Source organism: Streptomyces spiralis, from assembly GCF_014654675.1.
GTDB classification, from domain to species: Bacteria; Actinomycetota; Actinomycetes; order Streptomycetales; family Streptomycetaceae; genus Streptomyces; species Streptomyces spiralis.
This window is the reverse complement of sequence record NZ_BNBC01000012.1, coordinates 146,611-197,426: the sequence shown is the minus strand read 5'-3', so window position 1 is coordinate 197,426 and position 50,816 is coordinate 146,611. Positions and strand designations below refer to the sequence as shown.

Here is a 50,816-nt window from a genome sequence, read left to right as displayed (position 1 = left end):
AACGTGGCACCGACATCCGACGTACGCGTCGTCGTCATCGACTGCACCGACACCGGAGCGTCCCCGCCCACCGCCACGGATCCGACCTGGATCTGCCGGCTCTTGCGGCGCTCGGCGAGCTTGGTCGGAACGGACGGCATGCCGAGAGAAATCGCAGTCATCTGCTGTGCAACCCCAAGTCGTGGATCAAGGTCCGGCCCCGTTCAGCAGCGGGCTCCAGGCTTCGAGATTACGGCACGCGACCTTGGCCCAGCACATCCCCCACCCGTCAAACCACTCGTTGGAAGGCGACCGGGCGGCGCCCGCCCGGCCGCCTTCCAACGGCCGGTGGCTAGGAGATTTTCACCGGGTTAACCACGTCGGCGATCAGGACGAGGATCGTGAAGCAGATGAAGACGCTCGCCACCACGTAGGCGACCGGCATCAGCTTCGCCACGTCGAACGGGCCGGGGTCCGGGCGGCGCAGCACCCGGGCGAGGTGGCGGCGCAGCGACTCCCACAGGGCGCCCGCGATGTGCCCGCCGTCCAGCGGGAGCAGCGGGAGCATGTTGAACAGGAACAGGGAGAGGTTGAAGCCGGCGACCAGCATCAGGGCCATGGCCAGCTGCTGGGTGGGCGGGATATGCAGGGTGAAGATCTCGCCGCCGACGCGGGCCGCGCCGACCACGCCCATCGGGGAGTCGGGCTGGCGGGGCGCGCCGTCGAAGGCCGCGTCCCACAGGGCGGGGATCTTGCCGGGCAGGCTCGCGATGGAGTCGACGGCCTCGCCGACGCGGTCGCCCATCCATGTCACGGACTGGCCGAGGTCCTGGCGGACGACGCCGGTGGCGGCGCTGAAGCCGAGGAAGCCGGCGGTGACGTACTGGCCCTGGACGATCTGGCCGTGGGAGTCCTTCTTGGCGACCTGGTTGGTGGCGATCTTCGCGTGCAGGGTGACGTCCTGGCCGCCCCGCTCCACCACGACCGGCACCTGCTCGCCGGGGTGGGCGCGGATGAGGTCGGAGAGCCGGTTCCAGTCGTCGGTCTTCACACCGTCGAAGGAGACGATCTTGTCGCCGGCCTTCAGGCCCGCGGCGGCGGCCGGGGAGAGCGGGTCGGACTTCGTGCAGTTGTCGCGGTTCTCGCTCTGGGCGATGACGCACTGGGAGACCGAGCTGACGGTGGTCGTCTGCTGGGAGATGCCGAAGCCCATCAGGACGGTGAGGAACAGCGCGACCGCCATGATCAGGTTCATGAAGGGGCCCGCGAACATCACGATGACCCGCTTCCACGGGGCCCGCGTGTAGAACAGGCGCTTCTCGTCGCCCGGCCCGAGCTCCTCGAAGGCGGCCGAGCGGGCGTCCTCGATCATGCCGCGCCAGGGCGAGGTGGAGCGCGCGGTGATCCGGCCGTCGTCGCCCGGCGGGAACATGCCGATCATGCGGATGTAGCCGCCGAACGGGATGGCCTTGATCCCGTACTCCGTCTCGCCCTTCTTCCGCGACCAGATGGTCGGCCCGAAGCCGACCATGTACTGCGGCACGCGGATGCCGAAGAGCTTGGCGGTGGACAGATGCCCAAGCTCGTGCCACGCGATGGAGACCAGCAGGCCGATCACGAAGACGACTATGCCGAGGATCATCATCAGGGACGTCATGCACGCGCCTCCGCGGTCGCCGTCTGCGCTGTCAGTTCCCGGGCCCGGGCACGCGCCCAGGCCTCCGCTTCGAGGACGTCCGACACGGTCAGGGTAGTTCCCGTGCCGGGCGTGCCGTGCTCCTCGACCACTTGTGTCACGGTCTCCATGATCCCGTTGAAGGGCAGCGCGCCGCGCAGGAACGCGTCGACGCACTCCTCGTTGGCCGCATTGAACACGGCCGGGGCCGTGCCCGCGAGCCGCCCCACGTGCCGGGCGAGGCCGACGGAGGGGAACGCGTCGTCGTCGAGGGGGAAGAACTCCCAGGTCGACGCCGTGCTCCAGTCGAAGGCGGGAGCGGCGTCGGGAACGCGTTCGGGCCAGCCGAGGCCGATGGCGATGGGCCCGCGCATGTCCGGGGGCGTCGCCTGGGCGAGGGTGGATCCGTCGGTGAACTCGACCATCGAGTGGACATACGACTGCGGGTGCACGACGACCTCAATGCGGTCGAAGGGAATGTCGTACAGCAGGTGTGCCTCGATCACCTCCAGGCCCTTGTTGACGAGGGTGGCGGAGTTGATCGTGATCACCGGTCCCATGGCCCAGGTGGGATGGGCGAGGGCGTCCTCGACGGTGACGTCCGCGAGCTCCTCCTTGGTACGGCCGCGGAAGGGGCCGCCGGAGGCGGTGACCACCAGCTTGCGCACATCGGCCCTGGTGCCGGCGGCGAGTGCCTGGAAGAGGGCGGCGTGCTCGGAGTCCACCGGGATGATCTGCCCGGGCTTGGCGAGGGCCTTGACCAGCGGGCCGCCGACGATGAGCGACTCCTTGTTGGCGAGCGCGAGGGTGCGGCCCGCCTCCAGCGCGGCGAGGGTCGGGGCGAGGCCGATGGAGCCGGTGATGCCGTTGAGGACGGTGTGGCAGTCGGAGGCCGCGACCTGGGTGGCCGCGTCGGGCCCGGCGAGGATCTCCGGAAGCGGTTCCCCGCTCCCGTACTCGGCGGCGAGCGCCTCGCGCAGCGCCGGTACGACGTCCTCGCGGGCGACGGCGACGGTCCGGACCCGGAGCCGGTGCGCCTGCTCGGCGAGGAGGCCGACCCGTCCGCCGTTGGCGGAGAGCCCGGTGACCCTGAAGCGGTCCGGGTTGCGCAGCACCAGGTCGATGGCCTGGGTGCCGATGGACCCGGTGGACCCGAGGACCACCACGTCCTTGGGCCCGTCCCCGGCGACGGGATCGAACACGAGATGCGGATCGGCGAGAGGGGCTGGACTGTCGCTCATCCCCCCATTGTGGCGGCAAGACCCGCCCGGGAGGACAGCGCCTCCGTCGGGCGGGGGCGCGTCGCCGAAGGCCGAGGCCGCCCGGCCGGGCCGGGCGGCCTACCGCGGAGGCCCGCCGCACGGCACCGGCCGTCCCCGGCCGATCCCGCGACCGGCCGCGACGACGCACACCGCCCGGTGGACACGGCCCACCTACCGGCGAGGACGCCGCCGGGCTGCCCGGCGGCGTCAGACCGTTCCTGCCGGTTCGCGCGCGGCCGCGTCGGTGCCCGCGCTTTGCGGACGCCGTTCGCCTGCCGGTCGCCCCGGACGCCGGACCGATGTCGCTCCGCAGCCCGTCGCCGGTGGTAGGTGGCCGAGCGGCGCCGTCAGCGGATCGGCCGGTGTACGTTCTCCCGTTCGGACGGGCCCGGTTCCGCCTCCGCGATCCATGGGCCGTCGTCCGAGGGGTCGACGACACCCTGTTCCAGCCACTCGTAGGCGCCGCCGAGGACGCCCTTGACGACCTTGCGGTCGAGGTCGTCGGTGTTGGTCCACAGGCGGTCGAAGAGTTCGTCGACGCGGATGCGGGACTGGCGGCAGAAGGCGTCGGCGAGCTGGTAGGCCTCGCGGCCGTGCTCGCCGCGGGTGCGCAGGAGCTCGGCGCGCACACAGGCCGCGCTCATCGCGAACAGTTCGGCGCCGATGTCGACGACGCGGCCGAGGAAGCCCTGCTTGGTCTCCATCCGGCCCTGCCAGCGGGACATGGCGTAGAAGGTGGAGCGGGCGAGCTTGCGGGCGTGTCGTTCGACGTAGCGCAGGTGCGGGGAGAGGTCGATGTGGCCCGCCGGGTGGAACTCGGCGTACGAACGCGGGAGTTGGCCGGGTCCGGCGACCAGTTTGGGCAGCCACTTGGCGTAGAAGACGCCCGCGTTCGCGCCCGCCTTCGCCTTGTCCTGGAGGGACTTGTCGGGGTCGATGAGGTCGCCGGCGACGGAGAGGTGTGCGTCGACGGCCTCGCGCGCGATCAGCAGGTGCATGATCTCGGTGGAGCCCTCGAAGATGCGGTTGATGCGCAGGTCGCGCAGCATCTGCTCGGCGGGTACGGCGCGTTCGCCGCGGGCGGCCAGGGAGGCGGCGGTCTCGAAGCCGCGGCCGCCGCGGATCTGGACCAGCTCGTCGGCCATCCGCCACGCCATCTCGGAGCCGTAGAGCTTGGCGAGGGCGGCCTCGATGCGGATGTCGTTGCGGTTCTCGTCGGCCATCTGGGAGGCCAGTTCGAGGACGGCCTCCAGGGCGAAGGTGGTGGCCGCGATGAAGGAGATCTTCGAGCCGACCGCCTCGTGCAGCGCGACCGGCTTGCCCCACTGCTCGCGGGCCGCCGACCACTCGCGGGCGATCTTCAGGCACCACTTGCCGGCGCCGGCGCACATCGCGGGCAGGGAGAGCCGGCCGGTGTTGAGCGTGGTCAGGGCGATCTTCAGGCCCTGCCCCTCCTGGCCGATGCGGTTGGCCGCCGGGACGCGGACGCGGTGGAAGCGGGTGACGCCGTTCTCGATGCCGCGCAGACCCATGAAGGCGTTGCGGTTCTCGACGGTGACGCCCTCGGAGGCCGCCTCCACGACGAAGGCGGTGATGCCGCCCCTGTGCCCTTCGGACTTCGGCACACGGGCCATGACCACGAGCAGGTCGGCGACCACGCCGTTGGTGGTCCAGAGCTTGACCCCGTCCAGGACGTAGTCGTCCCCGTCGGGGACGGCGGTGGTGGCCAGGCGGGCCGGGTCGGAGCCGACGTCCGGCTCGGTCAGCAGGAAGGCCGAGATGTCGGTGCGCGCGCAGCGCGGCAGGAAGGTTTCCTTCTGCTCGGGGGTGCCGAAGAGTTTCAGCGGCTGCGGTACGCCGATCGACTGATGCGCGGAGAGCAGGGCGCCTATCGCGGGGCTGGCGGAGCCGGCCAGAGCGAGGGCTTTGTTGTAGTACACCTGGGTCAGGCCGAGGCCGCCGTACTTGGTGTCGATCTTCATGCCGAGGGCGCCGAGCTCCTTGAGCCCGGTGACCACCTCGTCGGGTATCCGAGCGTCGCGTTCGATGCGGGCCGGGTCGATCTTCGTCTCGCAGAAGTCGCGCAGCTTCGCCAGGAACTCCTCGCCGCGCTGGACGTCGTCGTCGGCCGGGAGCGGGTGGGGATGGATGAGGTCGAGCCGGAAGCGGCCGAGGAACAGCTCCTTGGCGAAGCTGGGCTTGCGCCAGTCCTGCTCCCGGGCCGCCTCCGCCACCTGACGCGCCTCGCGCTCGGTGACGGTGGGCTTGTTGGTCATTGGTGCGGACATGAGGCTCACCTCGCCGCGTATAGGGATCTTGGGGACGGTACGTTACTGACCGGTGCTACTGGAACGTATGTACCCGATACCGGGCGGACCCACCACCCCTGGGGAGGGACACTCACGGTCCACCGGCCATACACAGTCTGTTTCGTCGGGGTTTCCGCCAGCATCGGATGAGGGTGGTGTGAACGCCAGTTGTGAACTTCTTCACCGGATTCCTATGAATTTCTCGAAAACCTCAACGGACGACCACAGTTGTGTCATAGGGTCCACGATCACTTGGGTACATCCGTTCGGTGGGGACCGAGAGAGACGGATGGACCCGTGACGACGGCGTATGGCTGGGGGGCGCATGCGAGAAGTCGGCGTGTCGGAGACCACCTCGGAGTCCACCGGGGAGCCGGTGACGGAGAGATCCACGGACGCGACGGCGACGGCCGGGACGACGGGCACGGTGGGGGGAGCGACCACAGCGGGCTCAGCGGGTTCAGTGGGCACAGGAGAGGCCACAGGCACCGTGGGCGCCGTGGGGGCGGCGGACGCGGCGGCGCCCGGCTCCGGCGTGCCGGGGCCACCGGCACCAGCCAAAACGATTCCCCGGGCCGCGCATCGCACGACGCCGGCACCGGAGGCCACGGCGCCGGACGCGTCCCGGCCGGCCAGGCCCGGTTTCGGCCGCCTCGCCAGACCCGCTCCGGGCCGGCTCAGACCGCAGGTCCGAACGGGTGACGGGAAGGCCCGCTGGTACCGGCCGCTCGCGGTGCTCGCCGACACCTGCGGCATCGGTGTCCCGCTGACCGCGGCCCTGGCCGCGGACGGCCAGGACGTGCCCGCGCTCGGCGGGCTGATCGGAGCGGGCGCCTGGACCGCCATTCGGGCGACCCGGCGCCGGTACGCCGCCCAGCGCCTCGGCGAGTCCTGGGGCGTGCTGGCCGCCGTACGGGACTGGGTGCTGCTGGCCGGGTTCCTGGCGCTGGCGCTGACCCTCGCCGGCCTGGACGACGGTCCCCGGCCGACCCTGGCGCTCGCCGCCCTCACCCCCGGCCTCGCCCTGGCCGCGGCGGTCGCACTGACGACGAAACTGCACCTGAACCGGCAGCGGCGCCAGGCGCGCGCGGTGCGCCGGGCGCTGGTGGTGGGTGAGCCGGCCGCCGTGGACCAGGTCGTCTCCCGCCTCGCCTCCCGCACGGACCACGCCTACGTGGTCGTCGGGGTGGTCCCGGTCGGCTCCCGGGCCGTGCAGTGCGGCATGCCCGTCGCCCAGCGGCTGCCGGACATCGGCACCGACCGCGCGGGGGACGCGGACGCCGTCCTGCGGGCGGTGGCCGACCACGGGGCGGACGCCGCCCTGGTCGTGCCGGGGCTGCGGATGACCGGCGAGCGGCTGCGGCACGTGGCCTGGGCGCTGCACGGCGCCGGGCTCCAGCTCGCCGTGGTGCCCGGACTCGCCGAGGTCACCGAGTCCCGGGTACGGCCCACCACGGCGGCCGGGCTGACCGTTCTGCAGGTGGCACCGCCCGCTCAGCAGTTCGGGCAGCCGGTGCTGAAGTCGCTGCTGGACCGGCTGGGCGCGGCCCTCGGGCTCGTGGTGCTGGCACCGCTGTTCGCGGCGCTGGCGGTGGCCGTGCGCTGCACCTCGCCGGGACCGGTCTTCCACCGGCAGATCCGCTGCGGGCTGGACGGCCGGCCGTTCACCATGTGGAAGTTCCGCACCATGGTCGTCGACGCCGAGGCCCGCCGGGCCGAACTCACCCGCTCGGGCGCCAACCAGCACGACGGCCACATGTTCAAGATGCGGCGCGACCCGCGTGTCACCCCGCTCGGCTCCGTGCTGCGCCGGCTGTCCCTGGACGAGCTGCCGCAGCTGCTCAACGTCCTCCGCGGTGACATGTCCCTGATAGGGCCGCGACCGCCGCTGCCCGACGAGGTGGCCCGCTACACCCGCACCGAGCTGCGGCGGCTCGCCGTAAAGCCGGGCATGACCGGGCTGTGGCAGGTCAGCGGGCGCTCGGACCTGTCCTGGGACGAGACGGTGTCGCTGGACCTGTGGTACGTGGACAACTGGTCGGTCGCCACCGATGTGGAGATCATGACCCGGACCCTGCGCGCGGTCGTCGACGGCCGCGGTGCGTACTGAGGGGCCGCCATGGGTGCCACCCGCTCCGGGGGCCCGCCCGTGGGCCGGGCCCCGGAGCCGAGGATCCGCTCAGCCGGTCCGCTGCTGGGCCAGCCACCACTCGTACGTCGCCGCGATGCCGTCCCGCAGGGCCACGGCGGGCTTGAAGCCGAGCGAGGTGAGCCGGGAGACGTCCAGGAGCTTGCGCGGGGTGCCGTCGGGCTTGCTGGTGTCCCAGACGACGGACCCCTCATAGCCCGTCACCTGACGCACTACTTCGGCGAGTTCGCTGATCGGCAGGTCCTCGCCGCAGCCGATGTTGACCGGGCCGTCGCCGTCGTAGCGCTCCAGGAGCAGGGCGCAGGCCGCCGCCACGTCGTCGACGTGCAGGAACTCCCGGCGCGGGGTGCCGGTACCCCACAGCACGACCTCCGGCGCGCCGCTGACGCGGGCCTCGTGGAAGCGGCGTACGAGCGCGGGCAGCACGTGCGAGGTGGCCAGGTCGAAGTTGTCGCCGGGACCGTAGAGGTTGGTCGGCATGGCGCTGATGTACGAGGCGCCGTACTGGCGGCGGTAGGACTGCACCTGGGTGATGCCGGCGATCTTGGCGATGGCGTACGCCTCGTTGGTCGGCTCCAGCGGGCCGGTGAGCAGCGACTCCTCGCGGATGGGCTGCTCGGCGTGCTTGGGATAGATGCAGGACGAGCCGAGGAACAGCAGGCGCGGGACGCGGGCGGCGTGCGCGCCGGCGATGACGCTCAGCTGGATCCGCAGGTTGTCCTCCAGGAACTGCACCGGAGAGGTGCTGTTGGCCATGATCCCGCCGACCTTGGCGGCGGCCAGCACGACGGCGTCCGGGCGGGCGTCGCGCAGGAAGGCCTCGGTCCGCGCGGCGTCGCGCAGGTCGAGCTGGTCCCGGGAGCGGGTGAGCACCTCGTGTCCGTCGGCCGCCAGCCGGCGGGCCACCGCGGACCCGACCAGGCCCCGGTGGCCCGCGACGAACACGCGGGCCGCGCGCGGGAGCAGCGAGGGCGAGGACGCGCCCGGGGCCGTGAGCGAGGACGAGGACGCCGGCGAGGGCGCCGTGGGCTGGTGCGAAGCGTCAGCTGTCATGCACGGATTCTGCCAGCGCCGGACGGCCTCGGGGGACGTTCCTCGACAGATCAGAGCAATTCACATGAAAACGTGACCGATCGGTCACGTCGGAGGGGGTTTTGAATGGGCAAGTCGGCTCTCATCACCGGGGTGACCGGCCAGGACGGCTCCTATCTGGCGGAGCTGCTGCTGGCCAAGGGCTACACCGTGCACGGCCTGATCCGCCGGTCGTCGACGTTCAACACCGAGCGAATCGACCACATCTACCAGGGCCCGGACCAGCCGGAGCGGACGTTCGTGCTGCACTACGCCGATCTGTCGGACGGGGTGGCGCTGGTGAACCTGCTGCGGGACCTCAGGCCCGACGAGGTGTACAACCTGGGTGCCCAGTCCCATGTGCGGGTCTCCTTCGACGCGCCGCTGTACACGGGCGACGTGACCGGGCTGAGCACCATCCGGCTCCTGGAGGCGGTGCGGGCCAGCGGCATCGAGACCCGGCTGTACCAGGCGTCGTCCTCGGAGATGTTCGGCGCGACCCCGCCCCCGCAGAACGAGAAGACGCCGTTCCACCCCCGCAGCCCCTACGGCTGCGCCAAGGTCTTCGGGTACTGGGCGACCGTCAACTACCGCGAGGCGTACGACATGTTCGCGGTCAACGGCATCCTCTTCAACCACGAGTCGCCGCGCCGGGGCGAGACCTTCGTGACCCGGAAGATCACGCGTGCGGTCGCCCGGATCAAGGCGGGCCTGCAGGACCGCCTCTACCTCGGCAACCTCGACGCGGTGCGCGACTGGGGGTACGCGCCCGAGTACGTCGAGGCGATGTGGCGGATGCTCCAGCGGGACGTGCCCGACGACTACGTGGTGGCCACCGGCGAGCCCGCGACGGTACGGCAGTTCCTGGAGGTCGCGTTCTCGCACGCCGGCCTGGACTGGACCGAGTTCGTCCGCTACGACCCCAAGTACGAGCGCCCCAGCGAGGTCGACGCCCTCATCGGGGACGCCTCCAAGGCCGAGGAACTGCTGGACTGGAAGCCCTCGGTGAGGGTGCAGGAGCTCGCCCGGATCATGGTGGACGCCGATGTGGCCCGCCTGGAGGCCGAGCTGACCGGCACCGCCGTACGCGTGGACCGGTGAACGGCCCGCACGCCACCCCTTGAGCCCTCTCCCACCGCCGGGCGGCCCGGCCTCCCCCCTCCCCCGGGCCGCCCGGCCCTTCGTACCCGCCCGGCACCCCCTCCACAGGGACGCCCCCACAGCACGGACGCACCCGCTCGCACAGCTAGGAGAAACCATGCACGGCAGATCCATACGCCCCGGACGGCCGGGGCAGCGCGGACCAGGACGCCGCAGGACCCTCACCGCGCTCGCCCTGGCCTGCGCCACTCCCCTGCTCTGCCTGCCGCTCGCCACAGGCCAGGCCGGGGCGCTCACCCCGCCGGTCGCCCTGACCGCCGACAAGCTGCCCACCTGGCAGGCCAACGGCATCGTGTGGGCCCTCGCCCAGGCCCAGGGCGTGGTGTTCGCCGGCGGCACCTTCTCGGCGATCCGGCCCGCCGGGACCGCGGCGGGAGACCCCGCTGAGCGGTCGGCGGTGAACTTCGCGGCGTTCGACGCGGCGACCGGTGCACCCACCGACTGCCAGTTGTCGTTCACGGTGGGCAGCGGGACCGCGACCGTGCGCGCGCTCGCCGTGTCGCCGGACGGCAGAACCCTGTACGCCGGCGGGTACTTCGGCGCGGTCAACGGGGTCGGCGTGAGCAGCCTGGCCGCCATCGACATCGCCACGTGCACGCCCCGCACCGACTTCCGTCCGTCGGTCCCGGCCACCGTGCGCGCGCTGGCCGTGACCGCCGACACCGTCTACTTCGGCGGCGACTTCACCAGTGTCAACGGCACCACCCGGCAGCGGTTCGCCGCCGTGGACACCGCCGGGGACCTGACCCCCTGGACCGTGAACGCGGACGAGCCCGGACGAGCCGTGGAGGTGACCGCGGACGGCAGGCACGTGGCGGTCGGCGGCGACTTCTTCACCGTCAACGGCAGCGACTCGCACGCCCTGGCCGTCACCGACGCCGGCACCGGTGCGGTGACCCACGCCTACCCGCGCGGCTTCTTCCAGGACACCTCCGTCGTCAAGGACATCACCGCCGACGCGACGGGTGTCTACACCGCCAACGAGGGCACCGGCGGGTTCGACGGGCGGACCGCCTTCGACCCGGACACCTTCGCGCAGCGCTGGCGCGACACCTGCCTCGGTGCCACCCAGGCGCTCCAGCTGTACAAGGGGCTGGTCTACAGCGCCTCGCACGCCCACGACTGCTCCTCGATGGGCGGGTTCCCGGACGGCCAGCGGCACCATCTGCTGGCCGAGGGCATCAACGACCCGCACATGGTCGGCTGGGCCCCCGACACCAACGACGGCATCGGTGAGGGAATCGGCCCGCGGGTGTTCGCCCTCGCCCCCAAGGACGGCACCGACTACCTGTGGGTGGGCGGCGAGTTCACCACCGTCAACGGCACCGCCCAGCAGTCCCTGACCCGGGTCTCCTCCGGCCCGGACACCGGGGCGCCGACCGTGCCGCAGGTGCAGGTGGAGAGCACCGAGGCGGGCAAGGTCGCGGTGCACTGGCGCTCCAGCTACGACACCGACGACAGCAGCCTGACCTATCGCGTCTACAAGGACGACGGCACCACCCCGGTGTACCAGGTGACCGCCGGCTCGCTGCCCTGGTCCCGGCCCCAGCTCACGTGGACGGACACGAGCGTGGCGGCGGGCGAGACGCACTCGTACCGGATCACCGCCTCGGACGGCACCAACACCTCCGGCAAGTCGGCCGCCCAGTCGGTGCGGGTGGCCTCGGCGGCGGACGCCTACGCCGCGAAGGTCCGCGGTGACGGCGCCTCCCTGTACTGGCGCTTCAACGAGACCTCCGGCGCCTACGCGGCCGACAGCTCCAGCGGCGACGACAACGGGGTGCACTGGAACGCGCCGACGCAGGCCGTCGCGGACGGGGCGGCCGGTTCGGGCCGCTCGGTCGAGTACACCGGCTCGCAGAGCGAGTGGACGTACACCGACAAGCCGCACAGCGCGCCGTCCACCTTCTCGCTGGAGCTGTGGTTCAAGACCACCAGCACCACCGGCGGCAAGCTCATCGGCTACGGCAACAAGGTCCAGCTGGTGTCCAGCCGGCAGGACAAGAACATCTACATGACCAACGACGGACGGCTCGTCTTCGGCGTGTACACCGGCTCGGTGAGGGCGGTCACCACCTCCCAGACGTACAACGACGGGAAGTGGCACCACGTGGTCGCCACCGAGGGCTCCGGCGGCATCAGCCTGTACGTCGACGGCAGCCTGCGCGGCGCCAACCCGCTCGTCTCGGGCAACCAGTCGTTCACGGGCTACTGGCGCGTCGGCGGGGACAACCTGGACTCCTGGCCGAACAAGCCGTCGAGCCGGTTCTACACGGGGCGGATCGACGAGGTGGCCGTCTACGGCAAGGCGCTGACGGCGAGCCAGGTCCTGGCCCACTACAAGGCGGGGACGGGCGGCTGATGAAGAAGGTCTCGCTGGTCGCGCTCGCCCTGCTGGCGCCGCTGCTGCTGGCCGGCTGCGGCAGCTCGGACAAGGGCGGGCGGCACACCGGGGCGGACGGGAGCGCGACGCCGCGCCCGGCCGCCCCGGCCGCCGCCGCACCGTCCGGGGACGGTACGTCCGCCACGCCGTCGTCCGGTGCGCCCTCGCCGGGCCGGACCGCCGCGGGCGGCGCCGCCCAGGGCCCGCGGAACACCGTCCCCGATGCCGAACTCACCCCGGCCACCGGGTCGTTCACCAAGAAGGAGAAGAAGTACCTGTCGGGCCGGGTGCCCAAGGGCATGGACCCGGCGGCGATCCTCCAGGCCGGGCAGGACGTCTGCGACCGGCTCGCGTACACGGCGAAGGTCGACCGGGACGCGGCCGTGGGCGCGGTCATCGCGGGTGACATCAAGGGGGCCGACGCCGCCGTCAACGGCCTGTGCCCGGATCAGAAGCCGCTGATCGAGGCGGCGAAGGGCGGCTACGCGGACGGCACGCACGCCGCTCCGGCGCCCGGCACCTACCGTGCGCTGACCAAGTCGAAGGACTGCTCCTGGTCGCTGGACGGCGCCTCGGGCCGGCAGCACACGATCACCGTGCGGAAGGGGACGAAGACGTTCACGTCCACCGGGTGCTACGCCTGGGCCCGTACCTGACGGCACCGTGCGTGGGGGCCGCCGGAACGCGGCCCCCACGGCCGGCGGGCTCAGCGCAGGGACTGGTACAGGGTGTGGAGCCGGTCGGTGACCGCGTCCAGGGAGAAGGACGTGCGCGACAGTTCCCAGGCGGCCTTCGAGGCGCGCTCGCCGGTGTCGGCGTCCAGCAGGTCCAGGATCTGCCCGGCCAGGTGCCGCGGGTCCGGGCAGACGCGGCCGGCGCCGGTGCGGGCGAGGTCGTCGGCGAGCCCGTTGGTCGGGGTCACCACCGACGGCACCCCCACCGACAGCGCCTCCAGCACCGACATCGGGAACGGCTCGTCCACCGACGGCAGTACGTGCACATGGGTGCGGCGCAGCTCGTCCAGGACGGCGCCAGGAGCGAGGGTGCCCAGGTAGTCGACGGAGGCGGCCACGCCCAGTTCCCCGGCCAGTTTCAGCGCCGTGCCCAGCTCGCCCTCGTCGGCCCCGGCGAGCACGAAGCGGGCGTCGGGGTGGCGGCGCAGCACCTCGGGGGCGGCGGCGACGAAGTCGGCGGGGCGCTTGCGGGCGTGCATACGGGCCAGATAGAGCAGCCGGGGCGGTCCGGGCGGGTGCGGGCGGCGGTCCTGCGCGGGGACGCCGTTGACCAGCCGTACGCCGTTGCCGGGGTCGGGGCCGCCGAGCACGGAGTCCAGCCCCTTGCGCTCGTAGGAGGTCAGGTGCAGCACGGCCGAGGCGCGGCGCAGCACCCGGCGTACGGCAAGCAGGTCGAGCAGCTTGGCGAGCGCCTTGTCGCTGGGGTCGACCATGCCGTGGGTCTGCACCACCAGCGGGCGCCGGGCGCCGAGCGCGGCCAGCGCGAGGGGCAGGGTCACCAGGTCGCGGGCGAGGTGGACATGGACCACGTCGGCGTCGCGCACCAGGCGGCGGGCGCCGGCCAGCAGCGCGGGTGAGGTGATCCCGCTGAAGCCGGCGCCGGGCAGGACCCGGCGGGCCGGGTAGAGACGGGCGGGGCGGCCGTCGACGTCGGTGGGCAGCGGCCCGTCGAAGCCGGAGCCGAGGGCGACGATCCTGCTGTCGACGCCGCGGGCGGCGAGCCCCGTGGTGAGGTTCACGGCGACCCGGACGGGGCCGCCGAAGGACTGGGTGGGGGTGTGCAGGGTGACGGCGTGCAGAGCTCTCACCGGGCGCGCTCCTTCACGGCCTTCGTCGCCTTCAGGGCCGGGTGCGGTGCGGGCTCCTTCAGCGCGCGGGTGCCGTCGGCCGTGTACAGGGTCAGCTCCGGCAGGTCGCGGTTCAGGACCGTGCCCGCGGAGACCACCGCGTGCCGTCCGACGGTCACCCCGGCGAGCACGGTGGCCCGTGCGGCGATCCAGGCGCCGTCCTCCACCCGGATCGGCGCGTTGCGGTAGCGGAAGTCGGTGGTGCGGTGGTCGTGGCTGCCGGTGCACAGCAGCGCCTCCTGGGAGACGCACACATGGGAGCCGATGGTGACCGGCTCCAGGTTCAGCAGCCAGGCGCCCTCGCCGATCCACGTGTGGTCCCCGACGGCCAGCTTCCACGGCCACAGCACCCGGACCCGGTGCCGGATCAGCACCCCTTCACCGATCCGCGCGCCGAAGGCCCGCAGCAGCGCAACGCGCAGCCGGGCCGGGCAGAACCACGCCATGAAGAGCGTGTTCATCACGCAGAACCAGAGCGCCTGGGTGACGATCCCGCGCCCCTTGTCGTATCCGGACAGTGTGAACGTTCTTAGATCGCGCACGTGTTCCCCCTCCGGATCCACCCTAGGGATTTCCACCGTCACTCGCACACAAATCCGTAGACTCTGTGAACGAAAAGCGACAGGGGGGTTCATGACGGCGGGAATTCACGCGACGCGTGCGGCTCGTGCGCCGCACGCGGTCGAGACGCCCGCCGCCGCGCGGGTACTGCCCGGCGCCCTGCGACGGGTGCTGGCGCTGCCGCTGGTGCTGGGCCTGACCGTACTGCTGCCCGCGTTCGTCACGCTGCGGCAGGGCGCGGGGCTGCGCGACCAGGCGTACTGGCTGCAGCTGGTCCTCACGGTGTACGCGGGCGCCCGGCTGTCCACGATGATCCTGGGCCGGCACCGCAAGCTGCTCCAGGGCACGTTCTGGCTGTTCGTCTACATGGCGATGGGCATCGCGCCGCTCGCGCAGACCGTCCTGGGCACCTACCCGGTGCCGGTGGCGGGCTCCCGCAGCGATCTGGCGCTGGCGGTCGGGCTGGTGCTGGCGGCGTGCGCGGCCTTCGACGCCGGTGCCCTGCTGGTGCGGCCCGGGGTGCGGCCGACGGCCCGTACCGTGTTCCGGCCCGCGATGGTCGCCCGGAGGCGCCTGGCGCTGCTGGTGGCGCTGGCCTTCGCGGGCAGCGGGCTGTTCGTCCTCAAGCTCGGCGGGCTCGGGGTGTTCTTCTCCAGCCGGATGGAGATCACCCAGTCGATCGACGACAGCGGGCTGGGCGACGGCGGCTCGCAGGCCGGTACGGCGATACTGCGCGGCTTCGGCACGGTCCCGGCGCTGCTGGCGCTGATGGTGGTGACCCGCTGGCTGATCACCTCGCCCAGGGCGCGCAGGCGCCCGCTGCCGTGGCTGACGCTGGCCGCGCTGGCGGGCGTGAACCTGGTCGTCAACAACCCGATCTCCAACCCGCGTTACTGGTTCCTGACCGTGCTGCTCGCCCTGCTGTTCACGGTGTTCCCGCAGAGCCCCACCATGTACCGCACGGCGCTGACGCTGGGCGTCGCCGCGGCCGTGCTGATCTTCCCGTTCGCGGACAAGTTCCGCTACGACAGCGCGAACACGCCCGCCGCCCGGCAGAGCTCCTCGGTCCTCGACCCGCTGGTGGAGAAGGACTACGACCAGATGGCGATGTTCGCCAACACCATCACCTACGTCGACGCGGGCAACGGTCACACCTACGGCCGCCAGCTGACCGGTTCGGTGCTGTTCTTCGTGCCGCGCTCGGTGTGGACGTCCAAGCCCAAGGACACCGGGGTGATGGTGAGCGAGTGGATGGCGGCGGCCAACACCAACCGCTCCTCCCCGCTGTGGACCGAACTGTGGCTGGACTTCGGCTCGGTGGGGATGGTCGCCGGATTCGGGCTGATCGGCTGGGTGGCGGCGCGCGTCGACCGGCGCTACGCGCACAAGGTGGTGCGGGCCGGCCCGGCGAGCATCCTCACCCTGGCCGTCCCGCTCGTCGCCGGCTACTCCTTCATCCTGCTGCGGGGGCCGCTGCTCCAGGCGTCCGGGCGGATCGCGATCGGGGTGATGTGCCTGGCGCTGATCACGACACTGCGCCCGGAGCGGTGGCGGCAGCTGCGCTGACGGCCGCCCTGCTCTCGGGCCGGCGGGCGGCCTTCCACCAGGCCGCCGCGCCCTTGAGCACCGAGCCGACGCACAGCCCCCAGGCCGCGCCGGCGACGCCCGCCCAGGCGTACCCGGCGAGCAGCAGCCCGGCCGAGACCGGCGAGAACACCAGCTGCACCGGCAGCGTGGTGCGCGGCGCGAGCACGCGCAGCGCGAGCAGCCCGCACACGCCGAACGCCATGGCCGCGTACTGGGCGCCGGTCGCGGGCAGCACCGTGGCCGCCGACTCCCAGGTGTCGCCGAGGAGCTGACGGCCGTAGTGGGTGGGCAGCGCGTACAGGACGGCCGCCCAGCCGGCCGCGACCGCGGCGAGCGCGCAGCCCGCGGCCAGGGCCGCGCGGCGGGGTGCGGGATGCCGGGTGAGCAGGGGCGGGCCGAAACCGGTGGCCGCGTTGAAGGCCACGTTCAGCGGGCCGAAGAGGGTGGTCGCGCCGCGCAGCGCGCCCACCGCGAGCGGGGTCGCGAACAGTCCGAGGGCGAGGACGGCGAGCTGGCTGGTGGCGTTGCCGACGCCGAACTCCACCAGGAAGCGGCGGCCCAGGTGGCCGCGGGCGACATAGCGCTTCAGGTCGGTGCGCGCGCCGCGGACGTGCGGACGCAGCAGGGCCAGGGCGAGCAGCAGGGCGGGCAGCGCGGACAGCCCCCACACCAGCGTCGTCCGGGCGGCGGAGGCGCCGTTCGGCTGCACGGCCAGCAGGGGCAGTGCCGCGCCGAGCCGCACCAGGTCGGTGAGCAGCGCCAGATGGGGGGTGCGCAGCACGGAGAAGCAGTACCGCAGGGTGTCCTGGGTGAGGGTGATCGGCAGGACCAGGCCGAGCGCCCCGTACACGGCCGCGTCCGAGGAGGCCAGCGTGGCGCCGCCCGCGAGCAGGGCACCCAGCACGGTGGAGGCGGTCGCCGTGAACGCGGCGGCGCCGCGGCAGGCGCGCCCGAGGGTCTCCGGCTCGCCCCGGTGCAGCACCAGTTCCTGGCCGACGTAGGCCCCGAACGCGCCCAGCAGCACGCTGAAGACGACGTAGGCGGTGGCGAACACGGCGAAGGTGGCGGCCTGGCTGTGCCGGGCGACCAGGACCAGGACGGCGATGTTGGTGAGCGCGCTGACCGCCTGGTCCAGGACGGAGCAGACGACGGCGGTGCGGGCTCTCACCGGCTGCCCGAGGACAGGGTGTTCAGGGGGACGGTCTCGTCGTGCAGCGGGGTGGAGGGCACCGGGACGGTGGCGGCCTTCGTGGCCCGGCGGCGCTTCTTCCCCCGGCGGCGCGCGCCGGGGTGCAGGACGGCGCCGAGGACCTGGCCGCCGGCCCCGTCGATGAGTTCGCGGACCCGTTCGAGCGCGGTGCGGGCTGTGGTGCGCGGGTCGCAGACCACGACCACTCCGTCCACGCGGTCGACGAGCGCGAGCGCGTCGGCGTAGGACAGCACGGGCGGGGCGAGGACGACGACCGTGGTGCCCGGCGCGTCCGCCTGGTCCAGCAGGCGGGTGGTCGCCGGGGAGGTGAGGGTGCGGGCCACGTGCGGCACACGGGTGCCGGGGACGAGTTCGAAGGTGCCGGACTCGCCCGCGTCGACCGTGACGATCCGGCCGGCGGGCCACGGCGTGCCGTCCCCCGAGCGGCCGGTGGCCCAGGCGGCGCGTCCGCGGGACGCCTCCGGCAGCCGGCCGGCCAGGCCCGGGCGGCGCAGGTCGGCCTCGACGAGCAGCGCGGACATGCCGGTCTCGGCGAAGCAGGCGGTGAGGTTCACGGCGACGGCCCCCGCGGTGGTGCCCTCGCCGTTCGGTTCGACGACGAGCAGCCTGCGGCGGTCGGCGAAGTGGCGGTCGTAGGCGAGCCGGAACGCCACCGAGCGGTACTGCTCGGCGAGGGCGCCGTCGGCGGCGAGCAGCGGCCCGTCGGGGGCCTTGGGCAGGACGCCGAGGACGGGGGCGCGCAGGGCGCGGGCCACGGTCTCGGCCGAGCGGGCCGACGGGTCGAAGATCATCCGCAGCCAGGCGCCGAGCAGGCCGACCGCCAGGCCGAGCACACCGCCGAGGGCGATCAGCAGCGGGGTGCCGAGGCCTTCGGCCTTCTTCGGCGGCTCGGCGGTCACCGTGACGTAGCCCGCCGTGGTGTCCAGGGACTTCAGCTCGGTGATGTTGTTGGTGAGCTGGGTGATCTGGCCGAGCAGGTTGGCCTGCGCGGCCAGTACGGTGCTCTTCTCGGTGTCGCCCTGGAGCCGGTTGATCTCCTTGATCAGGTCGTCGCGCTGCTTGGCGAGCGGGTCGAGCTGCGCCTTGTAGCCCTGGACCATCTTGGCGACGGTGCCGGCGGTCTGCTTCTCCCGGTAGTCGAGATAGGCCTGGGCGAACGCGTTGGCGCCCTCGGCGGCGGCCTTGGGCGTGCCGGCGACGTAGGAGAACTTCAGCACCAGCGTGTTGGGCGGGTTGGTGACCTGGAGGTGGCTTTGCAGTGCGCCGACCTCGGAGGTGCCGCGGCCGAGCTTCTGCGCGGCGCGGGCGGCCACGGTGTTGCCCGCGGCGGTCTGGCGTTCGCTGCCGATGTTGATCTGCTTGTCGGCGGCGACCCCGTTCGACACGTACGGGTTGACGGTGGCCGCGCGGACGAGGACCTCGCTGGAGGACTCGTACGTCGGCGCCGAGCCGAAGGCGAACCAGGAGCCGGCGAGCAGCCCGGCGAGCAGGCCCGAGCCCACCAGGACGCGGTGCCGCAGTACCTGCTGCACCTGGTCGCGCAGGAGCTCCGGTTCGTCCTGCTGCCCCCGTGCCTCTTCGTTCATGCGCGTGCCGCTCCTTCGTGGGCGGTGGTGCCCTGTTCCAGTGCCTCGGCGAGCAGGTCGTCCAGGCGGCCGAGTCCGGCCGCGCGGCTGAGCCGCTCGTCCACGTACGCGGGGCCGCGGGCCCCCAGCCGGTCGGCGGCCTCCGGGTCGGCCGCCAGGTCCTTCAGCGCCTTCAGCAGGGCCGCCGGGTCCTCCGGCGGGACCAGCACCCCGGCGCCCGAACGGCGCACCTCGTCGGCCGTGCCGCCCTCGTCCGCCACCGAGGCGATCACGGGCCGTCCGGCGGCGAAGTAGGAGGTCAGCTTCGACGGCACGCTCATGTCGAGCACGGAGGCCCGCTGGGTGACCGCGAGGACGTCCGCGGCGGCGAGGACGTCGGGGAAGTCCGCCTCGGCGGCGGGCGGGAGGAAGCGCAGGTTGGGCAGGTCGCGGGCGCGCTCTTGGAGGGCGGCGCGCTGGTTGCCGTCGCCCATGAGGACGACGTCGAGGCCCGGATCGAGCCGGGCCGCCTCCACGAGCACCTCCAGGCCCTGCTTCAGCCCCATGTTCCCCGAGTGCAGGACGACCTGGCGGTCCTCGGGCCAGCCGAGGCGGGCCCGCGTCTCGGCGCGCGGGCGCGAGGGGCGGGCGACATGGGACCAGTTGGGCACCAGCCGGATGCGGCCCGGGTCGACGCCCATGGCCTCCACGCGGGGCCGGAAGCTGTCGTGGATGACGCCGACGAGGGCGGCCCGGCCGAGCGCGTACCGCTCCGCGCGGGCGGCCACGGCGGCCGCCTTGTCGCCGCCGCTGATCCCGCTCTGTGCGGCCGCCGCGCCCATCAGATCCTGTACGACGGGCACGAACGGCACCCGGTGGCGGCGGGCGATGCGGGCCGCGGCCACCGCGCCCGCCAGGGACGGCATCTGGGCGACGACGGCGTGCGGGCGGGGCATGCGGGGCGGGGCGGCGAGCTGGTGGGCGAGCAGCGAGGCCTCGAACAGGGCCCGGCGCAGGGCGGTCTGACGGGCGGGCACGGTGTGCCGGCGCCGGTGCACGGTGACCCCGCCACGCGACTCCGTGGTCCGCCAGAAGCCCGAGTACTCGGGGTCGAGCCGCCACGAGGGGTAGTGCGGCATGCCCGCCAGGACATGCGTGTCGGCGCCGCGGGCCGCCCAGTGTTCGGCCAGCTGGGTGGCGTAGGGGCCGATGCCGGTGTGCTCGGGCGCGTAGTTGGTGGAGACCAGCAGCAGGCAGCGGCCGGTGAGCGCGCCCCGCTGGTCCTGCTCTTCGCCGGCCCGGCCGGACTCGAATCCGGTCAACACTGGTCCCCTTCCCCCCAGAAGTGATCCTGGTCCACCTTAACCGTTCACCGGATCTCCAGGGTGGCTTCACAGTAAGGTCGTTGGACCGTCAATCGTCTTTGACGAGTGGTTTAGACGGGTGGGCGTTCGCCGCGGCATGCGCACGGCGTCCGCCGTGGCGGTCACTCGTGACGCGCACTCGTGACGTTCACCGTGGGGGGAGAACGCATGGTCCATCGTGTCGGTTATGCACCCGGGGTCTACGACCTGTTCCACATCGGCCACCTGAACATCCTGCGCCATGCCCGCAGCCAGTGCGACTACCTCGTCGCCGGCGTGGTGTCGGACGAGATGGCCGAGCTCGCCAAGGGGCGCAGGCCCGTGGTCCCGCTGCCGGAGCGGCTGGAGATCGTGCGCAGCGTCCGGCACGTGGACGCGGCGTTCGTGGAGACCGTGCCCGACAAGCTCGAGACCTGGAAGCAGGTCCGCTTCGACGTGATCTTCAAGGGCGACGACTGGCGGGGTACCGAGAAGGGGGAGAAGCTCGAGCGTGACTTCGCGGCCGTCGGCGTGGAGGTCGTGTACTTCCCGTACACCGTCCACACCTCCAGCACCCTGCTCACCAGGGCGCTGAACGCGCTGGTCACGCCGGGTTCCGGGGAAGCGCGGACAGCTCCCTGAACCACTTGGCGAGGAACGCCACGAGGAAGAGGGCGTGCACCGCGGCGAGGACGGCGTAGACCGCGCGGAACAGCCCGGGCGCGCCCAGCGTGAGGAACACCAGGCAGAACACCCCGTAGTCCACCGGCAGCAGGGCGACCGCCCGCAGCCGGGAGGGCGGGGCCGCGGCCGGCGCGCCGCCGCCCGGGTTCCCGGCCGTCGCCGAGGCCGCCCGGGTGGCGGCCTCGGCGGCGGCGCGCTTGAGCTGCTCGGTGAGCAGCCCCCCGCAGAAGGTGACCACGGCCGCCAGCTGGAAGCCGAGCGGGAGCAGCAGCCAGCCGTCGCCCGGGAGGTCGAAGAAGCGGTAGAAGGAGATCAGCACCGCCGTGTGCAGGGCGACCATCTTCACGCAGTCCACCACGTGGTCCAGCCACTCCCCCGCCGGTCCGCCCTTCCCGGTGAGCCGGGCGAGCTGCCCGTCGGCGGAGTCGAAGGCGAAGCCGAGGACCAGGGCGGCGTACACCGTCAGAGCCAGCGGCCAGGAGGGGCGTATCAGGGCCACGGCGGCGATCCCCGCCAGGGTGAACGCCGCGCTGACCAGCGTGACCTGGTTCGGGGTGAGCCCCGCCCGGTACGCGCCCGCCGCGAGATAGCGGCCCGCCGGCCGGTTCACGTACCGCGAGTACAGCGACACGCCCTTCGCCGACTTCTGCGCCCCGCGCAGCTCCCCCAGCACCATCGTCCCCACGAGCCCCCCTCGCGTCCCCGTAACGGCACCACCCCCGGTGCCACGGCAAGCGCCATGATGACATGGTGGACGTTCCGGTCAGAGGAGTTGCGCCGAGGATCGGCCGAGGAGTCCCGTCGCGGATCACCGCCCGTGTCGGCGCTCGGCTCGCGGGGAAGACGATCGAAGCAGTCGAAGCGCTTCGACACACTTCGACACACTATGGACACCCACTCTCACTGAAGCTACTGTCGAACCACCCCTATACAGTTCCTGTCGGAAACGCGCGCCAGTCGAAGCGCTTCACAAAGCTTGGAGAGCTGGATGGTCACCCTCGCCGAGGTCGCCCAGCACGCCGGAGTCTCGGCGAGCACGGTGAGCTATGTCCTCAGCGGCAAGCGGTCCATCTCCGCGAGCACCCGGCAGCGGGTCGAGCAGAGCATCCGGGAGCTCGGCTACCACCCGAACGCCGGCGCCCGCGCCCTGGCCAGCAGCAGGTCGAACATCATCGCCCTGATGATCCCACTGCGCACGGACATGTACGTGCCGGTGATGATGGAGATCGCCATCGCGGTCGCCACCACCGCCCGCACCCACGGCTACGACGTCCTGCTGCTCACCGGCGAGGAGGGCCCCGACGCCGTGCGCCGGGTGACCGGCAGCGGACTGGCCGACGCGATGATCGTCATGGACGTCGAACTCCAGGACGAGCGGCTGCCGCTGCTGCGCGGGACCGGCCAGCCCTCGGTCCTGATCGGCCTGCCCGCCGACACCACCGGCCTGACCTGCGTCGACCTGGACTGGGGCGCGACGGGCGCGCTGTGCCTGGAACACCTGGCGGTGCTGGGCCACCGCGACATCGCTGTCATAGGCGAGGCGCCCGCCGTCTACGAGCGGCACACCGGTTTCGCCGAGCGCACCCTGGACGGGCTGCGCTCCCGCGCCCGGGAGCTGGGCCTGAAGGTGCTGCACCGCCCCTGCGAGGGCGGGTACGACGCGATGGCCGCGACCCTCGCCCGCATCTTCGACGAGCGTCCGGGCACCACCGGCTTCGTCGTGCAGAACGAGTCCGCTGTGGAACCGCTGCTCGCCCTGCTGCGCCAGCAGGGCCGGGCCGTGCCCGAGGACGTCTCGGTGGTCGCGATCTGCCCCGAGCAGGTCGCCGTCCAGGCCTCGGTGCGGCTGACCTCCGTCGCGGTCCCCGCCCAGGAGATGGGCCGCCGCGCGGTCGAGCACCTGGTGGCCAAGCTCGACGGGCGCGGCCGGGACGAGGTGGTGCTCCTCGCCCCCGAACTCACCGTCCGGGCCAGCTCGGGACCGGCCCCGTCCGCACCCTGACCCACGCGCACCGCCCGCACGCCCTCCTCGTCCGGATCCCTGCGCACCGCCCGCACATCCTCCACGCCGCACCCCACGCCGTACGCGCCCTGATCCTCCCTCCGTACGCGGAGCTCTCTCCACCGGGGGCATCGCCCTGCCCGCACCCTTCAGGAGCACGCCCGTGAACCAGCCCGCCGCAGCACCGCCCGAAACGCTCCCGAGGCATCCGCCGAAACGCCCGCCGAGGCGCCCGCCGCGCTCCGGCCCAAGGTCGGCCTCGCCCAGTCCTCCCCCACCGTCGGCACGTTCCGTGAGCGGGACGGCGCGCTGGAGTGGAGCGGCCGTCAGGAGACCGTGCGCGTCGAGCCGTGGGGTCCGGACGCGGTCCGGGTGCGCGCCCGGCTCGGCGGCCCGGTCCTCGACGGCCTGCCCGGCGCGCTCCTGCCCGGCCACCAGGAACGGCTGCTGAGCGCCGCCCGCGCCGCCACCCCGAACACGGCGCTGGTGCTGGTCTCGGCGTACCCGTACGCCGTCGACCCCGCACCGCTGCGCGCGATGCTGTGGACCGCGCACGGCGGGCAGGCGGCCGGCACCGCGCTGGCCCGGGTGCTCGCCGGCGACGTCTCTCCCGCCGGCCGGCTCCCGCAGACCTGGTACGCGGACGACTCCGACCTGCCCGGCCTGCTCGACTACGACGTCATCGGCAGCCGCCAGACCTACCTCTACTTCGAGGGCACCGCGCTGTTCCCGTTCGGGCACGGGCTGTCCTACGCGTCGTTCGCCTACGACGGCCTGAGCGCCCGCGCCGACGGCGAGACGGTCCGCGTCTCCTGCACCGTCACCAACACCGGGGACGTCACCGCGGACGAGGTGGTCCAGCTCTACCTGCGGGCAATGAACCCTTCGGTCCCCCGTCCGCGCCGCGAACTGGCCGCTCACCGCCGCGTGACGCTCGCCCCGGGCGGCTCACTGGAGGCGGTCTTCGGACTCCCGCTGTCCGCCTTCGCGTTCTGGGACGTCGCCCAGGGGCGCCGGCGCCTGGAGCCGGGCCCCTACGAACTGCTCGTCGGCGCCTCCAGCGAGGACATCCGTCTGCGCACCACCCTCACCCTCGACGGCGAACCCGCCGCGCCCCGCCCGGTGCGCGAACGCGGCCTGGAGGCCGCCGACTTCGACGAGCAGTCCGGCATCGAGATCGTCGACCGGTCCAGGACGTCGGGCGACGCGGTGACGGCGGCGACCGGCAGGACGGGCGAACTGGTCTACCGGAGCTGCGACTTCGGGGAGGGCGCACGGGGGGTGACCGCCGAGCTGTCCGGTGAGGGCGCCGCCGAGATCTCCCTGGACGGCGGCCCGGCCCTCGCCGTCCTCACCCCGGCTCCGGCCACGTCCACGTCGGACCCGTACGAGTACGCCATCGTCCGCGCCGGGTTCACCGCCGACGGCGTGCACGACGTCCGCCTCGTGCTGCGCGGCACGCTGCGGCTCGCGCGCGTCGGCTTCTCCGGTTGAGGGTCCGGAAGGAGCCGGCACAGTGGGCCCGGCGCCCTCCGGGCCGCCGGGCCGCCGGGCCCACCATCCACTTGATCAGCGAGAGGACTGAACCCGTGATGTCGGCGATGGTGCTCCTGCGGCCGTCGCCGACATCACGTGGAGGCCGTCCGGACCGGTGTCAGTGGACCGGTTCGAGAAGGTCGGCGTCCGGGCGCCCTGCGCTCAGGTGGGCGGTGAGGAAGCGGGCGGCGCGGTCGAGTGCGGCGTCCGCCTCGTCGAGGCGACCGTAGTGGTGCTGGAAGACATGCGGGAGGCCGGGGCCGACTTCGAGCGTGACCTCGACGCCGTCGGCACCCGCACGGCCGGCCAGCCGGACCGCGTCGTCGAGGAGCACCTCGTTCGCCCCGACCTGCACGAGAAGTGGGGCCAGTCGGGTGAGGCCGGCGAACACCGGACTGGCCAGGGGATGCGCCCTGTCGCCTGCGCCGACGTAGAGATCGGCGTAGGCACGTAGGTCGGCCTCTGTGAAAATGGGGTCGGCGCTCTCCTTGGAACGGATACTTCCGCCGGCGAGGGTGAGGTCGACCCAGGGGGAGAAGACGACCACGGCGGCTGGTTGCGGCAGCCCGGCCTCCCGGGCGGCGAGCAGCGTGGCGATGCTCAAGCCGCCACCGGCGGAGTCACCGGCCATGACGAGGTCCCGTGGGTCGGTGCCCGACGCCAGCAGCTCGCGGTAGGCCGCGAGCCCGTCGTCGACAGCTGCGGGGAAAGGGTGCTCGGGCGCCCGCCGGTAATCCACCGACGTCGCGCGCAGCCCCGCGCGGCGGGCCAGTTCACCGACCAGGCCTGCGTGGGTGTCCGGTGAGCCGATGACGTAGCCGCCACCGTGCAGGTAGAGCAGTCGGCCGCGGCCGGAGGCTTCGGCCGGCTCCAGCTCCAGTGCCGGTCGCCCGCCCAGGACGGTCCTACGGGTGACCATGCCTTCCGGCGTGGGGCGGGTGACAGCCGCGGCGAATCCGCTGCGCTGCTCCTCGGGAGTGGGCCGCGTCTCGCTGCGGGGGGCGGAACGGAGTATGGCGTCCAGGGCGTCGCGCTGCTCTCGGGACATGCGGGGTCTCCATGGGTCGGGGTGCGAAAATGAATTCCTTGGAATCCATCTGTTCGGACCCAACCGGATTCCAAGGAAGATGATTCCTGGGAATCTATTGGAGCCAATGTGAACCGCATCACCCAGACCTTCACCGATCTGGTCCGCGTCGAGACCCGGCTCTACAACGCGGTGAACACCCGGTTGCGCGCCGAACTAGGGCTGGGGCTGGGACAGTTCGAAGTTCTGGAGATCATCGACCGCGTGCCGGGGTGCCGCGTGCTCGACATCGTCAGCGAACTGGCGATCACCGTGGGGGCCGTCAGCAAGGCGGTCGACCGGCTGGTGGCTGCGGGCTGGTGCCTGCGGGTCGCGCATCCCCAGGACCGCCGCTCGTCCGTCCTCCGCCTCACCTCCGCGGGCGAGAAGCAGTTGTCCGCTTCCCGCCCCATTGTCGAAAGCGAGCTCATCTCCCTGACCGCGGCGGTTCCCTCCGACGACCTGGCCCGTATCGCCTCGACCCTGGCCGTCCTTCGCGCAACCCTCGAGGCGGGCACCCACGGCCGGCCGGGATAGCCGCCGCCGGACCAGTTGGAGCGGCATGTACTCGCCGCGCTTGGTCGCCGAGACGAAGCAGTGCTTGCAGAACGCATTGCACGGTTGAAAGGGGTCAGGGGTCCCGGCCGGGGCGCGGCCGGGGCGTGGTGAGCGGGTCAGGACGCCGGCAGGTCGGCCCTTGACCCAGCCCGGCGGCCAGTTCTGCCCAGCCTCGTCGACGGCGTTCTTGAACAGTTCGGCCGCCGTCTTGCCGGCCTCGTCTCCGTCGAACCGCTCGTGCTGCCACTCACCCGTGCGCTTGCCGTCGGCCCGCCACTTCACCTGATAGCTGACGACCTCTCCGTCCGTCTCTGCAGTTCAAGGCGGGCAAAAGCGGAACGGCCGCAGCCCCCGCACAGCGGGCTGCGGCCGTCGTCGGTGATCCGTCGCCGGGCCTTACAGAGCGAGGCCGGTCAGGACCAGGACACGCTCGTAGGTGTAGTCGTCCATGGCCGAGCGCACACCCTCGCGGCCCACGCCGGACTGCTTGACACCGCCGTACGGCATCTGGTCGGCGCGGTAGGACGGGGCGTCGCCGATGACGACGCCGCCGACCTCCAGTGCGCGGTGGGCGCGGAACGCCGTCTGCAGGTCGCGGGTGAACACACCCGCCTGCAGGCCGAACTTGGAGTCGTTGACCGCGGCGAACGCCTCGGTCTCGCCGTCGACCTTCTGCACGGTGAGGACCGGGCCGAAGACCTCCTCCGTGGCGAGGGTGACACCGGCCGGGACGTCGGCGAGGACGGTCGGGGCGTAGGAGGCGCCGTCGCGCTTGCCGCCGGTGAGCAGCTTCGCGCCCGCGTTCACGGCCTCGTCGACCCAGGACTCGACGCGCTTGGCGGCGTCCTCGCTCACCAGTGGGCCGACGTCGGTGGCGTCGTCGGACGGGTCGCCGGTGCCCTGCGCCTCGACCGCGGCGACGATGCGCGGCAGCAGGCGGTCGTAGACGGAGGCGTCGGCGATCACACGCTGCACGGAGATGCAGGACTGGCCGGCCTGGTAGTTCGAGAAGGTCGCGATGCGGCTCGCGGCCCAGTCGAGGTCGGCGTCGGAGGAGTAGTCGGCGAGGACGACCGCGGCAGCGTTGCCGCCCAGCTCCAGGGTGCAGTGCTTGTGCGGCACCGACGCCTCGATGGCGTAGCCGACCTTGTCGGAGCCGGTGAAGGAGATGACGGGCAGCCGCTCGTCCTGCACCAGGGGGGGCATCTTGTCGTTGGTGACGGTGAGCACGGACCAGGATCCGGCCGGCAGGTCGGTCTCGGCCAGCAGCTCACCGAGGATCAGGCCGGACAGCGGGGTGGCCGGGGCCGGCTTGAGGATGATCGGAGCGCCGGCGGCGATGGCCGGGGCCACCTTGTGCGCGCACAGGTTCAGCGGGAAGTTGAACGGCGCGATGCCGAGGACGACACCCTTCGGGAAGCGGCGGGTGACGGCGAGGCGGCCCTGGCCCCCCGCGTCGGTGTCCAGGCGCTGGGCCTCGCCGCCGTTGAAGCGGCGGGCCTCCTCCGCCGCGAGGCGGAACACGGACACCGCACGCCCGACCTCACCGCGCGCCCACTTGATCGGCTTGCCGTTCTCGGCGGAGATCAGCTGCGCGATCTCCTCGGTGCGCTCGGCCAGCCGCTTGCTGACGTGGTCCAGGGCGGCGGCGCGCACATGGGCCGGGGTGGCGGCGAACTCGTCCAGCACGGCGTGCGCGGCGGCCACGGCCTCCTCGACCTGGGCGTCGGTCGGCACGCTGACCTTGCCGACCAGCCGGCCGTCCCACGGGGAGGTGACGTCGTAGGTGTCCTCGCCGGTGGCCTGGCGGCCGGCGAGCCAGAAGGCGTGGGTGGAAGTCATAGAGGAGTCCCGGCCCTTCCGCGTCGGAGTGTGTGCTTGCGCCGACAACGGTAGGGCGGGGGCGGCGGCTGGACGCTTGTCCGAGGTGGAGCAGTACGCGGCGCGGACGCTACGGTTTGGCACAGGACTGCTGCTCCGGACTACTCCGTCGAGGTCGCCTTCAGCGCCAGCCACAGCTCCATCCGCACGTCCGGATCGTCCAGCGAGCGCCCGAGGATCTCCTCCACCCGCCGCATCCGGTAGCGCAGGGTGTGCCGGTGCACGCCGAGGTCGGCGGCGGCGGCGTCCCACTGGCCGTGGCGCGACAGCCAGGCCCGCAGCGAGGCCACCAGGTCGCCGCGCCCGGTCGCGTCGTGCTCGTACAGCGCGCGCAGCAGCCCGTCCGCGAACGCCCGTACGGCGTCGTCGGCCAGCAGCGGCAGCACGGAACCGGAGGCCAGCTGCTCGTGTTCGACGAGCACCCGGCCGCGCCGCCGCGCCACCGACAGCGCCTGCTCGGCCTGCTTGTAGGCGGCGGCCGCCGCGATCGGTCCGACCGGCGCGGACAGCCCCACGACCAGCTCGTCCTGGTCACCGGCCGGCTGCTCCGGCACCGCCGCCGCCCGCCCGGCCTCCAGGCCGGCGGCGTACTCGCCGCACGCGGCGACGGCCGCGCTGCCGTCCCCGGCCAGCACCACCAGCCGCTCCCCCTCGGGCACGACGAGGACCGCCTCCCCGGAGCGTGCGGCAGCCGCCTCCACGGTCTCGGCGAGGACGGAGAGCGGGTCGCCGCCGCCGCTGCCGCCGGCGGCGGCCGTCGCGGCGGCGGAGGCGGGCTTGGCCGGCTGCACGCGCGCGTGCCCGTCGGCGTGCGCCCGCGCGGCGGACGCCGAGGCCGACTCGGCGACGATCATGCGGAACGGCGCGTCCAGCAGGCCGCCGTACAGGTCGCCGGCGACGGCCCGGGCGTGGTCGGGCTGGCCGGCGAGCAGCATGCGCAGCACGGCCGCGCCGATCCGCTGCTCGGCGGCGTGCAGGGAGCGGGAGCGTTCGGTGGTGAGGGTCAGCAGGGCGATCGCGGAATGCACGGCGTAGCGTTCGGCGGTGCCCAGGGGTGCGGCGGTGCCGACGGCGAGCGCGGCACGCGGGCGGCGTGAGGTGCCGATGGAGTGCAGCTCGACCCGGTCCTCGGTCTCCGGTCCGCCGACGACCGCGCTCGCGGGCGCGGGCCGGTCCCGCAGCCGTTCCACGTCCGCCGTGAGCCGTGCGGCCCTGCGGCCTGCCCACTCGGGTGCGGTGGCGACGACGGCGCCCGAGGCGTCGTAGAGGGCCGCCCAGCCGTCGACCTGGGCCGCGAGGGCGGCCAGCAGCCCCTCGGGGCCGGCGTTCAGCGCCTGCTTGGTCAGCTCCCGCTGGGCGGCGAAGCCCGCCGTGACCGCGCGGTACTGCTCGGCGGCTATGGCGGCCGAGACGGCCTTGCTGATCGCGAGGAAGGGGGTGCGCCGGGGCACCTCCAGCAGCGGCAGGCCCTCCTCCTCGGCCGCGTCGACCAGCGCCTTGGGGACCTCGTCGTAGTTGACGCCGATGGCGAAGCCGAGCCCGACCACCCCGGCGCCGACCAGCCGCTTCACATAGCGGCGCATGGCCTCGGGGTCCTCCGCGTCCAGCTTGAGCGCGGTGATCAGCAGCAGCTCCCCGCCCTCCATGTACGGCACGGGATCGGCGAGCTCGCTGACGTGCGCCCAGCGGACGGGCACGTCCAGGCGGTCCTCGCCCGCGCGCACGGTCAGTTTGAGCGCGGAGTGGTGGACGAGCGAGGCGAGCGTGGGGGGCATGAGGCCTTCAGGTCTGCGGAGGTGAGGTGATCCTTGTGATCTTTTGGCCGCCACGTATGAACGGCCTGTGTCGATTCTGCCTCACTGTACGGTGACCGCGAGCCCTGTCCTCCGGTCGCGCGGTGGGTTCAGCCGCGCAGGTCCACCAGCAGCGGCGGCGCGTGCTCGCCCGCCACGCTGGTCAGCGACAGCACCGCGTGCCCCGGCGGGACCTCGTGGGCCAGCTGGGAGGCGGACCAGCGCTCGCGCTCGACCTGCTTGGTGGTCACGGCGTCGGTGGTCACGGCCTTCCCGGTGACCAGCTTGCGCAGGGCGTGCAGGGCCCGGGTCATCGGCTGGTCGGCGAAGACGGTGTGCTTGGCGACCTCGGTCGTCTCCACCCACTCGGTGCCCCAGGCGTGCGCGAACCGGCTGCCGTCCCAGGTGGTGACTCCGGACAGCGCCATACGGCAGCCGACGGCGCCGAGCAGCGGCCCGTGCAGCGCCTCGGGGACGTCGGCGACGGTGCGCAGCGCGAGGACGACCCCGGCGTTCTGCGCGCGCAGCCGCTGGACGCGGCGCACCGACTCGGCGGTGACGGTCCCGGTGGCGTCGTCCAGGACCAGGCAGGCGAAGTGGGGGCGCCGGGTGTCCCGTACGACGGTGTGGAACTGGGCGAGGACGAGCCGGGCGATCACCCGGGACGCCTCCTCGTGCCCGCGTTCGGGCAGGTCGATGCGGACCCTCAGCGGGTGGTGGGCGACGGCCCGCAGCGAGAACGGCCGGCTGCCGGGGCCGGCGCCGAAGAACTCTGAGAAGGCCGGCCGGTCCAGGAGCGCGAGCCGGTCGGCGAGGGCCGGGCCGGCGTCGGCGGCGCCGCCGGCCTGGCGCATCCGGGCGTCGAGTTCGCGGCGCATCACGGCGTGCTCGTCGGCGGCGAGTCCCGCCCGCAGGGCCGCCAGCGCGCCGGGATCGCCCTCCAGGAGTTCACGCAGCACGGGCAGCGTCGGGAAGTGGCCGTGCACCGCCCGGTAGGGGCCGAGCAGCTGGGCGAGCGCGGTGGCGGCGCTCTGGCCGCTCACCGCGTCGAGGTCGCCGGCCAGCGCCTCGGCGAGCAGCGCGGCGGCCTCGTCGGGGTCGTCGGACCCGGCGTAGGGATCGAGGTCGTGCACGGAGGCGGAGTCTCCGATCCGCACCACCACGTCGTACGCCGTGTCCGCGCCGAGCGGCGCACCGGCGGCGCAGACGGCGACGACCGCGCACCGGCCGGTGAGCGCCTGCAGGGCGAGCGTCTCGGTGACCGGCTCGACGACGTGCCGGGTCTTGCCGGAGCCGGGCGGTCCCACCACCAGCAGCGAGGTGCCGAGGGTCTCGGGGCCGACGGCCGCCCCGGCGCCGTGGTAGGCGCGCGGGGCCCGCTCCCCCGGCACCCAGCGCCCGATGCGCACCTGTCCCTGGAGCAGGTCGTGCCGGGCGGTGCGGCCGGGCAGGTCGCGGGCACCGGAGGGGTGGGTCCAGGCGGCGGCGCCCTGGCGCAGCACGGTGTCGGTGAAGGCGGCGAGCCGCGCCTCGCGCCGGGCCTCGGTCCAGGCCCGCTCGACCCGGGCGCAGTCCACGTCGTTCATCCGGCCGCCGGCCACCTCGGCGGTGAGCAGGTCGGCCGCCTGGTACTGACCGGCGTCCCGCAGCTCGGGCCACTGCGAGCGGGGCAGCTCGACGGCCGGCGGGGCAGCGGGATCGGCGTTCGCCCGGCGGCGCGCGGCGACCTGCCGGGCGTACGACCACCATCCGCCGAGCCGGGCGAACGGCCACACGACCAGTGCGGTGATGAGCGCGTACAGCGTGTCGGTGAACAGCTGGGAGGCGAACAGGTCGTAGCCGCCCGAGACCAGGACGATCAGGGAGAACACCGGGTCGACGACCGGCAGCGGGTCCCAGCCGACGCCCGGGAAGGCGCCGGGGAAGACGAGGCTGAGGGCGCCGAGGGCGCCGAGGGCGGCGTACAGGGCGCGGGCGGGCTGCGGGCGGCGGCCCACGAAGTGCCGTACGACCTCGGGCCAGCTGCCCAGGTGCGCGACGGCGTAGACGAGCACGGCGAAGAACACGCCGTCGTAGACGACCCGGGCCTCGCCGCCCTGCATCCCCTTGGGGGAGACGGTGCCGCCCCACCACCAGTCGCCCGGCGTGAACAGTTTCAGCGGCGCCCACTGGTAGGGCAGGGCGCCCTGCCGCCACAGGGACCACACGAGCAGGGCCACGACCAGGGGGATCAGCAGCCCGACGACGGTGATGGAGGGCAGCCGGTCCCGGGGCTCGCCGCCCTTGGGCGGGCGGTGGCCGAAGCGCCAGATGCCGGGCGCGGCCTCCGGCCGGGGCGTGTCGAGCCACTCGGCGACGGCGGCCCGCCCCGGTGACCTCTGCTCCATGCCCGGCTGCGCCCCCGGCGCGCCCGGAGGCCGGGCCGGCCGGGGCGGCATCGCGGGCGGTGCGTCCCGCGGCACCGCCGGGCGCGGCACGGGATGCGCATGCCGCGGATGCGTACCCCGGGCGTCCTGCGTCCCGCCGTCGTCCATCTGCCTTGCCCCCTGACCAGCCGCTCCGTCCACCATCAGCGAGTCAATCTAATGCCCGGACAAGGGGAGTTCACCGATTGCGTGGCACGGCGCGCGGCAATCCGTACACACCCCGGCGCCGTCACCGGCGTCCCTTCTCTCTCCCCTTCTATATCCACGGCGGACAACCGCGACCGCCGACAACGCCCACATGGAGCATGCCCACCCTCCCCCCGCAGCCCTAGCCTGCGAGAAAAGAAGGAAAAGCGTCCGAAAAACGCCCCCCGTACGCCACCGCCGTACGCAGCCGTACGCCGGACCCGCAAGATCTCACCAGGGAGCCCCCATGACCGCACTTGAGCAGGAGCGCCGCGTCGTCACCGCCATTCCCGGCCCGAAGTCGCAGGAGCTGCAGGCCCGCCGTACCGCCGCGGTCGCGCAGGGTGTGGGCTCCACGCTCCCGGTCTTCGTCACCCGCGCCGGCGGCGGCATCATCGAGGACGTCGACGGCAACCGCCTCATCGACTTCGGCTCCGGCATCGCGGTGACCTCGGTCGGCGCCTCCGCCGAGGCCGTCGTACGCCGTGCCTCCGCGCAGCTCGCCGACTTCACCCACACCTGTTTCATGGTCACGCCGTACGAGGGCTACGTGGCCGTCGCCGAGGCGCTGGCCGAGCTCACGCCGGGTGACCACGCGAAGAAGTCCGCGCTGTTCAACAGCGGCGCCGAGGCCGTCGAGAACGCGGTGAAGATCGCCCGCGCGTACACCAAGCGCCCGGCGGTCGTGGTCTTCGACCACGGCTACCACGGCCGGACGAACCTCACCATGGCGCTGACGGCGAAGAACATGCCGTACAAGCACGGCTTCGGCCCGTTCGCCCCCGAGGTGTACCGGGTCCCGGTCGCCTACGCCTACCGCTGGGCGACCGGCCCGGACAACTGCGGCCCCGAGGCCGCCAAGCAGGCCATCGACCAGATCACCAAGCAGGTCGGCGCGGACAACGTGGCCGCGATCATCATCGAGCCGGTGCTGGGCGAGGGCGGCTTCATCGAGCCGGCCAAGGGCTTCCTCCCGGCGATCCGCCAGTTCGCCGCCGACAACGGCATCGTCTTCGTGGCCGACGAGATCCAGTCCGGCTTCTGCCGCACGGGCCAGTGGTTCGCCTGCGAGGACGAGGGCATCATCCCCGACCTGATCACCACGGCGAAGGGCATCGCCGGCGGCCTTCCGCTGGCCGCCGTCACCGGCCGCGCCGAGATCATGGACGCCGCGCACGCGGGCGGCCTGGGCGGCACCTACGGCGGAAACCCGGTGGCCTGCGCGGGTGCGCTCGGCGCGATCGAGACGATGAAGGAGCTCGACCTCAACGCGAAGGCGCAGCGGATCGAGGAGGTCATGAAGGGCCGCCTGTCCGCGATGCAGGACAAGTTCGACATCATCGGCGACGTCCGTGGTCGCGGTGCGATGATCGCCATCGAGCTGGTCAAGGACCGCGGCACCAAGGAGCCGAACCCGGAGGCCACGGCAGCCCTCGCCAAGGCCTGCCACGCCGAGGGTCTGCTGGTCCTGACCTGTGGCACCTACGGCAACGTCCTCCGCTTCCTGCCGCCGCTGGTGATCGGCGAGGACCTGCTGAACGAGGGCCTGGACATCATCGAGCAGGCGTTCGCGCGCATCTGAGCGGCGGATTCGCACAGGTGGCGTGGCGCGGACGGCAGACCGTGTGAAGAACGTGTGCGGGGTGGATGACAGGACGCCGTTGACGCTGTCCTCCGCCCCCCACCTGCCGTAGCGTCTACTTCCAGATGAGAGATACACCCGCCCGCGGGCGACTGCGGGCGACATCAGGCCGTCGCCTCCCCAGCTTCGACCTGGTTCGTGCCTCGCGCACACAACCGGGGCCTTCGGGCTCCGGGTCTCCTCACCGATCGGACGGTCGCCCGCCCCAAACCCCCCGGGGCGCGCGACGTTCCGATCAGGACGGTCGCAGACATACGGAACGGCCGTTCCACCCGAAGGGCCGACGCGAATCCCCCCCTTGCGCCGGCCCTTCGGCATGCCCGGGCAGGGCCGCACCCGCTGTGGCCTACAGCCGACGAGCGTCACCGTCGGGGGACCTGCGAAGCTGGGCACTGTGTCGACCTCGCGAGAAACGGACCTCGAGCGCGCGCCCGGCGGGGAGCGCGGAAGGCAGGGGCACCCTGTGGTTGGGCGGGGTGCCCTGCTTTCCTTCCTGGTCCTGTTCGTGGTGGTGCCGGCGGCGCTCTTCTCCGTGATCACCTGGCAGGTCGTCGCCCACGGGCCGCTGCTGCGCGTGGACCAGCGGGTCAGTGACGCGCTGGTGCGTCCGGACCGGGCCTCCGAGGTGCTCTCCGATCTCGGGGATGTGCAGGTTGCCGTGCCGGTGCTGGTGGCGGTGCTGGTCCACGTCGCCTGGCGGGGGCGGAGTGCCGGCGCGGCACGCTGGTGGCTGCCGCCCCTTGCCGCAGGGCTGCTGATGGCGCTGCTTCCCGTGCTTCTGGTGCCGCTGAAGGAGTGGACCGCTCGGCACGGGACCGATGTCATGCCGCCCGGGGTGGGGTACTACCCGTCCGGGCACACCGCGACCGCCGCGACGGGCTACGGGGCCGCTGCCCTGGTGCTCCTTCCGTGGCTGCGTGCGGCCCTCGCCCGTGCGGCGGTCGTGGTGGTGTGTGCCGTGCTCGTGCTCGGTGTCTCGTACGGGCTGGTGCGGCGCGGCTACCACTGGCCACTGGATGTGGTGGCCAGTTGGTGTCTGTGCGCCGTGCTGCTCTCCGTGCTGTGGCTGGTGATCGGCGGGTTCAGCCGAAGTAGCCGTCGAAGGTGTTCTGGAACTGCCAGCTCCCGAACCGGTCCCAGTTGATCGACCAGGTCATCAGGCCGCGCAGGGCCGACCAGGTGCCGTGGGTGGTGTACGAGCCGCAGTTGGTCTTCTTCGTCAGGCAGTCCAGGGTCTTGGTGACCTCCGCCGGGGCCACGTAGCCGTTGCCCGCCTGGGTGGAGGCCGGCATGCCGATCGCGACCTGGTCGGGGCGCAGGGGCGGGAACATGTTGTTGGCGTCGCCCGCCACCGGGAAGCCCGTCAGGAGCATGTCGGTCATCGCGATGTGGAAGTCGGCGCTGCCCATGGAGTGGTACTGGTTGTCCAGGCCCATGATCGGGCCTGAGTTGTAGTCCTGGACGTGGAGCAGGGTCAGGTCGTTGCGGAGGGCGTAGATCACGGGGAGGTAGGCGCCGCAGCGCGGGTCCTGCCCGCCCCACTTGCCCGTGCCGTAGTACTGGTAGCCCATCTGCACGAAGAAGGTCTCCGGGGCCATCGTCAGCACGAACTTGTCGCCGTACTTGGCCTTCAGGGTCTTCAGGGCCGAGATCAGGTTGACGATCACCGGGGTGGTCGGGTTCCTGAAGTCCGTGTCGTCGGTGTTCAGAGAGAGCGAGTGGCCCTCGAAGTCGATGTCCAGGCCGTCCAGGCCGTACTCGTCGATGATCTTCGAGACCGACGAGACGAAGGTGTCCCTGGCCGCCGTCGTGGTCAGCTGGACCTGGCCGTTCTGGCCGCCGATCGAGATCAGGACCTTCTTGCCCGCCGCCTGCTTGGCCTTGATGGCCGCCTTGAAGTCGGCGTCGCTCTCCACGTTCGGGCACTCGGTGACCGGGCAGCGGTTGAAGCGGATGTCGCCGGAGGTGACCGAGGTCGGCTCGCCGAAGGCCAGGTCGATCACGTCCCAGCTGTCGGGGACGTCGGCCATGCGGGTGTAGCCGGAGCCGTTGGCGAAGCTGGCATGCAGATAGCCGACCAGGGCGTGCGGCGGAAGGTCCGAGGTGCCTCCGGGGCCGCCCGGGCCGCCCGGGTCCGCGGCCGTGGTCGCCGTCACCGTCGACGACTTCGCGGACTCGCCGGCGTCGTTCACCGCCGTGACCTGGAAGCTGTACGCGGTGGACGGGGACAGGCCCGTGACCGTCGCCGACGCGCCGGTGGTCGTCTGGACCTTCGTTCCGTTGCGGTAGACCGCGTAGCTCGTCGCGTCCGCCACCGGTGACCAGGACAGGGCCACGCTGGTGGAGGTGACCGTGCCGGTCTTCAGGCCGGTGGGCGCCGCGGGCGGCTGCTGGGTGGTGCCGCCACCGGGGCCGACGAGCGAGATGTCGTCGGCGTAGTAGGCGCCGGTGCCGTACCAGCCGTGCGTGTAGATGGTGACCTTGGTGGTCTGCGCGCCGGTGCGGAAGGTGGTGGTCAGCTGCTGCCAGTCGGCCGCGGACTGGCTCCAGTTGTAGACGTCGGTGGTGCCCGTGCCGCTCGCGCCCAGGTAGACGTAGGAGCCGCGGAGGTAACCCGACAGCGTGTACTGGGAGTTCGGCTGGACGGACACCGTCTGCGCGCACTGGGCGTTGTCGCTGCCGGCCGGAGTCGCCTGCAAGGCGGACGTGCCGCTGTGGACGGGGCTGGTGACCGTCTTGCCGGAGCCGGCCGTGCAGGTCCAGCCGTCCAGGCCGGATTCGAAGCCGCCGTTGCGTGCGAGGTCCGCGTCGGCCGCACGGGCGGCCGACGACAGCGCGGTGATGCCGGGCACTGCCAGCAGGCCAGCCGTGAGCACGGCGAGCAGCCGGCGTGTCGTTGGTCTGTGTCTGTCGCGATCCACAAGTGCCTCCGGACAAGGGGGAATTGCGAGAGGAACCGCAAGGGGGACTGCAAGCGGGAGTGGAGGGAGGAGCGCGCCCAATTTGGTCCAGACCAATTGGGTTGTCAAGACCTGGGGGGTGTCTCGTCGATCAGGCCGGATCAGGGAGCGGTGGCTGGTGGTGGGGGCACCTCCCACGCCGTTCAGGCAGTGGGGGAGCATCGCAAGGCGGAGGAGGGAGTCGATGCGGAGCATCGGCGACCGACGACAACGCCGCGAGGTGCGGCACCAGGCGCCGCGAGCCCGGCATGATCGGCGAGACACTCCCTAGGGCGCCGTACGGGCCGTGGAGTCAGCCGCCCTCCTCCGCCGCCAGGGCCGCCGCCTCGTGCATCGCCAGTTCCAGCAGTGCCGGGTCGGTGAGGGTGCCCGAGCCGTCCGGCGGGATCAGCCAGCGCACGGGGCCGGCCCCGCGCCGCGGGTACGGCACGACGATCCAGGCGCCGGCCCCGGCGGCGAGGACCCCGGTGCCGAGCCAGCGCGCCGCCGTGCCCGGCGGGACCAGGAAGCCGAGCCGCCCGTCGCCGAAGCCGGCCATGACCGGGCCGACCTGGTCCAGGACGCGGGTGAGGACGTCGAGCGTGGGACAGCCGAGTTCGGCCGGCAGGACGAGTACGTCCCAGGCCCTGCCCGCGGGCAGCAGGGCGACCCCTCGGGGGTCGCGCTGCCACGCGCGGCGGCAGGCCCGGGGATCCGGTGCGACGGATGCCAGCCACTCGACCGCCGTCTTCGCGCCAGTCATGGGGAGACCTCCCTGTCTCGTCGTGGACGCCGGTCGCGTCCACGGGAGAGAGGGAGGTCTCCCAGCAGGCATTACGCGGGTTTCGGGCTCTCGTTGGGGTGAAGGGGCGTGAACCGGCGCACAGCCGGCGTGCGCGTCAGCTGTCGAAGCCCAGGCCCAGCCGGTCCATCGTGCGCAGCCACAGGTTGCGCCGGCCGCCGTGCGCGTCCGCCCGCGCCAGCGACCACTTGGTGAGCGCGATGCCGGTCCAGGCGAACGGCTCCGGCGGGAAGGGCAGCGGCTTGGTGCGTACCATCTCCAGCCCGGTCCGCTCGGTGGGCTCACCGGCCAGCAGGTCCAGCATCACCTCGGCACCGAAGCGGGTCGCGCCCACACCCAGGCCGGTGTATCCGGCCGCGTACGCCACCCTGCCCCGGTGGGCGGTGCCGAAGAACGCCGAGAACCGCGAGCAGGTGTCGATCGCCCCGCCCCACGCGTGCGTGAAGCGGACGCCCTCCAACTGCGGGAAGCAGGTGAAGAAGTGCCCGGCGAGCTTGGCGTACGTCTCCGGGCGGTCGTCGTACTCGGCGCGCACCCGCCCGCCGTAGGGGTAGATGGCGTCGTAGCCGCCCCACAGGATCCGGTTGTCGGCGGAGAGCCGGAAGTAGTGGAACTGGTTGGCCGAGTCGCCGAGGCCCTGGCGGTTCTTCCAGCCGATGGACGCCATCTGGTCGGCGGTGAGCGGCTCGGTCATCAGGGCGTAGTCGTAGACCGGGACGGTGTAGGCACGAACCCGTCGGAGCAGGTTCGGGAAGATGTTCGTGCCGAGCGCGACCTGACGGGCCCGGACCGCGCCGTACGGCGTGCGTACGGCCATGCCGGCGCCGTACGGCTTCAGGGTCAGGGCCGGGGTGTGCTCGTGGATCCGGACGCCGAGCCGGAGGCAGGCGCGCTTGAGGCCCCAGGCGAGCTTGGCCGGGTGGACCATGGCCACCCCCCTGCGGTCCCACAGGCCCGCCTCGAAAGTCGGTGAGTCGACTTGTTCCCTGACCGCTTCGGCGTCCAGGTACTCGACGCCCTCCGCGAGGCCCTTGTCCTCCAGCTCCTTGTGCCAGTCGCGCAGCTCCCGGGCCTGGTAGGTCTCGGTGGCGACATCGATCTCACCGGTGCGCTCGAAGTCGCAGTCGAGGGAGTAGCGGGCGACCGCCTTCTCGATCTCGTCGAGGTTGCGGGCGCCCAGCTCCTCCAGCTTGTGGATCTCGTCGGGCCAGCGGGAGAGGCCGTTGGGCAGTCCGTGGGTGAGGGAGGCGGCGCAGAACCCGCCGTTGCGGCCCGAGGCGGCCCAGCCCACCTCGCGGCCCTCCAGCAGCACCACGTCCCGCTGCGGATCGCGCTCCTTGGCGTTCAGCGCGGTCCACAGTCCGCTGTAGCCGCCGCCGACCACCAGCAGATCGCAGGTCTCGGTGCCGGTGAGGGCGGGCTCGGGGTGGGGCTTGCCGGGGTCCTCCAGCCAGTACGGGACCGGCTGTGCCTCGGACAGGGATTTCGTCCAGTCGTCGTGACGGCTCATGGCGCTCGGGGCCATGATTTCAACTCCCCACAGGGTTCTTTTCGGTTATGCCTTCTGCCTGTTGCGGCGATTGCCGATCAGCATGGAGGCCAGGACGAACAGTACGGCGACGAGGAACATGGCCGTGCCGATGACATTGATCTGAACGGGCGTTCCGCGCTGCGCCGAACCCCACACGAACATGGGGAAGGTGACCGTCGAGCCGGCGTTGAAGTTGGTGATGATGAAATCGTCGAACGAGAGCGCGAAGGACAGCAGCGCGCCCGCGGCGATCCCGGGCGCCGCGATCGGCAGGGTGACCCGCAGGAAGGTCTGCGCGGGGCCCGCGTACAGGTCCCGGGCGGCCTCCTCCAGCCGCGGGTCCATCGACATCACGCGCGCCTTGACCGCGGTGACGACAAAGCTGAGGCAGAACATGATGTGCGCGATCAGGATCGTCCAGAAGCCCAGCTGCGCCCCCATGTTGAGGAACAGGGTGAGCAGCGAGGCGGCCATGACGACCTCGGGCATCGCCATCGGCAGGAAGATCAGCGAGTTGACGGCGCCGCGTGCGCGGAAGCGGTAGCGGACCAGCGCGAAGGCGATCATCGTGCCGAGCAGGGTGGCGCCGACGGTCGCCCAGACGGCGATCTGGAGGCTGATGGACAGCGAGCCGCACATGTCGGCGACGCCGCACGGCTGCCTCCAGGCGTCCAGCGAGAACTGCTGCCACTCGTAGTTGAAGCGCCCCTTCGGCCTGTTGAAGGAGAACACCGTGACGATGACGTTCGGCAGCAGCAGATAGGAGAGTGTCAGCAGTCCCGCGATGACGACGAGATGGCGCTTGAGCCAGGTGACGAAGGGCATTTAGACCAGGTCCTCCGTCCCGGAGCGGCGGATGTAGAGCGTGACCATGGCCAGGATCGCGGCCATGAGGATGAAGGACAGGGCCGCGGCCGTCGGATAGTCCAGGATCCGCAGGAACTGCGTCTGGATCACGTTTCCGATCATCCGGGTGTCGGTGGAGCCGAGGAGTTCGGCGTTGACGTAGTCGCCGGCCGCCGGGATGAAGGTCAGCAGCGTGCCGGAGACCACGCCCGGCATGGACAGCGGGAAGGTCACCTTGCGGAAGGTGGTCCACGGCCTGGCGTACAGGTCGCCGGCCGCCTCGTGCAGCCGCCCGTCGATCCGCTCCAGCGAGGTGTACAGCGGCAGGATCATGAACGGCAGGAAGTTGTACGTCAGTCCGCACACCACCGCGAGCGGGGTGGCCAGCACCCGGTCGCCGGCGGTCCAGCCGAGCGCACTGGTGAGGTCCAGGACGTGCAGCGTGTTCAGGGTGTGCACGACCGGGCTGTTGTCCGCCAGGATCGTCTTCCAGGCCAGGGTGCGGATCAGGAAGCTGGTGAAGAACGGCGCGATCACAAGGATCATGATGAGGTTCCGCCAGCGGCCCGCGCGGAAGGCGATCAGATAGGCCAGCGGGTAGCCGAGCAGCAGACAGAGCACGGTCGCGGCGGCGGCGTAGAGCACCGAGCGCAGGAACTGCGGCCAGTACTCGGCGAGCGCGTCCCAGTAGGTCGCGAGGTGCCAGGTGACCTTGTAGCCCTCCTCCAGGGAGCCCGTCTGCACGGACGTGGAGGCCTGGTAGACCATCGGCAGCGCGAAGAAGACGACCAGCCAGAGGATGCCGGGCAGCAGCAGCCAGTACGGGGTGAGCCGGCCGCGCCTGCGCGGGGGCTTCTTCGCGGGTGCGGCGGAGGCGAGAGGCGGGGGCGCCTCGGTGAGGGTCGACATGTCTACGCGGCCTCTTCCTCGAGGGTCTCCACGCCGGCATCGATGTCCTGGGCCGCGTCCAGACCGAAGGTGTGGGCAGGACTCCAGTGCAGCACCACGTCGGCACCGGGGACGAGCCGGCCGTCGCGCTCGACGTTCTGGACGTACACCGCGAGTTCGTCGCAGACGGGGCTCTCGACGACGTACTGCGTGGAGACGCCGATGAAACTCGCGTCGGCGATCTTGCCGGTGAGGCGGTTGCGGCCCTCCGGTATCTCCCCCGCGTCGTCGGCGTGGGTGAGGGAGATCTTCTCCGGACGGACGCCCACCAGCACCTTGCCGCCGGCCGTCGCCGGCGCGGAGCAGCGCGCCCGGGGCAGCACCAGCTTGCCGCCGCCCGCCTTCAGCACGAGGTCGTCGCCACTGGTGCTGTCGACCTCGGCCTCGATGAGGTTGGAGGTGCCGAGGAAGTTCGCGACGAAGGTCGTCCCCGGGTTCTCGTACAGGTCGGCCGGCGAGCCGAGCTGCTCGACGCGGCCCGCGTTCATCACGGCGACCGTGTCGGCCATGGTCATGGCCTCCTCCTGGTCGTGCGTGACGTGGACGAAGGTGATGCCGACCTCGGTCTGGATGCGCTTGAGCTCCAGCTGCATCTGGCGGCGCAGCTTCAGGTCCAGGGCGCCCAGCGGCTCGTCGAGGAGGAGCACCTTGGGGTGGTTGATCAGCGCGCGGGCCACGGCGACGCGCTGCTGCTGGCCGCCGGAGAGCTGGTGCGGCTTCTTGCGCGCCTGCTCGCCCAGCTGGACGAGCTCCAGCATCTCCTCGACCTGCTTCTTCACGCTCTTGATGCCGCGCCGGCGCAGGCCGAAGGCGACGTTCTCGAAGATGTCGAGGTGCGGGAAGAGGGCGTAGGACTGGAAGACCGTGTTCACCGGGCGTTTGTACGGCGGCAGGTGGGTCACGTCCTGGTCGCCGAGGTGGACGGTGCCCTGCGTGGGCTCCTCCAGGCCGGCGATCATGCGCAGGGTGGTGGTCTTGCCGCAGCCGGAGGCGCCGAGCAGGGCGAAGAACGAGCCCTGGGGCACGGTCAGGTCGAGCGGGTGCACGGCGGTGAAGGAGCCGTAGGTCTTGCCGATGCCCGAGAGGCGGACGTCGCCGCTGTTGTCTGTCGTCGTCATCGTCGTCACGCCCCTGTGAGCTTGGAGAACTTCTGCTGGTAGGCCGTCTCTTCCGCTTGCGTCAGCGCGCGGAAGCCGTGGGACCTGGCCGCCATGGCCTTGTCGGGGAGGATCAGCGGGTTGTTCGCCGCGTCCTTGTCGATCTTGGCGAGATACGGCTTCACGTCCGCGACCGGGCTCACGTAGTTGACGTAGGCGGCGAGTTGGGCGGCCGGCTCGGGCTCGTAGAAGTAGTCGATGAGCCGTTCGGCGTTCGTCTTGTGACGCGCCTTGTTGGGGACGAGCATGTTGTCGGTCGACGTCATGTAGCCGCTGTCGGGGATGAGGTAGCCGACGTCCGGGTTGTCCGCCTGGAGCTGGACGATGTCACCGCCCCAGGCGATGCACGCGGCGAAGTCGCCCTTGGTGAGGTCGGACGTGTAGTCGTTGCCGGTGAAGCGGCGTATCTGGCCCTTGTCGACGGCCTTCTGGATGCGCGCGACCACCGCGTCGAAGTCGTCGTCGGTGAACTTCGCCGGGTCCTTGCCCATGTCGAGCATCGTCATGCCGATGCTGTCGCGCATCTCGGTCAGGAAGCCGACACGGCCCTTGAGCTTGGGGTTGTCCAGCAGGTCGGAGACCGACTTCACCTCGATGCCGTCCAGCGCCTTCTTGTTGTAGGCGATCACGGTCGAGATGCCCTGCCACGGGTACGAGTACGCCCGGCCCGGGTCCCAGTCGGGGGCGCGGAACTGGTCCGACAGGTTGGCGAAGGCGTGCGGCAGGTTGGACGGGTCCAGTTTCTGCACGTATCCGAGGCGGATCATGCGGGCGGCCAGCCAGTCGGTGAGGATGATCAGGTCGCGGCCGGTGTCGTGGCCGGCGGCGAGCTCCGGCTGGATCTTGCCGAAGAACTCGTCGTTGTCGTTGATGTCCTCGGTGTACTTGACCTGGATGCCGGTGCGTTTGGCGAACGCGTCCAGCGTGGGGTGGCGCTTGGTCTTGTCGTCCACGTCGATGTACTCGGGCCAGTTGGAGAAGTTGAGGACCTTCTCCTTGGCCGAATGGTCGTCGGCGGAGACGCCACCCTGCGTCTTGGTCGCCGCCGGGATGCCGCAGGCGCTCAGCGCGCCGAGTCCGCCGACGGCGAGCGCCCCGCCCGCCGAGGCGCGCAGCAGGGATCGCCGGGTGAGGGCGGCCCGTCCGCCCCGGAAGCTGCGCCGTACGGCGGCCACGTGGGCCGGGGACGGGCGGTCGGGCTCGTACTGCTCCATGCGCGTGGTGCCCTTTCGGAGGGTTCGGCCTGATAACGGCCTGAGAGTGACTATCGGTCCCCGAAGATCGTGCGGTGCCAGTCCTTGCGGGCCACCGCCGTGTTGTCGAACATGACGTGCTTGATCTGCGTGTACTCCTCGAACGAGTACGCGGACATGTCCTTGCCGAAGCCGGAGGACTTGTAGCCGCCGTGCGGCATCTCGCTGATGATCGGGATGTGGTCGTTGATCCACACACAGCCCGCCCTGATCTCCCGGGTGGCGCGGTTCGCCCGGTAGACGTCCCGGCTCCAGGCGGAGGCGGCCAGACCGTACGGGGTGTCGTTGGCCAGCCGGATCCCCTCGTCGTCGGTGTCGAACGGCAGGACGACCAGCACCGGGCCGAAGATCTCCGACTGGACGATCTCGCTGTCCTGCGCGGCGTCCGCGACCAGCGTGGGGAGGTAGTACGCGCCGTTCTTCAGCTCCCCCTGCGGGGCCTCGCCGCCGGTGACCACGCGCGCGTAGGCACGCGCCCGGTCCACGAACCCGGCGACGCGGTCCCGCTGCGCGTGCGAGATCAGCGGGCCCAGGTCGGTGCCGGGGGCGAAGGGGTCGCCGAGCCGGACGGTCTCCATCAGCGCGGCGGTCCGCCGCACGAACTCCTCGTACAGGGGGCGCTGGACGTACGCGCGGGTGGCGGCCGTGCAGTCCTGGCCGGTGTTGATCAGAGCGCCCGCGACCGCGCCGTTGACCGCCGCCTCCAGGTCGGCGTCGTCGAAGACGACGAAGGGCGCCTTGCCGCCGAGCTCCAGGTGCAGCCGCTTGACGGTGGCGGTGGCGATCTCGGCGACGCGCCGGCCGACGGCGGTGGAGCCGGTGAAGGAGGTCATGGCCACGCCGGGGTGGCCGACCAGGTGCTCGCCGGCCTCCCGGCCGGTGCCGGTGACGATGTTGACCACGCCGTCCGGGATGCCCGCGTCCGTGGCGGCCCGGGCGAACAGCAGCGAGGTCAACGGGGTCAGCTCGGCCGGTTTCAGCACGACGGTGTTGCCCGCCGCGATCGCCGGGAGGATCTTCCAGGCGGCCATCTGGAGCGGGTAGTTCCAGGGGGCGATGGAGCCGATGACGCCGATGGGCTCGCGGCGGACGTAGGAGGTGTGGTCGCCGGAGTACTCACCGGCGGACTGGCCCTGCAGATGACGGGCGGCGCCCGCGAAGAAGGCGGTGTTGTCGACGGTGCCCGGCACGTCGAACTCACGGGTCAGCTTCAGCGGCTTGCCGCACTGCAGGGACTCGGCGCGGGCGAAGTCCTCGGCGCGCTCGGCGAGTACGGCGGCGAAGCGGTGCAGCGCGTCGGAGCGCTCGCCGGGCGTGGCGCCCGCCCAGCCGGGGAACGCCTCCGTGGCGGCGGCGACCGCGGCGTCCACGTCCTCGGCGCCGGCCAGTTCATAGGTGTACACGTCCTCGCCCGTGGCCGGGTCGACGACGGCGTGGGTGCGGCCGGACGTGCCCTTCGCCGGGCGTCCGGCGATGTACTGCGCGCCGGCCGCGAGGCGGTCCTGCGCGGGGAATCGTTCCGGGGTGGCGGTGCCCGGCTTGTGCATGTCGCTCTCCTCCGCCGTCGCCCCGCTTCGCACGGGGTCGGCTGGCGTAGCTCCAGCTCGATTTGAGTGCCGATCCTGACAGAGGACAGGGGGTCCAACAAGTGATTCCGTTGTTGCCATTTGGTTACGCGACGGAATCTGTCGACCGGGTGTCGAGTCGGCACGGAAAAGCCGGGACGGAGTGTCAGTGGTGCGTGCCACACTCGCATGCATGGGGAAGATCGATTCTTGGGAAGCCCTGATCAGGGAGGTCCACGCGGGGGCGAGGATCAAGTACCTGCGTTTCTGGGGGCATCGGCCGCGGCCGGACGGCCGGGTGGGCGCGAGCTGCCTGAGCCAGTGGTGGCCGTCGCCGTTCACGGTGGACGGGGTGACGTACGCGACCGCCGAACACTGGATGATGGCCGGCAAGGCGCGGCTGTTCGGGGACGCGGAGGCGGAGCGGCGGGCGCTGGCCGCGGGGCATCCCTCCCAGGCGAAGAAGGCGGGGCGGCTGGTGCGCGGCTTCGACGAGGACATATGGGCGCGGGAGCGGTTCCGGATCGTGGTGGAGGGCAGCGTCCACAAGTTCGCCGTCGATCCCGAACTGAGGGAGTTTCTGCTGGGAACGGGCGACCGTGTGCTGGTGGAGGCGAGTCCGGTGGACCGCGTGTGGGGCATCGGGCTGGCCGCGGACGACGAGGCGGCGGCGGACCCGGAGCGCTGGCGGGGACCGAACCTGCTGGGCTTCGCCCTGATGGAGGCCCGGGAGCGGCTGCGCGCGGGGGCGGTGTAGCGGCGGCGGAGGCGCAAGTGCGGGACGGCGACCTCGGCGGGGCGCGGCGCGTGCGCCCGGTCGCGGGCTCAACGCCCGTACAAGAGCTCACCTCTTGAGGTCGGCCGCAGGGGCCGCGGGTGATGTACGGGCGCCAGACACCCCCTGAGGCCGGACGCGTCGCATGGCACAGGGGCCGGCTGGAGGGCCGGCCCCTGGGGCGCGACGGAAAGACGTCAGAACGTGCTTGCCGAGCTCATGAGGCTCGCGAACACCAGAATGCCGAGCAGCGGCAGCACCACCGTGGCGATGATGCCGCAGACGAGACCGGCGGTCGCCGCGCCCTTGTTCGTGGCCTCGCCCCTGTTGGCCTTCCCCCGTCCGATGGCGCCGAAGATGATCCCGAGGATGCCCAGGATGACCCCGAAGAACCACAGGAAGAAGGTCAGGCTGCACACGACGCCGATGATGCCCAGCACCATGCCCGTGGTGCCCATGCCGTTGCTCGGCTGCATGGGCATGGCGTAGCCGGGGGCCTGGGGGTAGCCCACGGGCGGCGCGGCCGGGTAGCCGGGGCCCGACTGCGGGTAGCCGTAGCCCGGGCCGGACTGCGGGTATCCGTATCCCGGCGCCGGCTGCTGCGGGGGCTGGGACGGCGGCCCGAAGCCGCCGGGTGCGGGATTGGTGTCGGACATGGCTGGAGCTCCCCTCCGTTGACAGTCAAGGCATCGTAATGCCCGTGATCCACGCGGTGTACGGCCCGTGCGCAGGCTGTTGCGGAACGGACACGGGCGGGAGGCGACGAGAGACCCCCTCGGACCGCACGGCCGGGTCGAGAGACTCCACGGCCCGGTTCGGCGGCGGGGGTTCAGCGGTCGGCGAGGAGCGTGGCGGACACGCGGAGGACGTCGCCGTACCCGTCGCCGTACCCGTCGTCGTCCGCGTTGATGGCGGCCGTGATCCCGATGGCGACCAGGACGATCACCACGAGTCCGAGGACGATGCCGATGATGCCCGTGATGAAGCCGGCCTGGGCCTGGCCGTGGTTGTCGGCCTCGCCCCGCTCGGCCTTGCGGCGGCCCTTGATGCCGAAGACCACGGCGAGGATGCCGAGGACGACCGAGACCACGCCGTACAGGCAGAACAGACAGCAGGACAGGATGCCGAGCACCATGGCAGCGATGCCCAGGCCGTTCTCCCTGGGCTGCGGCATGCCGGGCCAGCCGTAGGCCCCGTAGCCCGGCTGACCCGGGTAGCCCGGATAGCCGGGGTGGCCGGGATAGCCGTATCCGCCCGGGCCGGCGGGACCGCCGGGGCCCGTGGGGGCGATCGGCGGCGGGGGCACGGCGGACTCGCCCGCCGGGGCGACGGGCGGTGCGTCGGCGGGGGCGGCGAACGCGGGCGGCGGCGGGAAGCCGCCGGACGGCATCGAGGCGACGGTGGCCTGGTCGTGCACGGACGGCGAGGAGCCCGGCGCCTGCGGCGGCACGGGCGGCAGGTCCTGCACCGGGCGCTGGTGTGGCACCTGCGGCGGGTTCTTCTCCAGAGAAGGCCGGCTCTCGGGCGGCGCCCACGGGTTGTCCTCGGCTCCGGCGCCTGAGCCCGCCCGCGTTCCGTCCGTCATGTCCTCGAGTCCCCCTCGGTCGATCGTCCCGCCATGCTACGGCCTGGTCGCCGGGGTCATGCCAGACGGGCGGGCCCGGCCGCGAGCTGCCGCCCTGCGGGCCACCGCCCCCGGCCGCGTGCCGCGCGTGCGCCTACCATGGCCGTGCTCATCGATCAGCCGATCACCCGCACCGCGCCCGCCCGCTCGGGACGCACGGTGCCGTTCCCGGGGAGGAACCCCTTGACCGACCAGCGCGCTCCTCGCGATCCGCACGCCTTCATCGCCGGACTGCCCAAGGCCGAACTGCACGTGCACCACGTCGGCTCCGCCTCACCCCGGATCGTCTCCGAACTGGCCGCCCGGCACCCCGACTCCAAGGTGCCCACCGACCCCGAGGCCCTGGTCGACTACTTCACCTTCACGGACTTCGCCCACTTCATCGAGGTGTACCTGTCCGTCGTCGACCTGATCCGCACCCCGGAGGACGTCCGCCTGCTGACGTACGAGGTGGCCCGCGACATGGCCCGCCAGCAGGTGCGCTACGCCGAGCTGACCATCACCCCGTTCTCCTCCACCCGCCGCGGCATCGACGAGCGTGCGTTCATGGACGCGATCGAGGACGCCCGCAAGGCGGCCGAGGCCGAGTTCGGGACCGTGCTGCGCTGGTGCTTCGACATCCCCGGCGAGGCCGGTCTGGAATCGGCCGAGGAGACGCTGCGGCTGGCCACCGACGACCGGCTGCGCCCCGAAGGACTGGTGTCGTTCGGGCTGGGCGGGCCCGAGATCGGCGTGCCGCGGCCCCAGTTCAAGCCGTACTTCGACCGTGCCATCGCCGCCGGGCTGCACTCCGTCCCGCACGCCGGTGAGACCACCGGCCCGCAGACGGTGTGGGACGCGCTGACCGAGCTGCGCGCCGAGCGCATCGGCCACGGCACCAGTTCCGCCCAGGACGAGAAGCTCCTCGCGCACCTGGCCGAGCACCGCATCCCGCTGGAGGTCTGCCCCACCTCCAACATCGCCACCCGCGCGGTCCGCGCCCTGGAGGAGCACCCCATAAGGGAGTTCGTCAAGGCCGGAGTCGTCGTCACGATCAACTCTGACGACCCGCCCATGTTCGGCACCGACCTCAACACCGAGTACGCCGTGGCCGCCCGCCTCCTCGACCTCGACGAGCGGGGCATCGCCGAGCTGGCCAAGAACGCGGTGCACGCCTCCTTCCTCGACGAGGCGGGCAAGGCGCGCATCGCCGGCGAGATCGACGCCTACACCGCGCGGTGGCTCGCGCCCTGAGCCGTCGGGCGCGGGACACAATGGGTCGCATGCAGACCGTGACCGCCGTCGCGCACCGCGGCGACCCCTACCGCTTCCCCGAGAACACGATCGACTCGCTGCGCTCCGCGCTCGGCCGGGGCGCGGACGCGGTGGAGATCGACGTGCGCCTGACCCGGGACGGCGTGCCCGTGCTGCTGCACGACGAGTCGCTGAAGCGGCTGTGGGGCCACGACCGGCCGTTGCGCTCGCTGTCCGCCGAGGAGGTGCGCGCCCTGACGGCGGGCCGGGTGCCCACGCTCGTGGACGCGCTGGCCGCGACGGAGGGTGGCCGGGTTATGCTCGACCTGCCGGGCGCGGCCGATCCTCGGACGGTGCGGGAGATCGTCGGGGTGGTCCACGAGTGCGGCGCGCAGGACCGTGTGTACTACTGCGCGGGCGCGGGGGCGATGCTGGCGGTGCGCGCGGCGGATCCGTCCGCCGAGATCGCCCTGACCTGGACGACGCTCGCACCACCGCGGTCCGGCCTGCTGGACGCGGTGCGGCCCAGGTGGCTGAACTACCGTTTCGGCCTGGTGGACCGGGAGCTCGCCGCGCGTGTCCACCGCGACGGGCTCCTGCTGTCCGTCTGGACCCCGGACACCCGCCGCTCGCTGCGCCGCCTGGTCGCCCTCGGCGTGGACTCGATCACCACCAACCGCATCGACGTCCTGTGCGCGCTGCGCGGGCGGTGAGCGGGGCACTCCGTGCGCTCCCCTTAGGGGGTCTCCCCGGTAACCCCCTTGCCCGGTTCGGCCCTTGCTCCGGGCAGCGTCGGGGGCGCGTGCCCTCCTCGGCGACGATCCGCCGGCCCGCCGGGGCCCCGAGGATGATCGACAACGGCCGCACACATCGGTCGTGAGCCCGTCTCGAATCCCCTCGGACTTCGCAGGAGCAGCCGATGCGTGCCCGTACCACCGCCCTGACCGCCGCCTGTCTCGCCCTCGCCCTGGCCGCCGGGCCGTTGGCCGCCGCGGGGGCGTCCGCCGCACCCGCGACCGCCTCCGCCGCGGGTTCGGCCCCCAAGCCGGGAGCGGCCACGGAGGCCCGTGAGGCGACCGGACCGGACGCCGAGGCCCTCTCCGCCGCGATCGCCGGGCTGCCGGACCAGGACGCCACGGCGGCTCTGGTCCGCGTCGGCGGCACGGACGGCACCTGGCGCGGCAGCGCGGGCGTGCACGACCTGGCCGGCCCGCGCCCGGCCGACCCCGACGCCCGCTTCCGGGCGGGCTCGACGACCAAGGTGGTGACGGCGGCGACCGTGCTGCGGCTCGCCGCGCAGGGCAGGATCGACCTCGGCACACCGGTCCAGCACTATCTTCCGGGCCTGCTCACCGGGAAGTTCCGGCCCATCACCGTACGGCAGCTCCTCGACCACACCAGCGGCATCCGGTCCGGGGACGGCTTCGGGGACTCCTTCGAGGAGCAGTACGCACACCGCTTCGACACGCTCACGCCCCGGCAGGTGGTGGCCTCGGCGGTGGCCAAGGGACCGGAGTTCGCACCGGGCACCCGCCAGGACTACCTGAACATCAACTACACGATCCTCGGCCTGCTGATCGAGAAGGTGACCGGCCGGTCCTACACCGCCGAGGCGACCCGGCTGGTGCTGCGCCCCGCCGGCATGCGGGACACCTACTTCCCCGGCACCGACCCCCGCATCCGCGGCCCGCACAACCACGGGTACCAGGCGGTGCGCAGGGCCGACGGCACGACGGAGTTCGTCGACGTCACGGACTGGAACCAGGCCGACCGGTGGGCGGCCGGCGACATGATCTCCACCACCGCCGACCTGGAACGGCTGGTGCAGGCCCTGTTCCGCGGCCGCATCGTGCCCCGGCCGCAGCTGCGCGAGATGTTCACGGTCCCCAAGGGCATCGAGGGCGCCACCTACAGCGCCGGCCTGGAGCGGTTCGAGTACGACGGGCAGGTGTACTGGCTCAAGTCCGGTGCCCGCTACGGCTACAGCACCGTCGTCGCGGCGACCCGTGACCTCAGCCGCACCCTCGTCTACTCGGTCGGGTCCACCGATGCCAAGGGCGAGTCGATGAACCCGGTGGCCGAGCGGATCGCCCTCGCCGCCCTCAAGCGGCGGTGACGGAAGCGCCGTTCGGCGCGGCGACCGCGACCGACGCCTCCAACCGCTTGATCTTCCTGCGTACGACATGCAGCGGGACGATCCCGAACACCCCGAAGGACATGTCGATCAGCGACCACCAGAAGGGGATGCCCCGG

At 72.3% G+C, this 50,816-nt stretch carries 40 protein-coding genes and 1 pseudogene (1 of these 41 running past the window's edge); 15 read left to right on the top strand and 26 right to left on the bottom strand.

What is annotated here, in order from left to right; genetic code table 11:
- The 4 genes from IE318_RS15440 to IE318_RS15425 all read right to left on the bottom strand — a co-directional run.
- Positions 1–161, bottom strand: a 161-nt coding sequence (locus tag IE318_RS15440; protein WP_355901023.1) for a flavodoxin-dependent (E)-4-hydroxy-3-methylbut-2-enyl-diphosphate synthase, incomplete at its 3' end; no start/stop codon positions are given.
- Positions 162–331: 170 nt separating this feature from the next.
- Positions 332–1,636, bottom strand: a complete 1,305-nt coding sequence (locus IE318_RS15435; RefSeq protein ID WP_506005412.1) for a M50 family metallopeptidase — start codon at positions 1,634–1,636, stop codon at positions 332–334.
- Entirely contained in the window at positions 1,633–2,895 is a 1,263-nt protein-coding gene (dxr, locus tag IE318_RS15430; protein ID WP_189900666.1) for a 1-deoxy-D-xylulose-5-phosphate reductoisomerase, read from the bottom strand. Before dxr ends, IE318_RS15435 begins: the two co-directional genes overlap by 4 nt.
- 368 nt (positions 2,896–3,263) lie before the next feature.
- Positions 3,264–5,204, bottom strand: a complete 1,941-nt coding sequence (locus IE318_RS15425) for an acyl-CoA dehydrogenase family protein (RefSeq protein ID WP_030168053.1) — start codon at positions 5,202–5,204, stop codon at positions 3,264–3,266.
- A gap of 754 nt (positions 5,205–5,958) precedes the next feature.
- On the opposite strand from IE318_RS15425, the gene IE318_RS15420 reads away from it, so the two are divergent.
- The gene (locus IE318_RS15420) at positions 5,959–7,335 is read left to right on the top strand and encodes a sugar transferase (RefSeq protein ID WP_229903529.1); all 1,377 of its coding nucleotides are present in this window, start codon (positions 5,959–5,961) and stop codon (positions 7,333–7,335) included.
- 69 nt (positions 7,336–7,404) lie between these two features.
- Here IE318_RS15420 and IE318_RS15415 read toward each other — a convergent pair whose 3' ends face one another.
- Positions 7,405–8,427, bottom strand: coding sequence for a GDP-L-fucose synthase family protein (locus tag IE318_RS15415; protein ID WP_189900664.1), 1,023 nt, complete (start codon positions 8,425–8,427; stop codon positions 7,405–7,407).
- Between the two features lie 105 nt (positions 8,428–8,532).
- Here IE318_RS15415 and gmd point away from each other — a divergent pair, with 105 nt between their 5' ends.
- The 3 genes from gmd to IE318_RS15400 all read left to right on the top strand — a co-directional run bounded on the left by gmd (position 8,533) and on the right by IE318_RS15400 (position 12,645).
- Entirely contained in the window at positions 8,533–9,546 is a 1,014-nt protein-coding gene (gene gmd, locus IE318_RS15410; RefSeq protein ID WP_189900662.1) for a GDP-mannose 4,6-dehydratase, read from the top strand.
- Between the two features lie 157 nt (positions 9,547–9,703).
- A complete protein-coding gene (locus IE318_RS15405; RefSeq protein WP_189900660.1) occupies positions 9,704–11,968 on the top strand; it encodes a LamG-like jellyroll fold domain-containing protein in 2,265 nt (754 codons plus the stop codon).
- Positions 11,968–12,645, top strand: a complete 678-nt coding sequence (locus IE318_RS15400; RefSeq protein WP_189900659.1) for a hypothetical protein — start codon at positions 11,968–11,970, stop codon at positions 12,643–12,645. Before IE318_RS15405 ends, IE318_RS15400 begins: the two co-directional genes overlap by 1 nt.
- A gap of 50 nt (positions 12,646–12,695) precedes the next feature.
- On the opposite strand, the gene IE318_RS15395 is transcribed toward IE318_RS15400, so the two are convergent.
- Positions 12,696–13,811: a glycosyltransferase gene (locus IE318_RS15395; RefSeq protein WP_189900657.1), complete on the bottom strand. Its 1,116-nt coding sequence runs from the start codon at positions 13,809–13,811 to the stop codon at positions 12,696–12,698.
- Complete coding sequence (locus IE318_RS15390) at positions 13,808–14,392, bottom strand: WcaF family extracellular polysaccharide biosynthesis acetyltransferase (RefSeq protein ID WP_229903528.1); 585 nt, start codon at positions 14,390–14,392, stop codon at positions 13,808–13,810. The genes IE318_RS15395 and IE318_RS15390 overlap by 4 nt, the downstream gene beginning before the upstream one ends.
- A gap of 91 nt (positions 14,393–14,483) precedes the next feature.
- On the opposite strand from IE318_RS15390, the gene IE318_RS15385 reads away from it, so the two are divergent.
- Entirely contained in the window at positions 14,484–15,977 is a 1,494-nt protein-coding gene (locus IE318_RS15385; RefSeq protein ID WP_189900653.1) for a hypothetical protein, read from the top strand.
- On the opposite strand, the gene IE318_RS15380 is transcribed toward IE318_RS15385, so the two are convergent.
- The 3 genes from IE318_RS15380 to IE318_RS15370 are packed head-to-tail and all read right to left on the bottom strand — an operon-like array spanning position 15,937 to position 20,020.
- Positions 15,937–17,166: an MATE family efflux transporter gene (locus IE318_RS15380; RefSeq protein ID WP_189900651.1), complete on the bottom strand. Its 1,230-nt coding sequence runs from the start codon at positions 17,164–17,166 to the stop codon at positions 15,937–15,939. The two genes, IE318_RS15385 and IE318_RS15380, sit on opposite strands and share 41 nt — an antisense overlap.
- Positions 17,163–18,794, bottom strand: a complete 1,632-nt coding sequence (locus IE318_RS15375) for a lipopolysaccharide biosynthesis protein (RefSeq protein ID WP_189900649.1) — start codon at positions 18,792–18,794, stop codon at positions 17,163–17,165. Before IE318_RS15375 ends, IE318_RS15380 begins: the two co-directional genes overlap by 4 nt.
- On the bottom strand, positions 18,791–20,020 hold the full coding sequence (locus IE318_RS15370; protein WP_189900686.1) for a glycosyltransferase: 1,230 nt from the start codon (positions 20,018–20,020) through the stop codon (positions 18,791–18,793). The genes IE318_RS15375 and IE318_RS15370 overlap by 4 nt, the downstream gene beginning before the upstream one ends.
- 285 nt (positions 20,021–20,305) lie before the next feature.
- Here IE318_RS15370 and IE318_RS15365 point away from each other — a divergent pair, with 285 nt between their 5' ends.
- Positions 20,306–20,758 (top strand): FAD synthase family protein, encoded by a 453-nt coding sequence (locus IE318_RS15365; protein ID WP_189900647.1) that lies wholly within the window; start codon positions 20,306–20,308, stop codon positions 20,756–20,758.
- Here IE318_RS15365 and IE318_RS15360 read toward each other — a convergent pair.
- Positions 20,721–21,476, bottom strand: coding sequence for a CDP-alcohol phosphatidyltransferase family protein (locus IE318_RS15360; RefSeq protein WP_189900684.1), 756 nt, complete (start codon positions 21,474–21,476; stop codon positions 20,721–20,723). The two genes, IE318_RS15365 and IE318_RS15360, sit on opposite strands and share 38 nt — an antisense overlap.
- 312 nt (positions 21,477–21,788) lie before the next feature.
- On the opposite strand from IE318_RS15360, the gene IE318_RS15355 reads away from it, so the two are divergent.
- Together IE318_RS15355 and IE318_RS15350 are read left to right on the top strand one after the other, a co-directional pair.
- Positions 21,789–22,802 carry a LacI family DNA-binding transcriptional regulator gene (locus IE318_RS15355; protein WP_189900645.1) on the top strand — a complete coding sequence of 338 codons (1,014 nt, stop codon included), beginning with the start codon at positions 21,789–21,791 and terminating at the stop codon, positions 22,800–22,802.
- Positions 22,803–23,225: 423 nt separating this feature from the next.
- Positions 23,226–24,296, top strand: a pseudogene (locus IE318_RS15350) (glycoside hydrolase family 3 C-terminal domain-containing protein); the annotation flags it as partial.
- Positions 24,297–24,456: 160 nt separating this feature from the next.
- Here IE318_RS15350 and IE318_RS15345 read toward each other — a convergent pair.
- Entirely contained in the window at positions 24,457–25,386 is a 930-nt protein-coding gene (locus tag IE318_RS15345) for an alpha/beta hydrolase (protein WP_189900643.1), read from the bottom strand.
- 108 nt (positions 25,387–25,494) lie between these two features.
- Between IE318_RS15345 and IE318_RS15340 the strand changes: the two genes are divergently transcribed.
- A complete protein-coding gene (locus IE318_RS15340; protein ID WP_189900641.1) occupies positions 25,495–25,941 on the top strand; it encodes a MarR family winged helix-turn-helix transcriptional regulator in 447 nt (148 codons plus the stop codon).
- A gap of 417 nt (positions 25,942–26,358) precedes the next feature.
- Here the strand turns inward: IE318_RS15340 and IE318_RS15335 are convergent, their stop codons facing one another.
- The 3 genes from IE318_RS15335 to IE318_RS15325 form a co-directional block, all read right to left on the bottom strand.
- A complete protein-coding gene (locus tag IE318_RS15335; protein WP_189900639.1) occupies positions 26,359–27,804 on the bottom strand; it encodes an aldehyde dehydrogenase family protein in 1,446 nt (481 codons plus the stop codon).
- Between the two features lie 140 nt (positions 27,805–27,944).
- Positions 27,945–29,618: a PucR family transcriptional regulator gene (locus IE318_RS15330; protein WP_189900637.1), complete on the bottom strand. Its 1,674-nt coding sequence runs from the start codon at positions 29,616–29,618 to the stop codon at positions 27,945–27,947.
- Positions 29,619–29,746: 128 nt separating this feature from the next.
- Positions 29,747–32,170 carry an ATP/GTP-binding protein gene (locus tag IE318_RS15325; protein ID WP_189900635.1) on the bottom strand — a complete coding sequence of 808 codons (2,424 nt, stop codon included), beginning with the start codon at positions 32,168–32,170 and terminating at the stop codon, positions 29,747–29,749.
- A gap of 325 nt (positions 32,171–32,495) precedes the next feature.
- Between IE318_RS15325 and gabT the strand changes: the two genes are divergently transcribed.
- A complete protein-coding gene (gene gabT, locus IE318_RS15320; RefSeq protein ID WP_189900634.1) occupies positions 32,496–33,830 on the top strand; it encodes a 4-aminobutyrate--2-oxoglutarate transaminase in 1,335 nt (444 codons plus the stop codon).
- A 523-nt stretch (positions 33,831–34,353) separates the two neighbouring features.
- On the top strand, positions 34,354–35,034 hold the full coding sequence (locus IE318_RS15315; protein ID WP_229903527.1) for a phosphatase PAP2 family protein: 681 nt from the start codon (positions 34,354–34,356) through the stop codon (positions 35,032–35,034).
- On the opposite strand, the gene IE318_RS15310 is transcribed toward IE318_RS15315, so the two are convergent.
- The 8 genes from IE318_RS15310 to IE318_RS15275 all read right to left on the bottom strand — a co-directional run bounded on the left by IE318_RS15310 (position 34,973) and on the right by IE318_RS15275 (position 44,913).
- Entirely contained in the window at positions 34,973–36,811 is a 1,839-nt protein-coding gene (locus IE318_RS15310; RefSeq protein ID WP_189900632.1) for a chitinase, read from the bottom strand. The genes IE318_RS15315 and IE318_RS15310 overlap by 62 nt on opposite strands.
- 331 nt (positions 36,812–37,142) lie before the next feature.
- A complete protein-coding gene (locus IE318_RS15305) occupies positions 37,143–37,592 on the bottom strand; it encodes a bifunctional DNA primase/polymerase (protein ID WP_189900630.1) in 450 nt (149 codons plus the stop codon).
- 136 nt (positions 37,593–37,728) lie between these two features.
- Positions 37,729–39,156, bottom strand: coding sequence for an NAD(P)/FAD-dependent oxidoreductase (locus tag IE318_RS15300; RefSeq protein WP_189900628.1), 1,428 nt, complete (start codon positions 39,154–39,156; stop codon positions 37,729–37,731).
- Positions 39,157–39,186: 30 nt separating this feature from the next.
- Positions 39,187–39,987 (bottom strand): ABC transporter permease, encoded by an 801-nt coding sequence (locus IE318_RS15295; RefSeq protein WP_189900626.1) that lies wholly within the window; start codon positions 39,985–39,987, stop codon positions 39,187–39,189.
- Positions 39,988–40,917, bottom strand: coding sequence for an ABC transporter permease (locus IE318_RS15290; protein WP_030168127.1), 930 nt, complete (start codon positions 40,915–40,917; stop codon positions 39,988–39,990). It lies immediately after the preceding gene.
- 2 nt (positions 40,918–40,919) lie between these two features.
- Positions 40,920–42,083 (bottom strand): ABC transporter ATP-binding protein, encoded by a 1,164-nt coding sequence (locus tag IE318_RS15285; protein WP_189900624.1) that lies wholly within the window; start codon positions 42,081–42,083, stop codon positions 40,920–40,922.
- Entirely contained in the window at positions 42,080–43,327 is a 1,248-nt protein-coding gene (locus tag IE318_RS15280) for an ABC transporter substrate-binding protein (protein WP_189900622.1), read from the bottom strand. The genes IE318_RS15285 and IE318_RS15280 overlap by 4 nt, the downstream gene beginning before the upstream one ends.
- A gap of 50 nt (positions 43,328–43,377) precedes the next feature.
- Positions 43,378–44,913: a gamma-aminobutyraldehyde dehydrogenase gene (locus IE318_RS15275; protein WP_189900620.1), complete on the bottom strand. Its 1,536-nt coding sequence runs from the start codon at positions 44,911–44,913 to the stop codon at positions 43,378–43,380.
- Between the two features lie 211 nt (positions 44,914–45,124).
- Between IE318_RS15275 and ybiA the strand changes: the two genes are divergently transcribed.
- Positions 45,125–45,688, top strand: a complete 564-nt coding sequence (gene ybiA, locus IE318_RS15270) for a riboflavin biosynthesis intermediates N-glycosidase (RefSeq protein ID WP_189900617.1) — start codon at positions 45,125–45,127, stop codon at positions 45,686–45,688.
- Between the two features lie 215 nt (positions 45,689–45,903).
- Here the strand turns inward: ybiA and IE318_RS15265 are convergent, their stop codons facing one another.
- Together IE318_RS15265 and IE318_RS15260 are read right to left on the bottom strand one after the other, a co-directional pair.
- Complete coding sequence (locus IE318_RS15265; protein WP_189900615.1) at positions 45,904–46,362, bottom strand: DUF4190 domain-containing protein; 459 nt, start codon at positions 46,360–46,362, stop codon at positions 45,904–45,906.
- Between the two features lie 173 nt (positions 46,363–46,535).
- Positions 46,536–47,291, bottom strand: coding sequence for a DUF4190 domain-containing protein (locus IE318_RS15260; RefSeq protein ID WP_189900613.1), 756 nt, complete (start codon positions 47,289–47,291; stop codon positions 46,536–46,538).
- Between the two features lie 138 nt (positions 47,292–47,429).
- Between IE318_RS15260 and IE318_RS15255 the strand changes: the two genes are divergently transcribed.
- The 3 genes from IE318_RS15255 (at position 47,430) to IE318_RS15245 (ending at position 50,679) form a co-directional block, all read left to right on the top strand.
- Positions 47,430–48,563 carry an adenosine deaminase gene (locus IE318_RS15255; protein ID WP_037868217.1) on the top strand — a complete coding sequence of 378 codons (1,134 nt, stop codon included), beginning with the start codon at positions 47,430–47,432 and terminating at the stop codon, positions 48,561–48,563.
- Between the two features lie 29 nt (positions 48,564–48,592).
- Positions 48,593–49,276 (top strand): glycerophosphodiester phosphodiesterase, encoded by a 684-nt coding sequence (locus IE318_RS15250; RefSeq protein WP_189900611.1) that lies wholly within the window; start codon positions 48,593–48,595, stop codon positions 49,274–49,276.
- A 206-nt stretch (positions 49,277–49,482) separates the two neighbouring features.
- The gene (locus IE318_RS15245) at positions 49,483–50,679 is read left to right on the top strand and encodes a serine hydrolase domain-containing protein (RefSeq protein ID WP_189900609.1); all 1,197 of its coding nucleotides are present in this window, start codon (positions 49,483–49,485) and stop codon (positions 50,677–50,679) included.
- On the opposite strand, the gene IE318_RS15240 is transcribed toward IE318_RS15245, so the two are convergent.
- A protein-coding gene (locus tag IE318_RS15240) for a hypothetical protein (protein ID WP_189900607.1) crosses the window boundary here: on the bottom strand, positions 50,666–50,816 show its 3' end. 383 nt of this gene lie beyond the right edge of the window; the window shows 151 of its 534 coding nt (coding positions 384–534); its start codon lies beyond the right edge, outside the window; the stop codon is at positions 50,666–50,668. The genes IE318_RS15245 and IE318_RS15240 overlap by 14 nt on opposite strands.

Bases quoted from the DNA above. Each gene is read 5' to 3' on its own strand.
- IE318_RS15300 (WP_189900628.1), bottom strand. From the start codon at position 39,156: ATGGCCCCGAGCGCCATGAGCCGTCACGACGACTGGACGAAATCCCTG.
- IE318_RS15405 (WP_189900660.1), top strand. From the start codon at position 9,704: ATGCACGGCAGATCCATACGCCCCGGACGGCCGGGGCAGCGCGGACCA.
- IE318_RS15255 (WP_037868217.1), top strand. From the start codon at position 47,430: ATGGCCGTGCTCATCGATCAGCCGATCACCCGCACCGCGCCCGCCCGC.
- IE318_RS15245 (WP_189900609.1), top strand. From the start codon at position 49,483: ATGCGTGCCCGTACCACCGCCCTGACCGCCGCCTGTCTCGCCCTCGCC.
- IE318_RS15280 (WP_189900622.1), bottom strand. From the start codon at position 43,327: ATGGAGCAGTACGAGCCCGACCGCCCGTCCCCGGCCCACGTGGCCGCC.
- IE318_RS15260 (WP_189900613.1), bottom strand. From the start codon at position 47,291: ATGACGGACGGAACGCGGGCGGGCTCAGGCGCCGGAGCCGAGGACAAC.
- IE318_RS15400 (WP_189900659.1), top strand. From the start codon at position 11,968: ATGAAGAAGGTCTCGCTGGTCGCGCTCGCCCTGCTGGCGCCGCTGCTG.
- gmd (WP_189900662.1), top strand. From the start codon at position 8,533: ATGGGCAAGTCGGCTCTCATCACCGGGGTGACCGGCCAGGACGGCTCC.
- IE318_RS15360 (WP_189900684.1), bottom strand. From the start codon at position 21,476: ATGGTGCTGGGGGAGCTGCGCGGGGCGCAGAAGTCGGCGAAGGGCGTG.
- IE318_RS15435 (WP_506005412.1), bottom strand. From the start codon at position 1,636: ATGACGTCCCTGATGATGATCCTCGGCATAGTCGTCTTCGTGATCGGC.
- IE318_RS15295 (WP_189900626.1), bottom strand. From the start codon at position 39,987: ATGCCCTTCGTCACCTGGCTCAAGCGCCATCTCGTCGTCATCGCGGGA.
- IE318_RS15305 (WP_189900630.1), bottom strand. From the start codon at position 37,592: ATGACTGGCGCGAAGACGGCGGTCGAGTGGCTGGCATCCGTCGCACCG.
- dxr (WP_189900666.1), bottom strand. From the start codon at position 2,895: ATGAGCGACAGTCCAGCCCCTCTCGCCGATCCGCATCTCGTGTTCGAT.
- IE318_RS15355 (WP_189900645.1), top strand. From the start codon at position 21,789: ATGGTCACCCTCGCCGAGGTCGCCCAGCACGCCGGAGTCTCGGCGAGC.
- IE318_RS15385 (WP_189900653.1), top strand. From the start codon at position 14,484: ATGACGGCGGGAATTCACGCGACGCGTGCGGCTCGTGCGCCGCACGCG.
- IE318_RS15265 (WP_189900615.1), bottom strand. From the start codon at position 46,362: ATGTCCGACACCAATCCCGCACCCGGCGGCTTCGGGCCGCCGTCCCAG.
- IE318_RS15275 (WP_189900620.1), bottom strand. From the start codon at position 44,913: ATGCACAAGCCGGGCACCGCCACCCCGGAACGATTCCCCGCGCAGGAC.
- IE318_RS15330 (WP_189900637.1), bottom strand. From the start codon at position 29,618: ATGCCCCCCACGCTCGCCTCGCTCGTCCACCACTCCGCGCTCAAACTG.
- IE318_RS15250 (WP_189900611.1), top strand. From the start codon at position 48,593: ATGCAGACCGTGACCGCCGTCGCGCACCGCGGCGACCCCTACCGCTTC.
- IE318_RS15365 (WP_189900647.1), top strand. From the start codon at position 20,306: ATGGTCCATCGTGTCGGTTATGCACCCGGGGTCTACGACCTGTTCCAC.
- IE318_RS15290 (WP_030168127.1), bottom strand. From the start codon at position 40,917: ATGTCGACCCTCACCGAGGCGCCCCCGCCTCTCGCCTCCGCCGCACCC.
- IE318_RS15425 (WP_030168053.1), bottom strand. From the start codon at position 5,204: ATGTCCGCACCAATGACCAACAAGCCCACCGTCACCGAGCGCGAGGCG.
- IE318_RS15345 (WP_189900643.1), bottom strand. From the start codon at position 25,386: ATGTCCCGAGAGCAGCGCGACGCCCTGGACGCCATACTCCGTTCCGCC.
- IE318_RS15415 (WP_189900664.1), bottom strand. From the start codon at position 8,427: ATGACAGCTGACGCTTCGCACCAGCCCACGGCGCCCTCGCCGGCGTCC.
- ybiA (WP_189900617.1), top strand. From the start codon at position 45,125: ATGGGGAAGATCGATTCTTGGGAAGCCCTGATCAGGGAGGTCCACGCG.
- IE318_RS15325 (WP_189900635.1), bottom strand. From the start codon at position 32,170: ATGGACGACGGCGGGACGCAGGACGCCCGGGGTACGCATCCGCGGCAT.
- gabT (WP_189900634.1), top strand. From the start codon at position 32,496: ATGACCGCACTTGAGCAGGAGCGCCGCGTCGTCACCGCCATTCCCGGC.
- IE318_RS15375 (WP_189900649.1), bottom strand. From the start codon at position 18,794: ATGAACGAAGAGGCACGGGGGCAGCAGGACGAACCGGAGCTCCTGCGC.
- IE318_RS15335 (WP_189900639.1), bottom strand. From the start codon at position 27,804: ATGACTTCCACCCACGCCTTCTGGCTCGCCGGCCGCCAGGCCACCGGC.